Genomic DNA, 55450 nt, shown 5'->3' on the forward strand with positions numbered 1-55450 from the left:
GCACCGAGAGCGCCCTCGAGACGGCCCGTGACTTCGCGGCGGTGTCGGCACACGAACTGCGGACGCCGCTGACGGCCATGCGCACCGACATCGAGGTCCTGCGCACCCTCGATCTCTCCGACGAGCAGCGGCAGGAGATCCTGGCCGACCTGCAGCGCACCCAGGGACGCGTGGAGACGACGCTCGGAGCGCTGGAGAAGCTGGCCTCCGGCGAATTGACGACGGCGGCCGAGCGCGTCCCGATGGACGCCGTGGACGTGGCCGATCTGGTGGCGCGGGACGCGGCCCGCTCGGTGCCCGGCGTCGCGGTGCGGGTGGAGGCGACGGAACCCGTTCCGCTGCACGGCCATCCGGCCGGTCTGCGGCTGGCCCTGGACAACGCCGTGCGCAACGCGGCCCGTCACGGCCGAGCGAGCACGGTGGTGATCGGCGTCGAGCGCACGTCGACCGGTGCACGGATCGTGGTCGACGACGACGGCACGGGCATCCCGGAGGCCGAACGGGAGCGCGTGTTCGGCCGCTTCGAGCGGGGCGCGGGAGCGGCGCCGGGCGGCTCGGGACTGGGGCTGGCCCTGGTGGCCCAGCAGGCTCACCTGCACGGCGGAACCGCACGAATGGAGGAGAGCCCGCTGGGCGGGGCACGCGTGGTGCTCGAGGTCGGTGAGGACCCCGGGTCGATCAGGCGTTCAGCAGATCGATGACGAAGACGAGCGTCTTGCCGGACAGCCGGTGGCCGGCGCCGGCGGGACCGTAGGCGAGCTCCGGCGGGATGGTCAGCCGGCGACGGCCGCCGACCTTCATGCCGGGAATGCCGTCCTGCCACCCCTGGATCAGACCGCGCAGCGGGAAGGTGATGGACTCGCCGCGGTTCCAGGACGAATCGAACTCCTCGCCGGTGTCGAACTCGACGCCCACGTAGTGGACCTCGACGGTGCCGCCGGGCTTCGCCTCCGCACCGTCGCCGACGGTGATGTCCTCGACCACGAGATCGGTGGGCGGCGGGCCGGGCTGGAACTCGATCTCGGGCTTGGTCACGACATTCTCCTCGTCTGACCGGGCGGGCGCCCGATCGCGAACTACGGTGTTCGTACCGAATCACCCTAACGCGGTTGTCGTCAGCCGATCGGCGACGGCATGCGTTCGACCGTGTAACCGCAGGTCGAGCGGCGGTCCAGGACCGGATCGTGCAGCTCGACGCGCCACGACGAGGCGAACTGCTCGACCCCCGGCGCCATCTGCACGGTGCCGGACAACAGGACGGTGCCGGCGCGGAAGAGATCGCGCTCGGCGAGCGCGTCCAGCCAGTGGTCGGGCGTCAGCAGGTCCGCGAGCGACGCGTCCTGGATCAGGACGTCGTCCGCCCACGCGCGCAGTGTGATGCGGTCGAGATGGTCCGCGACCTCGGTGAGTTTCCACGCCGTCTCGCCGAGGACGTCGGGCGAGGCGTTCTTGCTCCACGCCACCCCGTGCACCTCGAGCTCGCGGTCGGTGTGATCGCACGCCACGGTCAGCAGGACGTCGTCCCGAGTGTCGCCGGTGACGATCAGCGCCCACTCCGCCTCGCCGGACGTGCGCCCGTGCTGGACCGCCACCGACGACGTCTGCTGCGCCAGGTAAGGCGAGACGGGGTAGAGCGCCGGCGTGGTGGTGGGAGCGGGCACACCGAGCTCCGCCAGTTCGGCGATGTGGGCGGCCACCTCCTCCTGGTTCCGGCCGGCGTATCCGGCGTTGAGAAGGGCGTGGACCTCGACCGTCCGGGTACTGCCGTCGGGCAGAGCGAAGGTGAGGGTGGTGGCGTCGGTCATGAGCGGTCTCCGTTCAGGTGCTGTCAGAGCTGGAATCTCGTGGAAACTCTGTGTTTCGTCTGCGCCCGGGGCTTGCGCATACGTTCTGTATACAGCAAGTATATGACCTACGACACCCCGAAAGGAACTCCATGGACGCCACCACGCACGACGGAAGGCAGACAGCGCGGCCCGACCGCAAGTCCCTGACCAAGGCTTTCGCGGCCAGCCTGACCGGTACGGCCCTCGAGTGGTACGACTTCGCGGTCTACTCGGCCTCCGCCGCGTTGATCTTCCCGATCATTTTCTTCCCCGAGTCCGACCCGCTCACGGGAACCCTGCTCGCGTTCTCCACCTACGCCGTCGGCTACGTCGCACGCCCCGTCGGTGGGTTCGTGTTCGGCCGACTCGGCGACGTCATCGGACGCAAACAGCTGCTGGTGATCACGCTGCTGCTCATCGGCGTCACGACGTTCCTCATCGGACTCCTTCCCGGCTACGCCAGCATCGGCGTCGCCGCGCCGATCATCCTGGTGCTGCTGCGCTTCGCCCAGGGTGTCGCCGTCGGCGGCGAATGGGGCGGCGCCGTCCTGCTGTCCAGCGAGTACGGCAATCCTCGGCGCCGCGGATTCTGGTCCTCGGCCGCTCAGATCGGCCCGCCCGCCGGCAACCTCATGGCCAACGGCGCTCTCGCCGGCCTCACGTTCGCCCTCACCGAGGAGCAGTTCGAGTCCTGGGGCTGGCGCGTGGCGTTCCTGTTCTCCGCGGTGCTGGTCGGCTTCGGACTCTGGATCCGCCTCAAGCTCGAGGACACCCCCGTCTTCAAGGCCATCCAGGAGAGCGGCGACCGGCCCGAGGCGCCGATCACCGAGGTCTTCCGCACGCAGACCCGTCCGTTGATCGCGGCGATCCTCTCCCGCATCGCGCCCGACGTGATCTACGCGCTCTTCACCGTCTTCTCCATCACCTACGGCGTGTCCAAGCTCGGGTTCGTCCGCAGCGAGGTGCTGACGGCCATCCTCATCGGCTCCGCCTTCCAGCTCGTCACCATCCCGCTGGCCGGTGCCGTCAGCGACGTGATCAACCGCCGGCTGGTCTACGCCGTGGCGGCCGTCGGCGGCGTCGTGTGGGTCGCCGTGTTCTTCCTGCTCATCGGCGGCAGCTCGTTCGGCATGCTCGTGCTCGGCGTGGTGGTGGGGCTGACGTTCCACTCCTTCATGTACGGGCCGCAGGCGGCCTTCGTCACCGAACAGTTCTCGCTGCGGCTGCGCTCGACGGGTGCGTCGCTGGCCTACACCATCGCCGGAGTCTTCGGCGGCGCGATCGCACCGCTGATGTTCACGTTCCTGTTGGACCGCTTCGACAGCTGGGTCCCGGTGTTCTCCTACATCGTGGTGACCGGCGCCCTCACCGTGCTGGGCCTGATTCTCGGGCGCGGACCCGACCCGGTCGAGGAGGAGCAGTACGTCGCGCGGAACCTCACCCCCGCAACAGAATCCGCGTCGTGACCGTCAGGTGTGCATCGATCGCCTCCGCCACCGCGGCGCCATCGCCGGCGCGGAGCGCGTCGACGATGGCCCGGTGCTCGGTGCACACCTGATGCTTTCGGTCCGGAGCGCCGAACAACGCCGACAGACCGGCTCGCAGCTGCCGCGCGCGCAGTCCGGCGTACGTGTGGGAGAGCAGTTCGCTGCCCGCGGCGTCGATGAGGTGTTGATGGAACGCGCCGTCGAGGGCGATGAACGTGCGGGCATGATCCTCGGCGGCACCCTCGCTCAGCGCCTCCTGCTGGTCGAGGGTGTCCGACATCCGTTCCACCGGAACGCTTCCCGCCGTCAGACACAGATCGGCCGCGTGCCGTTCGAGCACACCGCGCAGATCCATCAGCTCCCCGATCTGACGGCCGGACATCGGCGGGACGTACGCCCCGCGGCCGCGGACCATCTCGATCAGCCCCTCGGACACGAGCAGCAGGAGCGCCTCGCGCACCGGCGTCCGCGAGACGCCGATCTGCGACGCCAGCTCACCCTCGTTGAGAAACGTCCCCGTCGCGGCCGGCGACGACAACACCTGGTCGCGCAGGTAGGCGTACGCGCGCTCGCGGCCCGACAGTTCGTGCATACAGTATGTATACCCGAGCATCCACCACCCGTGGTCGGTCGTCGACCGTCCGTCCCCACGTCAGGAGTGTTCCATGAAGATCCGTCTCGCTCAGGTCACCACGTCGCGTGACCCGAAGGAGAACCTCGACATCGTCCGCGACGCGGTGCGCAGCGCGGCCGACGCCGGGGCCCGACTGTGCGTGCTCCCCGAGGCGACCATGCGCCGCTTCGGTGGGTCCATCGTCGACGTCGCCGAGCCTCTCGACGGACCGTGGGCGAGCGCGGTGCGCGCGGCCGCCGACGAGGCCGGCATCACCGTGGTGGCGGGCATGTTCACCCCCGCCGCCGACCACGGTGACGGCGAATCGGGTGCCGCCGAGCGGGTCCGCAACACCCTCCTGATCACCGGCGGCGGCGTCGAGGCCTCCTACGACAAGATCCACCTCTTCGACGCCTTCGGATTCGCCGAATCCGACACCGTCGCACCGGGATCGGATCCCGTGGTGGTCGACGTCGACGGCGTCGGCGTCGGCTTCGCGACGTGCTACGACATCCGGTTCCCCGGCCTCTTCCAGACCCTCGCCGATCGCGGCGCCCAGCTGATCGTCGTCCCGGCGTCGTGGGGTCGCGGACCCGGCAAGGTCGACCAGTGGACGTTGCTCGCCCGCGCCCGCGCGCTGGACTCGACGACGTTCGTCGCCGCGTGCGGCCAGGCCGACCCGGCGGCGTCGGGCATCGAGATCACCGGCACCGCCCCCGTCGGGATCGGGCATTCGATGGTGGTCTCCCCCACCGGGGAGATCCTCGACGAGCTCACCGACGCGCCCGGCGAGCTGACGATCGACCTCGACGTCACCGACCTCGAGGCCGTGCGCCGGAACCTCCCCGTCCTCGCGAACCGCGTCTTCTGACCCACCGCACACGGACAAGGGGGCACCGGCCGAAGCCGGTGCCCCCTTGTCCGTGTCGCGCGTGGTGTCAGCTGCGCCCGTCGATGCCCTCGTAGGCACGCTCGGTGTAGCCGGTGTAGATCTGACGCGGACGGCCGATCTTGCCGTTCGGGTCCTGGTGCATCTCCTGCCAGTGCGCGATCCAGCCGGGCAGGCGGCCCAGCGCGAACAGCACCGTGAACATGCGCTCCGGGAAGCCCATCGCGCGGTAGATCAGACCGGTGTAGAAGTCGACGTTCGGGTACAGCTTGCGCTCGACGAAGTAGTCGTCGTTCAGGGCGACCTCTTCGAGCTTCATCGCGATGTCGAGCAGCTCGTCACCGGAACCCAGCTTCTCGAGGATCGAGTGCGCGGTCTTGCGAACGATGGCCGCACGCGGGTCGTAGTTCTTGTAGACGCGGTGGCCGAAGCCCATGAGCTTGACCCCCGCCTCCTTGTTCTTCACCCGGTTCAGGAAGTCGGCGCTGTCGCCGCCCTCGCCCTGGATGCGGTAGAGCATCTCGAGCACGGCCTGGTTGGCGCCACCGTGCAGCGGACCCCACAGCGCGTTGATGCCGCCCGAGATGGACGTGAACAGGTTGGCGTCCGAGGACCCCACCAGGCGCACCGTCGACGTCGAACAGTTCTGCTCGTGGTCGGCGTGCAGGATCAGCAGCATGTCGAGGGCCTTGACCAGCTCCGGATCGGCCTCGTACGGCTCGGCCGGGAAGCCGAACGTCATGCGCAGGAAGTTCTCGACGTAGCTCTTGGAGTTGTCCGGGTACAGGAACGGCTGACCCACCGACTTCTTGTACGCGTACGCCGCGATGGTCGGCAGCTTGGCCAGCAGACGGATGGTCGAGAGCTCGACCTGCTCGGGATCGTCCGGGTCCAGCGAATCCTGGTAGTACGCCGACAGGGCGTTGACCGCCGAGGACACCACCGGCATGGGGTGCGCGTTGCGCGGGAAGCCGTCGAAGAACCGCTTGAGGTCCTCGTGCAGCAGCGTGTGCCGACGGATGCGGTCGGTGAACGCGTCCAGCTGCTCGGTGGTGGGGAGCTCGCCGTAGATCAGCAGGTAGCTGACCTCGATGAACGAGGACTTCTCCGCCAGCTGCTCGATCGGGTACCCGCGGTAGCGCAGGATGCCCTCGGCACCGTCGATGTACGTGATCGCCGACTTGGTGGACGCGGTGTTGACGAACCCGCCGTCCAGCGTCGTGTATCCCGTGTTCGCGAGCAGCTTGCCCAGCTCGATACCGTCGTTGCCTTCGGTGGCTCGCGCGATGGTCATCTCGTGTTCGCCACCGGGGTAGATCAGCTTGGCGGTGGCGGCGTTGTCGGCATTCTCAGCGGGCACGAAGGGTCCCTCTCGAGCTCGGTGGTAACGGAACTTGTGGTGTCGGAGATAAAACCTAGCCGTCGGTGACCTCGGACGCCCACGGAGGGTCCGCCCCCGGCCGCGAAACGGTGATCGCGGCGGCGCGTACGGCGAACTCCGCGGCCCGTCGCCACGCGTCGTCGTCCAGGCCGCGCAGCGCGTCCGGACCGTCCACGCCGTGCCCGGTGAGGTGGTGCAGCATCGCGCCGTGCACCGTGTCGCCGGCGCCGATGGTGTCGGCGACCTCGACCGTCACCCCGTCCACCGACACCTCGCCGCCCGCGGTGACCACCGTGATGCCGTCACCGCCGCGGGTGATCACCACGGCGGTGACGCCCGCCGCCAGCCAGTCCGCCGGCGTCGTTCCCGACGGGCCCTCCGCCAGCCACGCCGCGTCCTCCACGGACACCTTGAGCACGTCCACCGACGGCAACCACCCGCGGAACCGCAGCCGATAGCCGTCGCCGTCGGTCATCGCGGCCGGTCGGATGTTGGGGTCGAGCATGGTCACGACACCGTCGTCGTGCAGGCGGGCGAGCAGCGCGGCGTAGACCGACGCGCCGGGCTCGTAGAGCAGCGACAACGTCCCGAACGACGCGGCGGTCACCGACTCGGGAATCGTCGCGGGGTCCTCGACCAGGCGGTCCGCCGTCCCCTCGGCGTAGAACGAGTACTCCGCCGAGCCGTCCGCGCTCAGCGTCGTCAACGCCAGCGTCGTGAGCTCCGGGCCGCGTTGCAGCACGTCCAGGCCGACGTGCGACGCCTCGAGCCAGGCGACGAGGTCCCGCCCGAACGGGTCGGTGGAGATGCGCGAGAGGAATTGCACGTCGGACCCGAGGCGGCCGAGGGCGACCGCGACGTTGAACGGTCCGCCGCCGAGCCGCGGCGCGAGCGTCGGGCCGCCGTCCTGCGGCACCAGGTCGACCAAGGCCTCGCCGCACACCAGGATCGTCACGACGCGCTCCCTGCTCCGTCGGTCGCGACGCCCAGTCCCCACGCGCCCGTCCACGTCTCCCCCGGTGTCAGGACGACGAGGTCGACGCCGGAGTTCAGGGCGTCCGGCGGGCACGTCATGGGCTCGATCGCGAGCGCCCGGCCGCGATCCGGATACGCCTGATCGTGCGCGGGGTCGGCCGTGAAGACCTGCACCCACGGGAACCGTGCGTCGGTCCACACGACCGTGGCCGGGCCGTCGGGCGGCGTGAGGTACTGGCGCGACCTCCCGTCGGCGTCCGGCACCAGCGCGCTGAACGGGGTGTCGAGCCACACGCCCGCGAGGCGCCGCGGCGTGGCGAAGTCGGCGTCGGTGCCGGCGACGGGGACCGGGCCGCCGGCCGGCAGGTTCCGCTCCGGATCGAGCGGCAACCGCACCCCGGCCGACAGGTGCAGCGTGCACTCGTCGAGCGGCGCGTCCCCGGCCCGGGCGAAGGCATGGACGCCGAGGCCGAACGGCGCCTCGGTGTCGCCGAGGTTGGTCGCGGTGTGCGTGACGGTCAGCCCGTCGTCGGCCAGCGCGTGGCGGACGGTCAGGCGCAGCGGGAACGGCCATCCCGGCTCACCGCCCACCTCGATGGCGTGCGTGACGGACGAGTCGGTGCGGTCGACGACGTCCCAGTCCCGGCGGCGGACCAGACCGTGACTGGCGTTGTTCCGCGCCGCCTCGGTGATCTCGAGACGGTGCGTCGTACCGCCGAAAGCGAACTCGCCGTCGCGCGTGCGGTTGGGCCACGGCGCGAGGACCAGACCGGCCGACAGCGGTGGCTTCTCCCCGGCGGGCCAGGTCTCCGTCAACGCCCGCCCCGACCGCTCGAGCAAGCGCAATCCCGCTCCCCGCCGCGCGACGTCGGCGCGGTACTCGCCGTGGGCCAACGCGGTGGTCGCGTCCTCCGGTGCCATGGCAGCACGCTACCGCGATCGCTACAGTCGACGTGGTGTCCACTGCTCTTCCCGCTTCCGGTCCGGTCGAGTCCCCGGCCGTGACCCCGCGGTGGTTCGACCGCACCGTCGTCGACATCGTCGTCGTCGTGGCCGCGCTGGTCGTCTTCAACCTCACCGCCCACTTCGCTCCCACCCCCGTCGCGGTCGCGGCCGTGCCGGTGGGTGCGCTCCTGCTCGTCGCCTTCGCCCGCGCCCGCGGGGTCCAGTGGGCCGATCTCGGACTGCGCAATCTCGGCCGGGGTGCCCGACACGGCGCCGCCGCTGCAGCCGTCACGCTGGCCGTCGTCGCGATCGCGGCCTCGATACCCCTCACGCAGAGCGCGTTCCTCAACGAGCGCTACGGCGTCAACGTGGGGGCCACCCTCGTGGCCGCCCTCGTCATCATCCCCCTGCAGACCGTCATTCCCGAGGAGCTCGCGTTCCGCGGTGTCCTCCACGCGAAACTGTCCCGCCGCTTCGGTTTTCGCGGTGTGGCGATCATCGGATCCCTGCTGTTCGGACTGTGGCACGTCGCGTCGTCGCTCGGCCTGACGGTGGGCAACGACGGGTTCTCGGCCGTACTCGGCACCGGGCTGTTCGGCCAGATCGTCGGCGTCTGCGGCGCCGTCGCCGGCACCACGATCGCCGGTTTCGTCTTCACCTGGCTGCGCCATCGCGGGCGCAGCGTGCTCGCCCCCATCGGTCTGCACTGGGCGCTCAACGGCGCCGGCGCGCTCGCGGCGCTCACCGTGTGGCAGATGACCCACTGACGTCCGTTCCGGACAGATCCAGTCCGTCCGCGAGGTCCTCGACGAGTCGCTCGAGGTAGCGGTCGGTGTCCGCCGTGACACCCACCAGATGGCCGAACCGGTCGAACGACACGGCACCGAAGACGGTGATCCACGCACTCAGCGTGCGCTCGACCAGGTCGTCGTCCAGCACCGCCGCGCTCGCCTCGCCGATGGTCTCGCGCACGAAGGCGCGCACGGGTTCGTACAGATCGGTGCGCGCGCCGGACCCGTCCCGTGGCCGAGCCAGCCGGTCGTTCACGACGATGCGCACCAGAACCGCGGTGGGCCGCGTCGCCGGACCGACGGTGTCCCGTGGGGCGGAGTAGCCGGGGACGGGTGAGCCGTAGAGCAGGGCGTACTCGTGCGGGTGCGCGGCCGACCAGTCCCGGATGGCCGCGCACGCCGCTCGCCACCGAGTTCGCGGCGACTCCTCGGGGCGATCCGCGGCCTCGACGGCGGCACCCAGCTCGTCGTAGCACGCGACGATCAACGCCGTGAGCAGGTCGTCCCGGCTGGCCACGTAGCGATACACCGCCGACGAGACCTTGCCGATGTCCCGCGCCACCGCCCGCAGCGAGAGGGCCGCCGGACCCACCTCGGCCAGCTGCCGCCTCGCCGACGCCAGGATCTCGGCGGTCAGCTCGTCGCGGGCTCTCTCCCGTGTCGTGGTCATGGACCGACCCTAACCGAGAGCAGTGCTCTTGACATTCGAGAGCAGTGCTCTCATTCTGGGGTCGAGAGCAGTGCTCTCCATTTCCCGAACAGGAGCTCACCATGTCCGATCGTCACGTCGTCGTCGGGGCCGGTCCCGTCGGCACCCACCTCGCCCGTCTGCTCGTCGCGCGCGGCTCCGAGGTGGTCCTCGTCAGCCGCCGCGGGGTCGGCGTTCCCGGCGCCACCGCTGCCGCCCTCGACGCCGCCGACACCGACGGGCTCACCGCCCTCACCGACGGCGCCGTCGCGCTGTACAACTGCGTCAACCCCGCCGACTACACGCAGTGGCGCGCCGTGTGGCCACCGATCGCCCGGTCGCTACGGACGGTCGCCGAACGCACCGGCGCCGTCCTCGCCGTCACCGGGTGCCTCTACCCCTACGGGCCGGTGCCCGGCGGCGTCATGCGCGAAGACATGCCCGATGCCGCCACCGACGCCAAAGGCGTTCTGCGCGCGCAGATGTGGGCCGAGCTTGCCGACGCGCACCGGGCCGGCACCCTGCGCGCCGTCGAGGTACGCGCGTCCGACTACGTCGGCACCGGCGTCGGCGCCAACGGCCACGTGACCCGCGTCCTGCCCGCCGCCCGCGCCGGCCGGACGGCATGGGTGATCGACGCCGCCGACGTTCCGCACTCCTTCACCGACGTCCTCGACGAGGCCCGCGCCCTGGTCGCCGTCGTCGACGACCCGTCGACCTGGGGACAGGTGTGGCACGCGCCCACCAACCCGCCCGTGACGCTGCGACGCGCGATCGGCGACGTTCTCGATGCGGCCGGGATCCCGCCGGTGCCGGTGCGCGTGATTCCGCGCGTCGTCACGCGGGCCGGTGAGCTCGTCGTCCCGATGATGCGCGAGCTGAACGAGCTGTCCTACCAGCGCACGAGGCACTACGAGATCGACTCGACCCGGTCGCAGGAGAAGCTCGGCCTCGCGCCGACGCCGTGGGAGCAGGTGTGCCGCCGGACGGGCCTGTGAGTCAGGCCGCCGCGCCCACCCGGTACTTCACGAACGCCGGGATGGCGAACGCCGCCACCGTCACGCCCACGATCACCAGCACGCCGCCGCCCGCCGCCGCGGCCGCCGTCCCCACCAGGAACGCGGCCGCGCCGTGCAGGACGTCGCCCACCCGAGGCCCGCCGGCGACCACCACGATGAAGACGCCCTGGAGCCGACCGCGCATGTCGTCGGTGGCCACGGACTGCAGCATCGAGCTGCGGAACGCCGCGGAGATCATGTCCGCGCCGCCGCCGAGGGCGAGAAATCCCAGCGCCGCGTACAGCGCCCACCCCCGCTCCCCGACCGTGGCCAGCGCGATCGACACACCGAACCCGATCATCGCGACGCCCCACACGACGATGCAGGCGATCACCGCGACGCCCTGGCGTCGTACTCGCGGGAGCCAGCCCGAGAACACGCCGCCCAGCACCGCACCCGCCGACAGCGACGCGAACAGCAGGCCGAGCACCAGACCACCTTCCGCGGGATCGCCGAAGGTCTCGGTGGCCACCTCCGGGAACAGCGCCCGCGGCATGCCGAAGACCATCGCGACGATGTCGACGACGAACGACGCCAACAGCACCTTCTGCGTGGCCAGATACGCGAAGCCCGCGATCACCTCGCGCACACCAGCACGTCGGACGTCGCCGGTGGGCGGGATGGGCGGCAGCCGCAGCACCGCCCACAGCGTCACCGCCAGGGCGACGGTGTCGATCAGGTACAGCGTCGGCAGGCCGAACGCGGGGATGAGTGCACCCGCCAGCATCGGACCCGCGATCGCGCCGAAGTTGAACACGGTCATGTTCAGCGAGTTCGCGGCGGGCAGATCCTTCGCGTCGATCAGGCGCGGGATGATCGCGCTGCGCGTGGGCTGGTTGACCGCGAAGAATCCCTGTTGGACGCCGAGGAGGATCAGGACGACCCAGACGTTGTTCGTCCCCAGATGCGCCTGCAACCAGAGCAGGAACGAGGTGGTGCCGACGCCGATCGTGGTGATGGCGAGGAGCGTGCGGCGGTCCATCACGTCGGCGAGCGCGCCGCCCCACAGACCGAAGACGATCAGCGGCACCAACGCGAACGCGCCCGCCAGCCCCACGTACGCCGAGCTGGAGGTGATCTGAAAGATCTGCTGCGGCACCGCGACCACCGACAACTGTGCCCCGATGACGGTGACCACGCCCGACGCCCACAGGCGTCGGAAATCCCGGTTCTTCAGCGGGGTGGTGTCGGCGAGAACGCGACTCACGGCTGCAGGCGGACCACGGCGCCGTCCTGCGGCGTGACCCGCAACCGGTTGTGCAGCCTGTTGTTCCGTCCCTGCCAGAACTCCACCGTCTCGGCTGCGATCAGGTAGCCGCCCCAGTGCGGCGGCACCGGGACCTCGCCGCCCTCGAACCGCCGCGCCACCTCGGCGAGCTGCCGTTCCAGCTCCACCCGTGAGGCGATGGGCCGCGACTGCTCCGACGCCCACGCCCCCAGCTGCGACCCCCGCGGGCGGGTCGCCCAGTACGCCGCCGTCTCCTGCTCCGACACCCGCGTCACCGGGCCGCGCACGGTGACCTGCCGCTGGATCCCGATCCACGGGAACGTCGCCGACGCGACGGGACGACCCGCGAGGTGACCACCCTTCTCCGAGGTGTGGTTGGTGTAGAAGACGATGCCGTCGTCACGCATCTCCTTGCACAGAACCGTCCGCGTGGCGGGCCGCCCCTCCCCGTCCACCGTGCCGAGCACGATCGCGTTCGGCTCCGGCAGCCGCGCGTCGATCGCCTGCTGCAACCACGATCGCGCGAGCGCGAGCCACCCGCCGGCCAGATCCGCCTCGGTGACATCGGCGTCGCCGCCGTAGGCGACCCGCATGTCGGCGAGGTCGACGCGCTGGGATTCGTCGTTCACTCGTCGGAAGGTACTCCCGGCGTCCGACACGCGAAGCGCAGCACTAGGGTGCGATTCATCGGGCCTGTCCGCCGGCCCCACGCACGAATCGAGGTCTTGCGATGGCACCGACGTTGCCCGAGAACTTCTCCCCCGGTCTCGAAGGCGTCGTCGCCTTCACCACCGACATCGCCGAGCCCGACAAGGACGGCGGCGCACTGCGCTACCGCGGCGTCGACATCGAGGACCTCGTGGCCCGCGGCGTGACGTTCGGCAACGTGTGGGCGCTGCTGGTCGACGGCCGATTCGGCCCCGGACTGCCGCCCGCCGAGCCGTTCCCGCTGCCCATCCACACCGGCGACGTCCGCGTCGACGTCCAGGCGGGACTCGCGATGCTGGCCCCCATCTGGGGGTACCAGCCGCTGCTCGACATCGACGACGACACCGCCCGCGAGAACCTCGCCCGCGCCTCCGTCATGGCCCTGTCCTACGTCGCGCAGTCCGCCCGCGGCATCTACCAACCCGCCGTTCCCCAGTCGCGAATCGACCAGTGCGCCACCGTCACCGAACGGTTCATGACCCGATGGAAAGGCGACCCGGACCCCGCCCACACCGAAGCCGTCGACGCCTACTGGGTCTCCGCCGCCGAGCACGGCCTCAACGCATCCACCTTCACCGCGCGCGTGATCGCCTCGACGGGCGCCGACGTCGCCGCGTCGCTGTCCGGCGCCATCGGCGCCATGTCCGGACCCCTGCACGGCGGTGCGCCGGCCCGTGTGCTGCCGATGATCGAGGAGGTCGAGCGCACCGACGACCCCCGCGGGCTGGTCAAGGGCATCCTCGACCGCAAGGAGAAGCTCATGGGCTTCGGGCACCGGGTCTACCGCGCCGAGGACCCCCGTGCCCGCGTCCTGCGCGCCACGGCGCAGCGACTGAACGCTCCGCGCTTCGAGGTGGCCGCCGCGCTGGAGCAAGCTGCCCTCGCCGAGCTGCGCGAGCGGCGCCCGGACCGCGCCATCGAGACCAACGTCGAGTTCTGGGCGGCGGTGATCCTCGACTTCGCCGAGGTGCCGGCGCACATGATGCCCGCCATGTTCACCTGCGGCCGGACCGCCGGCTGGTGCGCGCACATCCTCGAGCAGAAGCGGCTGGGGCGGTTGGTGCGGCCCGCCGCCGTCTACACCGGGCCCGAGCCCCGCTCCCCCGAGTCCGTGGAGGGGTGGGCCACCATCGCGTAGGTCGGGCGGCTCCCCGGTTGTGGTGCGGCGCCCCGGATCGGGGGCGCCCGATCGGAATCGGGGCGCCGTTCACCGAGTCCGAGGGTCCGGCAACGCGGCCGCGAGCTCGAAAGCACGACGGATACGCTCGGCCAGGGCGTGCGGCGCCGCCAGATCCGCCAACACCCAGCGGACGACCACCCAGCCGTGAGAGCGGAGGAGGTCTTCCCGGCGCTTCTCCTCGAACAGCACCCGCTTCGGCGTACTCCCCGTCGGTACCAGCTCCGAGTACTTCACGAAACCGTCGAACTCCCCGATGACGCCCACGTCCCAGAGGAAGTCCGGTCGAGCGAGGAAGCGGCCCGACTCGTCGTACAGCGCCACCTGCAGCCGCGGTGGCGGGAACCCCATCGCATGCAGCATGACCCGACTGCGCGACTCACCGACGCTGCCGCTCAGTCCGTCGAGGAACCTCACGGCCCGAGTTGCCGCCCGCCGCCCCGCGCGAGAGCCGACCGCCACCGCGTCGTGCACCTCGGCAGCCGTCACCGCGCCCGATCGCACTGCGGAGTCGCCGACGCAGACGGCCGCTTCGAACGACAAAGTCCGACCGAGATCCGCCACGGTGCGTGCGACGGTCGTGACCGGGAGGCCGTCGACCGTCGTCACGTGGTCGCCGGGCAGGGACGCAGCATGTAGGTGCCGGCGCGTGGTGCGCTTGCCTCCGCGCGGACGGTCGACGGTCGTGTGCACCAGCGTGAGGTCGGGGTTCCACAGACCGAGACGGTGCACGACCGCCGCGGACTGATGACTGACCACCGAGCGATCGCCCGTCACGGCGGCCCGGATGTCGTCGAGGTGCCTCTGCTCCGGAGACATCCCCTCCCGACGAGCGGCGTCCGCGTAGACACCGGGCCGAAGGCGGACCAGGGTGCCGTCGCCGACCGCGCGCCTGATGCCGTCGTCGGTGGTCCCCAGCGCCAATAGTTCCCGGCGCGTCCACAGCTCGCCGTCCCGTGTTCCCATGTACTCAGCCTGAGCCGCCGCGGTCGCGCGGCGGGCTCGCCCGAACCGACCTGTGGAGCGGCTCCCCGGTTGTGGACCGGCGAACCCGATCGGAGGCGCCGGAACGAAACAGGGGTGCCGTTCACCCGACCGGGGGGCGGACCGCACCGGGGCGCGGGACCTGCACCGACTACCCTGAGGGCGCCGGTACCGCCACGACCATAAGGACTCATCGACACATGGCCGACAACCTGACCATTCCTGCCGACCTCAAGCCCGGTGACGGACGCTTCGGGTGCGGCCCGTCGAAGGTTCGTCCGGAGCAGTTGCAGTCCCTGGTGGACGCGGGGGCGTCGGTGTTCGGCACCAGCCACCGCCAGAAGCCGGTCAAGGACGTGGTGGGACGCGTGCGGGACGGCCTGCGCGAGCTGTTCGCCCTGCCCGACGGGTACGAGGTGGTGCTGGGCAACGGCGGCACGACGGCGTTCTGGGATGCGGCCGCGTTCGGCCTGATCCGCGAGAAGTCGCTGCACCTGAGCAACGGTGAGTTCAGCAGCAAGTTCGCGTCGGTGGCGAAGGCCAACCCGTTCGTCGGCGACCCGATCGTGGTGACCGCGGAGCCGGGCAGCGCGCCCGAGCCGACGTCGGACCCGTCGGTGGACCTCATCGGCTGGGCCCACAACGAGACGTCGACGGGTGTGGCCATTCCGGTCTCGCGTCCGGCCGGGTCGGAGAACGCGCTGATCGCGATCGACGCGACGTCGGGAGCGGGCGGTCTGCCCGTGAACGTCGCGGACTCGGACGTCTACTACTTCGCGCCGCAGAAGAACTTCGCCGCCGACGGCGGTCTGTGGGTCGCGCTGATGAGCCCGGCCGCGCTTCAGCGCGTCGAGGAGATCGCCGCGAGCAAGCGCTGGGTGCCGGACTTCCTGTCGCTGCCCATCGCGATCGACAACAGCACCAAGAACCAGACGTACAACACCCCCGCGGTCGCGACCCTGCTGCTGTTCGCCGACCAGATCGAGTGGCTGAACGGCAAGGGCGGCCTGGACTGGGCCGTGCAGCGCACCGCAGATTCGTCGTCGCGCCTGTACGACTGGGCGGAGAAGTCGGAATACGCGACGCCGTTCGTCACCGACCCGGCGCACCGCTCGCAGGTGGTCGGCACCATCGACTTCGACGAGAAGGTCGACGCCGCCGCGGTCGCGAAGACGTTGCGCGCCAACGGCATCGTCGACACCGAGCCGTACCGCAAGCTGGGCCGCAACCAGCTGCGCGTGGGCATGTTCCCGGCGGTGGAGCCGGACGACGTCAGCGCCCTGACGGCCTGCATCGATCACGTGGTCTCCCACCTGTCCTGACGGGTCTGCGTGTCCCCCCGGCGGATGCATCGAGGTGCATTACAGTCGGGGGGAGGTGCAGTGCGAGGGCCCGAGCCGAAGGAGTGATCGTGCGAGAGATCCACGTGATCGGCCTGGCGTCCGACGGCAAGTTCATCGTGTGCGCCGATTCCTCCGGCGAGAAGTTCCGTCTCCCGGCCGACGAGAAGTTGCGTGCTGCCGCTCGCGGTGACGCCGCGCGACTCGGACAGATCGAGATCGAGATGGACTCTCTCATGCGACCGCGCGAGATCCAGGCGCGTATCCGATCCGGCGCCTCCATCGAGCAGGTGGCCAAGGAATCCGGCATGCCGGCCTCGAAGATCGAGCGCTACGCGCACCCCGTGCTGCTCGAACGGTCCCGTGCAGCCGAACTGGCGCAGCAGGGCCATCCGGTGCGCCCCGACGGCCCGGCGGTGATGACCCTCCTCGAGATCGTGACGCAGGCCTTCCGGGGCCGCGGCCACACCATGGAGTCCGCCGAGTGGGACGCCTGGCGGGACGAGGACGGGCACTGGATCGCCCAACTGACCTGGCCCGCAGGGCGTCACACCAACACCGCGCACTGGCGGTTTCAGCCCGACGCGCACGGCGGAAGCGTCACCCCGCTCGACGACGCCGCCTCCGAGCTCGTCGACCCCGATTTCGGTCGGCAGCTGCGCGGCCTCGCGCCGGTCGCGGCGGTGCAGGACGCGCCGTCGCAGCAGACTTTGGACGATTACTACGGCGTCGACTCCGACAGCGACCGGGAGGACGCAGCCGTCCTGGACGCCGCGGCGGCCCCCTCCCCGAGCGAGGACGCGTCCGCCGGCGCGGAGACGGCGGACGACTCCGCCGAGGACGCATCCGACCGCGATCCTCGCCCCAAGCCCGCACCCGCGCACCCCGCCGCGAAGGACAAACGGGGCAAGCCGTCGATGCCGTCGTGGGAAGATGTGTTGCTGGGAGTCCGCAGCAACGGTCGCTGACGCGCCGAGACATCCGGACGACGAGGAAGGGGCGCCCGGTGGGGGTGGGTACAGCAGCGTTGTGGTTCGTCGATGCGGTGGATCCGAGTGCGATCCTGCGGCCGGGAGTCCGGTCGAGTCACGACGCCGCGGCGGCCGTCGCGCGACGCCTGCATCCCGGCCTCGAACCGGACCTGGTCGGCATGGCGCCGCTCACGGCGTTCGGGGTGGCGTCCGAGCCGGATCGGGTCCTGGTCGGGTGCTTTCCGGGAGTGACCGTGGTGTGCGCGGCGGAACCCGCCGCGGTGCGCCCGTCGACGGTGTCCGAGACGTGGCGCACGCTCTCCCCCGCCCGCACGGTGTACCTGGTGGCCTCCGAGCGCGAGCACGCCTGGGGTGCGTTCGCGCAATGGACCGACGGCACGCTGCGCCGGTCGTTCAGCGCGGGCCCGACGTACATCTTCGAGGACGAGGGCCTGCCGCAGCCATGGGAGCGTCCGTTCTGGTCCGGCGAGCACCCGCTGCGCTTCGACGGCGACTACCCGGATCCGCAGGCGCTGCCGTTCCACCCGCAGGAGTTCGCCGATGCGGCGGGCGCGCAGTGGCTCGGCGTCCGCATGATCGGTGGCGCGCAGGACGGCGACGTCGATCCGACGTCGGTTCTGTTGTGCGACTTCGTGATGCGTGATCCGGCCGCGCGGCCCGCACCGAACTCGGCGCCCGCGTCGTCGGGAACGCAGTCGACCACGGACGACCAGCCCCGCAAGCGCGGGCTGTTCCGACGGCTGGTGGGCTGATCTACCCCGTCCGCACGCGCTCGTAGAACGCCATCGCCGCGGCGGTCGCGACGTTGAGCGAATCGGTTCCCGGCGCCATGGGAATGCGGGCTCGAATGTCCGTGGCGCGCATGGCATGTTCGGTCAGGCCGGGTCCCTCCGCGCCGAGGAGGAGTGCCACCTTCTCGCCCGTCATCGCCTCCGCCAGCGGCACGGCCTCCGGGTTCGGCGTCAACGAGATCAACTGGAATCCGGCGTCACGCACCTGCCCCAGACCGCGCGGCCAGTCCGGCACGGTGGCGAACGGCACCCGCAGCACGTGGCCCATCGACACGCGAACGGACCTGCGATACAACGGATCAGCCGTCGCACCTCCGAACAGGACGGCGTCGGCGCCGAGACCCGCGGCGTTCCGGAACATCGACCCGAGGTTCTCGTGGTCGTTGACTCCCTCGAGCACGGCGACCGTCCGCGCCCCGTCGAGCACGGCGGCCAGCTCCAGCGGCGGCGGGCGGTGCGCCGCGGCGAGCACGCCCCGATTCAAGTGGAAGCCGACGGCCTCGGCCATGATCTCGGCGGTGGTCCGGTAGAACGGCACGTCGACCCCGTCGAGGTCCTCCGCCAACTCGGTCAGCCGCCGGTCCACCCCGAGCAGCGAGATCGGCTCGAAGCGGGACGCGAGGAGTCGCTGCACCACCAGCACCCCCTCGGCGATGACCAGGCCCTTGCCGCCGGGCAGATCCGGCCGGCGGTCCGAGGAGTTGAGATCCCGGAAGTCGTCGAGGCGGGGATCGGCGGGCGAGGTGATGTCGACGACGTGGACCACGCAGGTGATTCTCCCACCGGACGATCCACCCGACGCACGCGCCCGATAGTGTTCCGTCTCGATGACTACCGACGACACGATCACCCTCCGCCTGGCCACCGAGGACGACTGGGACGCCATCGCGCTGCTCGATGCGCACGCCTTCGGCGAGCACCAGAACAGCGAGGACATGGCGGAGACCAAGCTCCTCACCGCGTCGTCGGAGATCTTCCTCGCCTGCGACGGCGATCTGCCGGTGGGCGTCACCATGCACTTCCCCATGGACGTCACGGTTCCGGGCGGCACCACGCTGCCCGCGACGGGCGTGTCCTGGGTGTCGGTCGCGCCCACGCACCGTCGTCGCGGCATCCTGCGCCGGATGTTCACCGCGCAGCACGAGCGGTTCGAGGAGGCCGGCAAGCCGCTGTCGGTCCTCACCGCCAGCGAGGCCACCATCTACGAGCGGTTCGGCTACGGCCCGGCGACGCAGGGGGTCACGTACACGATCGACCGCCGGTTCGCCGCGTTCCGCCCGGACCTCCCGCCGCCCGTCGGCGCGCGTCTGGTGACCAGCGAGCAGGCCCGCGAGCTGCTCCCGGACATCCACCGGCGGTGGCAGCAGCGCACCCCCGGCGCCCAGCCGATGCCGCAGACCCGGTGGCAGCGCTTCTTCGCGGACCGGAAGAACGCCCGCGGCGGCTTCTCGAAGCTGTTCTTCGTCGTCCATCCCGACGGCTACGTGGCGTTCCGTCGCGGGTACCGGGTGGGGACGGCGGGAGCGCAGGACGCGCGCATCGTCGATTTCCGGGCCGTGACCGACGAGGCCCGGTCGGCGCTGTGGCAGGTGCTGTGCGGCATCGACCTGGTGGAGACGTTCGAGGTGACCCTGCCGGTCGGCGATCCGCTGCTGACCCTGCTCACCGATCGGCGGGTGCCGCAGGTCCAGTCGGTGAAGGACGGCCTCTGGGTTCGCCTCATGGACGTGCCGGCGGCCCTGTCCGCGCGGACGTACGCGGTGGACACCGATCTCACGGTGGCGGTGGAGGATCCGTTCCTGAACGCGGGCGGGGTGTTCCGATTGGTCGTGCGCGACGGTCACGCCGACGTGGTGCGGACCGACCGTGAACCGGACATCACCGTGTCCTCGTCGGTCCTGGGCAGCCTCTACCTCGGGGCGCATCGCGCGCGGCAGTTCGCCGCCGCGAACCGAGTGCAGGCCACCAGCGAGCGGGCGCTGCACGAGTTCGATCTGACGTTCGGCACGCCCCGTCAGCCGGAGATCGGCTGGTTCTTCTGATCCGGTACGGCCACTCCAGCCGAGTCCGCTGACGTCGCGCGCGGCCCGCGGGTGACGACGACGGCCGCCACGGTTCCGGCGACGACGGAGACGATGCCGCCGAGGACCAGCGGTGCGCGCGGGTCGAGGACGTCCGCGGCCCAACCGAGGATGAGACTGCCGATCGGGGTGCCGCCGAGGAAGCACAGCATGTAGATGCCCATGACCCGCCCCCGCATGTCCGACGGGACGGTGGCCTGCAGGATGTTCATGGCCACGGTGGAGAACGTGAGCTGGACCAACCCGGCCGGAATCAGCAGGACCGCCACCGCCCAGAACGCGGGAGCCAACCCCGCCGCCGTCTCGAAGACCCCGAACACGATCGCGGACGTGACGAACAGCCGCAGCCCGGGCGTGCCGCGTCGCCGGGCGGCGAGGGTGGCGCCGATGAGCGTGCCGACGGCGAGCACCGTCGAGAGCAGCCCGTAGGCGTCGGCGCCGCGGCCGAAGGTGTTACGCGTGATCACCGACAGCGCGAGGGGGAAATTGATGCCGAAGGTCGACACGACGGACACGGTCGCGAGCACCACACAGAGATCGCGCCGGCTCGCGACGTAGCGGAACCCTTCGCGCACCTGCCCGGACTGTCGGGGCGCGCGGTCGACGCGGAAGAGTTCGTCGGTCCGCATCGCCGCCAGACCGGCGAAGACGGCGGCGAAGGACACCGCGTTGGCCAGGAAGACCCACCCGGTGCCGACGGCGGTGATGGCGACGCCGGCGATGGCGGGACCGACTATGCGGGCGAGATTGAACGTCATCGAGTTCAGACCGATGGCGTTCGGCAGTCGGTCCGGTCCGACCATCTCGATGGTGAACGACTGCCGCACCGGGGCGTCGACGGCGGACGAGCATCCGAGCAGCAGGGCCAGCACGTAGACGTGCCAGAGTTCGACGACGCCGCCGACGTCGAGCAGGCCCAGCACCAGACCGAACACGGCGGCGGTGGCCTGGGTGCCCATGAGCAGCCGACGCTTGTCGTAGCGGTCGGCCAGCACGCCGCCCCACACGGAGAGCACCAGGGTGGGGCCGAACTGCAGTGCCATCACGATGCCGACGGCGACGGCGTTGCCGTCGGACAGCGTCAGGACCAACCAGTCCTGGGCGATGCGCTGCATCCATGTCCCGACGAGCGAGACGATCTGTCCCGACGCCCACAGGCGGTAGTTCCGGGTGTGCAACGCGTCGAAGAGCGACGGGCGATCGGTGGTCCCCGACGATCCCCGCCGAAGCCGGAGTCGAGGAGATCGTTGCACTCCCTAAATATTACTCCGACTCGTTGACGATGGCCGACATGATGTCGACCGTCCGTCGCACCGCCGCGAGCTGCTCGGCGTCGAGTCCGCGCAGTTGCTCGGTGAGCCACGCCTCGCGCGCGTTGACCTCGTCCTCGATGACCTGCCGACCGGCATCGGACAGGGACACGATGATCTGCCGACCGTCGGTGGGATGCGGAATGCGGTCGACCAGCCCCAGCTCCCCCAGCGAGGCCACCACCCGCGTCATCGACGGCGGCTGCACCCGTTCCTTCGCCGCGAGCGTGCCGGGCGTCATCGCCCCTTCCCGCGCGAGCGTGGCGAGCGCGGACAGCTGCGTCAGGGTCACCTGACTGGTGCGACGGCCCCGCAGGTGACGCGTCAGGCGCACCACGGCCAGGGAGAGGTCGCCGGCCAGTTGGCGCAGTTCCTGAGGCATCGCAACAGAATAGCGGGACGACTCAGGCCAGGGCGTCACGGATCGGGCCGACGGCGAAGTACAGCGCGAACAGGACGGCGACGATCGCCATCAGCGGGTGCACCGAGCGGATCTTCCCGCGCCCGATCGCCAGCACCACCCAGGTGACGAAGCCGACGCCGATGCCGTTGGCGATGGAGTACGTGAACGGCATGACGACGATCGTGAGGAACGCGGGCAGCGCGATGTGGAACTTCGAGAAGTCGATGTCGGCGACCTGGCCGATCATCAGCGCGCCCACCACGACCAGCGCGGGCGCGGCCGCCTCGATCGGCACCACCGAGTAGAGCGGGGTGAGGAACATCGCCGCCAGGAAGAGCACGCCGGTGATTACGTTGGCCAGTCCCGTGCGCGCCCCCTCCGCGATGCCCGACGCCGACTCGACGAAGACCGTGTTCGACGACGCCGACCCCGCGCCGCCCGCGACGGCGCCGACACCCTCGACGACGAGGGCCTTGCCGACGCCCGGCAGCGTGCCGTCCTTGTCGGTCAGCCCCGCTTCCTTGCCGAGTCCGGTCATCGTCCCCATGGCGTCGAAGAAGTTGGCGAGCACCAGCGTGAACACCAGCAGGCTGGCGGCCAGCACCCCGATGCGCGTGAACGCGCCGAGCAGGTCGACGTCGCCGACCAGCGACAGATCCGGCAGATCGATCACCACGTCCGGCAGCTGCGGCACGCTGAGGTTCCATCCCTTGGGGTTGACCCCCGCCGACGCGCCGGTGTCGGTGACGGCCTCGACGATCGCGGCGACGACGGTGGTGACGACGATGCCGATCAGCAGACCGCCCCGCACCCTGCGCGCCACCAGGATTCCCATGAGCAGCAGTCCGAAGACGAACGTCACCGTCGGCCACGACGCGATGGACCCGTCGATACCGAGCCCCACCGGCACGGTGGTCCCGGCGGCGTCGGGAATGCGGCGGACGAAGCCCGCGTCGACCAGACCGATGAGGGCGATGAAGGCGCCGATGCCGGCGGCGATGGCCGCTTTGAGTTCGCGGGGAATCGCCTCGAAGACCGCCGTACGGAACCCGGTGAGGGCCAGGATCACGATGATGATGCCGTCGATCACCACCAGGCCCATCGCCTCCGGCCACGTCACCTGCGGCGCGATGGTGACGGCCAGCAAGGTGTTGATGCCCAGACCGGCGGCGATGGCGAACGGGTAATTGGCGACGACGCCGAACAGGATGCTCATGACGCCGGCGACCAACGCCGTCACCGCTGCGACCTGCGGCACCGGAAGAATGTTGCCCAGAACGTCGGTCTTCGCCGCGGCGTCGTCGGCGGAGAAGCTGCCGAGGATCAGCGGATTGAGCACCACGATGTAGGCCATGGCCACGAACGTGACGACGCCACCGCGGATCTCCGCCGAGAGCGACGATCCTCGATCGGTGATCTTGAAATACGAATCGACGAAGGAGGTCGCTCGAGACATGGAGAGCAGAGTAGGGCACGAGTAGCGTTGCCGCCGTGTCGGTACCAGGTGACGGCCTCACTCCTCCGCCCGCGATGCCCGCCCGGTGGACGGACCCGGCGCCGGTGATCGGTGGGGGCACCGTGGCCTTCGCCGCCGCGGCCGTCGCGGCCACCGTCGCCGAGTGGTCGATCGCGCCCACCGCGTGGGCGGGAACGGCGTTGGGCGCGCTGGGTTTCGGGCTGTTCGCTCTGCAGCGCCGGGCGGCTCGCCACGGCCGTCGGACCGCGCAGAAGGGGCTCGTTCCCCCGCCGGTGTGACCGGCCTCATGTGATCGGCGGCACGGCGAAATGCCCTCTGACGTGCGCAAACTCACCCCTGTGCGCCTTGAGTAACCTGCCGGAAACATCGAGAATGGTTATGTCAGTTCGGGAACCGGACAGGCACCGTCACACACGAAATCAACCATGAGGTCAGCAGAAGTGAAGTACATCGACACGTTCCTCAACCGCCGCCGCCACGTTCGCGCGCTCCGCGATCTCTACGCGCGCGCCAATTCCGTCGGCAGCCCCTCGATGCGGGACGAGCTCCTCGTCATCGCACAGCGCCGCTGACGCTCTGTGTCACTGCGTCGCTGACGCCCTATGTCACAGCGCCGCTGAGCGACGCACGAAGGGCGAGAGTCCCCCACAGCGCCCCGAGCGCCCACCCGGCCAGCACGTCCGTGCACCAGTGGGCGCCGAGGTAGAGGCGCGAGAATCCGATGAGCAGCGTTGCCGCCGTGAGAACGGCGGCCGCTGCTCTTCCTCGTTTCCGGGCCCGGTCACCGGGTGACCCGACCGACCGGCGACCGAGAAGACCGCGACCGATCAGCACGATCGCGACCGCGGCCACCATCGCCGACATCATCGCGTGCCCGGACGGGAACGACCAGGTCGACAGGTCCACGAGACGTTCCGGAGTCGGAGGCCGAGTCCGGCGCACCGCGTACTTGATCCCGTTCATCAGGCCCCAGCCGAGCAGCATCACCGCCAGGGTGGCCAGAGCCGCCCGGCGATCCCCCCGCCGCCACACGATCGCCGCGAGGATCATAGTGAGGACGGCGACGCCCACGGTGTTGCCGACCGTGGTGACGACGGTCATCACGTCGGTCACCCACGGCGTGCGGTGGTCGACCATCCACGTCAGGACCGCCGTGTCGAGTTCGTTCGTGCCGTCGATCATCGAATCCTCGCCAGGTGCACCGTGCCGTCGGGGTCGACCCAGTAGGGCACCCGCCGCTCCCCGATGCCCGACGCGGTGACCACCAGGTCGTCGTGGACGACGACGTCGGCCGGCAGGGTGACGGCGGTCGACGCCCGAGTCGCGGCGGCTGCGTACGCCGCCAGCATCGGATCGTCGGCCACGGCGACGACGTCACCGGCATCGCGGACCGTCACCGTCAGCGAGTCCGTGGTGTCGACGTCGAGCAGGTCCGCCACCGCGTCCGGATGCGCACCGCCGGGAACGGCGCGGTCGGGCGGAACCACCGCGATCCAGGCCGGCCCGCCGAGCACCGTCACATCGTCGGCGGACACCACCCGGCCGGCGAGAGTGCGGACCTCGGCCGGGGGATCGACGTCCCGCACGTCGACGCGGCCGGCCGCGACGTCCTCGCCCAGCGCCGCGTACGTCGCGAGGACGACGCCGGGACGCACCGCACGATCAGGGTCGGCGAGTCGTGCGAGCAGGGCGCGCGCGGTGGCGGCGTCGTCGACGCGGTCGTGGGCCCACAGCGCGGGGACGGCGGTGGCGCGCACCGCGGGAGCGACGTCGAGGACACCCGCGAAGACGTCGTCGTCGGGTCGGCGAAGCAATCCGAGTGGTGTGCCGTCGATCTCGGCGTGGCGCCGGAGCCACCACGCGGTGTACCCGTTCCGGTCCGTGAGCAGCGGCGCGAGAGTCGAGTCGCCCACCATGAGGTCGAGCGCGGCACCCCACCGGTCGGGATCGACCCACTCGAGGTCGCGGACGGCCCGCACGTCCGCGGGCTCGCCGTCGACGGAGTCCCACCAGGCGTCCTCGTCGTCGAGGTCGTGGTCGGGGCCCAGCGGCGCATCGTCGACGACGGTGCCGAAGGTGGTCCCGACGCCCACCACCCGGAGGGCGTGCGCGCCGTATCGCTCCACCAGGCTCGGCTCGACCACGCCGAACGGATGGTCGTCGCTCAGCACCGCCAGGACGGGCGCGTCGGCCAGCAGCAGCTCGTCCGCCGCGCGGTCCTCGCCCGCCGCGTCGCGCAGCGGGAGTTCCCCGAGCCCGGCGACGACGGTGTGCTCGGGCACCAGACTCGCGACGGCGAGCACCTCGTCCACCAGGGCGTCGGGAACCCCGTCCGGGTCGACGAGCCGCTCGGCGAGAACGGGGTCCGCGAGCAGATCCACCGCCCGCGCGGGGGTCGCGCCCAGGCGTCGCAACAGGGGATGCACGGCGTCGGGGTGGGCCACCCGCGCCCAGCTCACCGCCCCCACCCGTTCCTCGGCGACGACGACGGTGCGGGGGCCGGTGACGGTCCGGCCGTCGGTGAGCGGCACGGGCATCGCCGCGCACTCGGCGACCTCGCTGCCGGGCAGCAGCGCGTCGACCGCGGCGTACACCGAGCGCCACCACGCGGGCACACGGTTCAGTCCGGACAGTGCGTCGACCACCTCCGCGGGGCGCAGGACGCGGACCCCGACACGCGCGAGCGTGCGCGCGGCATCGCCGTCCGACACGGCGGGGTCGACGAGGCCGGGAATCACGTCGGCGAGCAACGCGGCGAGCTCGTCGGTCAGGCGGTCGACGACGGTGGCCGCGCCGGGCCGATACGCCCGACCGTCGACACCCGGGACCCAGGCGGTCTCCGCGAGCTCGGCCGCGAGGGCCTCGCGAAGGGCCCCGTCGACGACCGACGCGGGCACCCCCGGTCGGGGGACGGCGAGGGGACGCTCCGCCGGCGGCAGGTCCGCCACCAACGCGCCGTACCCGTCCGCGAGCGGTCTCGGATCGACGCCGGGGAGGATCCGGCGACGATCGGGCTGCATCGCCACGTCCGCGACGACGACGGCGGGCAATGTCGTCGTCTCGTCGGAGCGGGTCGGTGCGCGCAGCACGTCGGTCTCGACCGGACGGACAGCGCCGTTCGTACTCACGGGCAGGTACCAGGTGGCGTGCGGGGCGGCGCCGCGAAGGTAGGACCGCTCCCCCACCGTGACCGTGGTCCAGGCGCCCGGTCCGTCGGTCTCGACGCGGCGAGTCTCGCGTTCCCCGACGGTGATTCGACCGATGGCCGGCAGTTCGAGGAGCAAGTCGGGCGCCTCCGCGGACGCGGCGTCCAGGACCGCCTCGGCGTCGGCGACGTCATGAAGGACGATCTCGGTGTCCCACCCCGAGTCCGGTGCCGCGTCGCTCGGCCAGGGCAGGCGGAACATCGGCACGTCGAGACCGCGTGCAGCGAGGACGGACTGGTCGATCCCGTTCTCCTGCAGCGTGTCTCGCGTGGCATCGGCATCGAAGACGACGGACCCGGCGCGCGAGCGAACCTCCACCCGAGCGGTCAGGGCGCGCACGGCGGTGAACCCGACGCCGTATCGCCCGACGTCGCCGCCGCCCTTGTCGGACGCGCGCAGGGCCGACAGCGCCCGCACACCCGAGACGGTCAGCGGCGCACCGACGTTCGCGCAGTACAGGGTCGAGCCCACGAGTCGCAGCGCCACCCGGCCGGGGGCGTCCGCGCGACGGGCGGCGTCGGCCGCGTTCTGGACGAGCTCGGTGACGGCGCGGTCGCGATAGCCGCCGACCACCAGATCGTGCTCGGCCGCCGCGTCCTCGATCAGCCGGGTCGGCGACGACGCCCAGGCGTCCAGCACGGCGCGACGCAGCGCGGCCGTACCGAACGGGTCGGTCACTCCGCGGGGGTACCGGCGTCGGACGGGGCGTCGGACTCGGCAGCGGCAGGCTCGGCAGCGGCAGGCGCGGCCTCGGCGGGCGCGCTCTGCGGGCGGGCCTCCACCTCGAGCGCGCCGTCGTCGTACGCCTCGAACGCGGGAGAGCCTGCGCCCGTGGGCATCTCGGTGTCCGAGTGCGCGCCGCAGCCGTACTCGGCATGCACCACCCGACCGTCGGCGGCGAGCTCGTTGCCGCACACCCCGAACGCCGCGCTCAGCGAACCCTGCAGCAGCAGGAAGAACCCGCACGTCCCGCAGTGGGCGGGGGCCGATCGAGCCATCGCCGCCTCGGGGCCGAACTCGCTCTCGGCCCACCGCTCGGCGGTCTCCAGCCGACCTTCGCGGCTCATCACCTGCGGCCGGCCCAACCCCAGCTCGAGGGCGACGTCGTCGACCGCCGGATCACCCGTCGCGCGATAGCCCGGCACCAACCGGACGTCGTCGTGCCGCGGCGGCAGCAGATCACCCGGGGACAGGTCACCCGGGCGAATGCGCTCGTCCCACGGCACCCATCCGGGGGCCACCAGGGCGTCGGGACCGGGCAGCAGCGCGAGCTCGCTGACCGTGACCGCCTCGGCCTCCGCGGGGGCGGCGACGACGACGGCCCACTGCCACCCGCCGTACCCGGGCAGGTCGGCGGCGAAGCGGTGGATGGCGGCGGCGTCGTCGACGGCCTCCACGCCGAGGTGCGCTCCCACGGGGCCCTCGCCGGCATCGACCGCGGCGGCGCGCGCCACGTCGACCGCGTCGGCGAGCAGCGGGCGGATCTCGGTCACGGACGGAGCAGTCACGTCGACCATTTTGCAGCATCGCTGCTTGGATGGACCGATGCGGTCCGGCAGCCATGCTCCCCCGACGCGGGCCCGTGCCCTCGCTCGCGTCGTCGTGCCCCTCGTGGCCGGGTCCGTCGTGACCGCCGGGTGTTCGCCGGCGAGCACGCCCGCCACGCCCGTCGGGCAGGCCGAGCGCCTCGAGGTCCGCATACTCGCCACCGAGCCGCACGATCCGACCGCGTTCACCCAGGGCCTCGAACTCGACGGCGATCGGCTGCTCGAGGGCACGGGCCGCTCGGGGCAGTCGCGCATCACGGCGACCGACCGCGCGACCGGCGAGGTGCTCGCCCGCGACGACCTCCCCGCACCCCTGTTCGGCGAGGGCATCACCCGCGCCGGCGACGTCGTCTGGCAACTCACCTGGCGCGACGGGATCGCCGTGGTGCGCGATCCGGACACGCTGACGGAGCTACGGCGGGTGACCTACGACGGCGAGGGCTGGGGCATCTGCGCCACCGACGACGCATTGATCACCAGCGACGGGTCGGACACTCTCACCGTGCGCGACCCGGTGACGTTCGCCGTCCGCTCCACCCGGTCGGTCACCTCCGCCGGGCAGCCGGTCACCGCACTCAACGAACTCGAGTGCACGCCGGACGGCGTGTGGGCCAACCGCTGGCGGACCGACGAGATCGTCCGCATCGACCCCGACTCGGGCGAGGTGACCGCCGTCGTCGACGCCGCACCGCTGCGCGCGTCGCTCGATCCGGACGCCGACGTCGACGTGCTCAACGGGATCGCCGCCGTGGACGGCACCGATCGCTTCCTCGTCACCGGCAAGCTCTGGCCGACGATGTTCGAGGTGCAGTTCGTTCCCGCCGACGCGTGACGGACTCCGCCGGGGCATCGGTGACACCGGGCTCGTATGGGGAACAATGGAACCCGTGACAGGCCAGGGAGGTGACCACCCGCAGAACCCGGAGCGCCATCCGGGATGGGACAACTACTCACCCGCCGAGCCGCGACCGACTCGCGGCGCGCGGCGCACCCCGTTGCCGCCCCTGCACCCCGTCGGCGAGACCCCCACCCGTCCCGAGTCGGAGACGGGCCGCGACGAGGGAGCGGCCGGTCCGCGACGGCCCGCGATGCCGCGCAAGCTCACCGTCACCCGCGTCGCCGCCCTCCGCAGCCGGGAGATCACCGGCAAGGGCATCGCCACCTTCCGCCGGGCGGCCACCGCCGACGGCGCCGACAAATCGGGCCTCACCGCCCTGACGTACGCCACCATGGCCAACTTCGCATGCGACGCCGCCATGGCGGTCGCGCTCGCGAACACCCTGTTCTTCTCCGCCGCCACGGGCGAGGACAAGACCAAGGTCGCGCTCTACCTCCTCATCACCATCGCGCCGTTCGCGGTGATCGCGCCGCTGATCGGACCGATGCTCGACCGGCTGCAACGGGGCCGTCGGATCGCGCTGAGCACGTCGTTCGCCCTGCGCGCGGTCCTTGCGGTGGTGCTGGTCTTCGAGTTCGACTCCTGGCTGCTCTATCCGGCAGCCCTCGGCATGATGGTGCTGAGCAAGTCCTTCTCGGTGCTCAAGTCGGCGGTGACCCCCCGTGTGCTGCCGCCGGACATCGACCTGGTGCGGGTCAACTCCCGCCTCACCGTCTTCGGCCTGGTCGGCGGCACCATCACCGCCGGGGCCGTGGCCGCCGCCATCGCGTTCGCGCTGGGATCCGCCGGGGCGCTGTGGTTCACGTTCGCGCTCGCGCTCTTCGGCGCGTGGCTCGCGATGCGCATCCCGTCGTGGGTCGAGGTCACCGAGGGCGAGGTCCCCGCCACGCTCGGCTATCACGCCGACGCCGACACCGAGTCCCTCGGTGTGGTCCCCGCGCCGTCGAAGCGACGCCAACCCCTGGGCCGCGAGGTCCTCACGGGCCTGTGGGGCAACGGCACCATCCGCGTGCTCACGGGCTTCCTCACCCTCTACATCGCGTTCGTCGCCAAGTCGAAGACCGAGCACGAACCACTGCAGCAGGCCCTCATGCTCGCCCTCGTCGGCGCGGCGGCGGGCCTCGGGAACTTCGCCGGCAACGCCGCCGGCGCGCGGGTCAGGCTGGGACGACCGTCGGTTCTGGTGGTGCGGTGCACCGTCGCGGTCACGGTCGTCGCCGTCCTCGCCGCCGTTCTCGACGGCCTCGCCACGGCCGCCGTCGCGGCCCTCGTCGCGGCCGCCGCGAGCGCGCTGGCGAAGGTCTCGTTGGACGCGTCGCTGCAGAACGACCTGCCGCCCGAGTCGATCGCGTCGGGCTTCGGACGCAGCGAGACGGTGCTCCAGCTCAGCTGGGTCCTCGGCGGCACCCTCGGTGTGCTGTTGCCCACCGAGTACTGGATCGGCTTCACGGTGGTCTCCGTGGTCCTTACCATCGGGCTCGTGCAGACACTCCTGACCCACCGGGGAACAACGATGCTCCCCGGATTCGGCGGTAACCGACCCGTTCGCGCGCATCAGGAGGTGGCGCGGCCCGACCACGTCGCGCACCCGACCACCGACCGCGGCGGCGTTCGATGACCACCCGGCGCGTCCTGCTGGCCGTCGGCGTCCTGGTGGCCGTGGTCGGCGTCGCGTTCGTCTGGGTGGTCGGCCGCGCGATCGTCGACGCGCCGGAACGGACACCGCGCATTTCGGCGTTCGCCGACGGCCGCTTCGCCGAGGTCGAGCCGTTCCGGTACTGCCCGGTGCAGGAACCGCTGTGCGAGTACGAAGGCAGCACCGCGGTCCTGCCGGTGCGCCCCGGTCACCCGCTGCAGCTGTCCCTGCCCGGCGAGATCTCCGACAGCCCCTGGGGTTTCGCGGCCGTCTACCAGGACCCCGAGACCGGCGAGGCCCTCGAGGCGGACGACTACTTCGCCCCCGGAACACGGAACACCCTCACGGTCGAGCCCACGCGCGACGGCCTCGACCTGGTCGGCGTCGAGGTGCGTCTGCCGTCCGGCGTGATCGACGTGGACACCAACCAGGAAGAGATCGTCAGCCACGCGATCTGGTCCATCGCCACGACCCGCGAGGGCCAGGGCGGCGACAGCGGGGACGGCGGGACCGGAACCGCCGAGGACGGCTAGGTCAGCTGTCGAGCTCGCGCGCGACCGCCCGGACCACCTCGGAGATCTTCTGGGCGGTCTTGCGGTCGGGGTAGCGCCCCTTGCGCAACTCCGGCTGCACCGTCGCCTCGAGCAGCGTGATCATGTCCTCGACCATGCCGTGCAGCTCGTCCGGCGAGTGCCGCTTGGCCGCTGCGTCCTTGCGCGCCGCGGCCGCCGCGTTCTGGCGGAGCGACGGAGTGGGATCGAGCACCTTCAGCGACAGCGCCTGCGGACCGCGGCGGCCCGCGGCCATCCCGAACTCCACGCGCTGGCCGGCCTTGAGCGAGTCCACACCCGCCGGCAGCGCGGACGCGCGGACGTAGACGTCCTCGCCCTCGTCCTGCGCGAGGAAGCCGAAGCCCTTGTCGACGTCGTACCACTTCACCTTGCCGGTCGGCACCGCTCTCACCCGTTCGTCTCGTCGTGTTCGACCGGTCGTGCTCGTCCGGTCGTGATCGTCCTGTCGTGTTCCGCACTGCTCGCCGACCGCAGTACGACTGCGGCGCAACGACAAAGCGCGCCTCACGCGCCGACCGGGGTCGGCGGGAAGACGCGACTGTGATCATGGTACTCCGGCCCCGACTAGGCTCTGCCGCGTGACCGCCTCGACCCGCACTCCCCCGTTGCTCCTCGCCGCGCTGATCAGCTTCGGCCTGGGTGTCCTCGCGATCGTGTCGATGTTCGTGATCATGCTGGTGTCCGACCTCTCGCCCGGCATCTGGCTCTACCTCGCCGCGATGCTGTGCCCACTGGGGCTGCTGCTCGGACTGGTGCACGCGCTGCGTTCCGGTCGTCGCGCACGCTGACGCACCTGTCGACCCGCCCGCCGACCGGCATACTGGACCGATGCGGCTGCTGCTGAACATCGTCTGGCTGATCTTCGGTGGGCTGTGGCTGGCCCTCGGCTACTTCCTGGCCGGCATCGTCTGCTGCATCCTGATCGTCACCATCCCCTTCGGACTGGCGGCGTTCCGCATCGGCGCGTACGCACTCTGGCCGTTCGGCCGCACGGTGGTCGACCGCCCCACCGCGGGGGTCGCGTCGCTGATCGGCAACGTCGTCTGGATCGTCGTCGCCGGCATCTGGCTCGCGATCGGGCACGTGATCACGGCCGTCGCGATGGCGATCACCATCATCGGGATCCCGCTGGCGCTGGCGAACCTCAAGATGATCCCGGTCTCGCTCATGCCGCTGGGCAAGGACATCGTGAACACCGACGCGTACGGGCCCGGCGCGGTGCGGCCCGGACCGTCCTACGCGAAGGGTCGCGTCGGGTAGAAGAGCCGGTCTCCCGCGCCCGTCGCGCTGCGCGAAAAACCCGCACGTACGGTCTAGAGTGCTGTGCGTGATACCGAAGTCCTCGTCGATCCGTACCTTCGAATCACATCGAGTCTTCGTCGCCGCGACGATCGTCGGCGCGGTCGTGGCGGTGATCGCGCACGATCGACTGATCCCGTTCGACGTCCCCAAGTTCGGGCTCTTCCGCTTCGGTATCGACGCCCTGGTCTACCGCGCCGGCGGCGCGACCGTGTGGACGTCGGCGCCGCTCTACGCGCACGACCTGGTCGGCGAACTGCCGTTCACCTATCCCCCGTTCGCGGCCGTCGTCTTCGCCCCGCTGGGCCTGGTGTCCGAGGCCACCACACACCTGATCTTCTGGCTCGGCAACCTCGTGCTGATCTACCTGATCGTGCGGTTCTGCTGGCTGCACCTGGGGTTCCGCGACGACCGCAGCCTGCACGTGGTCTCCGCGGCGCTGACGGTGATCGTCACCTGGCTCGAGCCGGTGCGCATGACGATCTGGCTGGGACAGATCAATCTGGCTCTGCTCGCCCTCGTCCTCTTCGACCTCGGCCGGGGCGAGCGCAGCCGGCTCCGCGGCATCGGCGTCGGCATCGCCACCGGGATCAAGATGACGCCGGGGTTGTTCCTGATCCACCTGGGTCTGACCCGGCAATGGGGCGCGCTCGTCACCGCGGTGGTCACCGCGGCCGCCACCGTCGTCGTCGGCTTCGTCGTCCTGTTCTCCGACGCCGCGACGTACTGGTTCGGCGCGATCTCGGATTCCTCCCGGATCGGAGACATCACCTCGGGAGCCAATCAGTCGCTGCGGGCGTCGGTGCCGCGATGGTTCGGCGTGGCCGACTCGAACACGGTGGCGTGGATCCTCGTGGCGGCCGTCGTCGCAATCGCCGGACTGCTGGTCGCGGCCGCCGCCCACCGCCGGGGCCTGCCACTGCTCGGCCTGATCGTCTGCGGCCTGACGGCGCCGCTGATCTCCCCGTTCTCCTGGGGCCACCACTGGGTGTGGCTGCTCCCGCTGTTCCTCGTCTGCGTGGACGTGGCCCTGCGCTCCTCGTCGCCGCTCGCGTGGCTGCTTCCGACGGTCGCCGCCCTGCCGCAGATCGCGTGGTTCTGGGTCGCCCCCGGTGACGTCTACGCCATCGGGACGTTCATGCTGCCGCCGTCGTCACGTCTGGAGGGCGTCGCCTACCAGACGGTCTACCCCACCACCGGGGTCCTGGTGATCGTGGTGGTCGCTCTCGTCCTTCGCTTCTGTGACTTCCCTCACATCACGAGTCGGTCACGGAGCGATGACGAGACGGGTGTCGACGCCCTCAGGGGCTCTCATCTGCACGAACCCGTACCCACTCCTCACAACGCCCGCGCGACGCGTCGACCAGCGGACGTTATGGAACGGTGACATCACTGCCCGTTTCGTAATAGTGTCCCCTTCGGCCGGAACACACGGCCACGTTCGACCCGCCGCGCTCAACCTCGTCCCGCGGGAATCGAACGGACATCACGGACCGAAGTCAGGGGCGAGGGCGGGGGACCCACCACGTCCTTCGTAGATGACCGGCCGACCGTCGCACCCCCCCCGGGAGCGGCGCGGCCTCGGGGTGAAGCCTCGCCCGTTCCAAGCCGGGAACGACGCGGGGCCGGGCTACCTCTCAGCCCGAATCCGACAGCTGACCTCGCAGGCGCGTGTGGAGAGGAAACAACGAACATGGGACGTCACCGCAAGCCGAGTACCGCAGGCAAGACCGTCGCCAAGGTCGCCGTCACCGGCGCCCTGGTCGGCACCGCCGGCATCGCCTTCAGCGGCACCGCCACCGCGGCACCCGACTCCGACTGGGACCGGCTCGCACAGTGCGAGGCGGGCGGCAACTGGGGCATCAACACCGGCAACGGTTTCCAGGGCGGACTGCAGTTCTCGCCCAGCACCTGGACCGGACACGGCGGCGGCGAATTCGCTGCCACCGCCAACCAGGCCTCGCGCGAAGAGCAGATCGTGGTGGCCGAACGCGTGCTCGAGTCGCAGGGCTGGGGCGCCTGGCCCTCCTGCTCCGCCAAGCTCGGCCTGTCGAGCGCCCCCACCCAGCGTGATGCACCGGCCCAGACGGCGCCCGTGCCCGCGCCGGCCCCTGCCCTCCCGGACCTGACCAGCGTCCCCTCCACCGAGCAGGCGCTGCAGGGACTGACCGACCTCGTCCGGACCGTCACCGACGATCCCGCCGTCGTCGAGTTCGTGCGCTCCGCCGTCGCCGACCCCCAGGTCTCGGCGTTCATCGAGGCGAACCAGAACCTGCTGCCGCGCTGATCTCCCGCGACACGACGACGAAGGCCCCGCACCGATCGGTGCGGGGCCTTCGTCGTGCCGACTGCTCGGCGGGCTGCGCGTTCGTGCCGACTGCTCGTCGGGCTGCGGATCAGCGGTTGATGACGGTGTGCGGGTGCGCGTAGGGCAGGGACTCGGGCGGCAGCGGGAACTCGATCTCCTCGCCGTAGGGAGAGAGATTGCCCGCCCGGGCCGAGGTCAGTTCCGTCACCGCGTGGTCGTCGTCGCCGTTGCCCTGCGGCCAGCCCGGATCGACGTAGCGCTTCTTCTCGTTCTTCGCCATACCTCATTCTGGCATCGACCGGTCCCGGCGTGGGTAACGACCCGGTCACTCCCGCACCGGGGAGTCCCGGCCCCGGCCGGGCATGTCGCACCCACGTTCTACGCTCGATCACGATGAGCACCGATCCGGGCGAGACGCCCCCGCTCGCGGACTGGCTGGCCGCGCGCAGCGACGAGGAGCTGGGCGAGCTGCTGCGCCTGCGTCCCGACCTCAGCGTTCCGCCCCCGGCGACGTTCGACATCCTCGCCGTGCGCGCGGAACAGCGCGCGTCGGTGCTGCGCGCGGTCGAGGACCTCGACACCCCCACCCTGACGGTGCTCGAACTGCTGCTCTTCGAGCAGGGCGACACCGCCGCCGTCCCGCGGAAGCGCCTCGACGCGCTCGTGAACAAGCAGGCCACCAAGAAGGCCGTCGACGCCGCGCTGGCCACCCTGCGGTCGCTCGCACTGGTGCGCGGGACGACGGACCTGCGGACCGTGTCCGCGGCCCGGGACGCACTGCCGTGGCGCGTCGGTCGTTTCGTGACCGCCGATCGCGGCCTCACCGAGGAGTCCGTCGCCGCGGCGCTGGAGCAGATCGACGACCGCCGGCGTGAGCTGCTCACCACCCTCTCGCGGTCGAGCAACCTCGGTCGCACCCGCGACGCCGCACCGGGCACCCCGTCGGACCGTCCCGTCCAGCAGTTGCTCGCGGCCGGGCTGCTCGGTCGCGTCGACCACGAGACGGTCGAGCTCCCCCAGCAGGTGAGCCAGGTGCTGCGCGGCGAGCCGGTCTCCGACCCGACCAGGCTCACCCCACCGCCCGCCGAGCGCGAGATCCAGAACCCGCGGGACGTCGACGCGGCTGCCGCGGGCGAGGCGCTGGAGTTGCTGCGGCTGTGCGAGAACGTGCTGGCGGCGCTCGGCAGCACGCCCGCTCCCGCACTGAAGGCGGGCGGGCTCGGAGTGCGCGAGCTCCGCCGGATCGCCAAGACCTGCGACCTCGACGAGACTCAGGCCGCGTTCCTCGTCGAGCTCCTCGCCGCGGCGGGCCTGCTCGCCTCCGGCGCCCCGGACCCGTCGCCGCCGTCCGACACCGACGATCACTGGGCACCCACGTCCGCCGCCGACGCCTGGCTCGCCTCCCCACCCGCGGTGCGGTGGGCGGCGCTGGCCGGTGCCTGGCTCGACCTGCCGCGGCTCCCGTGGTCGGTCGGCATGCGCGACGCCAACGACAAGCCGATCGCCGCGCTGTCCGACGAGGCCCGGTCCGTCGCCGCGCCCCGTGACCGCCGCGTCGTCCTCGGCGTCCTCGCCGACCTCGACGCCGGCGTCACCGTTGCGCGGGACGACGTGGTCCGCATCGCCACGTGGCGACGGCCGCGTCTGGCCGGCCGGCTCACCCGGCACGCGGTCTCCCGCTACCTCGACGAGGCCGGGGGCCTGGGCATCCTCGGCCGCGGTGCGGTGTCGACGCCCGGACGCGCTCTGCTCGCCGACACCGACCGCGACGCGGCCGCGGCCGCCATGGCGGACGCCCTCCCCGATCCCATCGACCACGTTCTGGTCCAGGCCGACCTCACGGTCGTCGCGCCCGGCCCGTTGACGCCCGAGTTGGCCCACACCATGGCCACCGTGGCGGACATCGAATCGGCCGGCGCCGCCACGATGTACCGGGTCGACGAGAACACCTTGCGCCGGGCGTTGGACAGCGGCATGTCCGCCGCTCAGCTGCACGGGTTCTTCGGCGCACGGTCTCGCACGCCCGTCCCGCAGGCTCTGACCTACCTGATCGACGACGTCGCCCGCCGGCACGGCCGCCTGCGCGTCGGCATCGCGTCGTCGTTCGTCCGGTGCGAGGATCCGGCCCTGCTCGCCGAGGTCCTCGCCTCACCGGCCGCCGAGGCGCTCGCGCTGCGCGCGCTCGCCCCCACCGTGGCGGTGTCGCAGGCCCCGCTCGGCGACGTGCTCGAGGCCCTGCGCAGCGGGGGTTTCGCGCCCGCGGGCGAGGATTCGTCGGGCACCATCGTCGATCTGCGTCCCCGCGGCGCCCGGGTCCCCGTGCGCCGGAACCGCTCCGCGTATCGCACTCCGGTGGTGCCCACCGCGGACCAACGGGGACGGTTGGTCGCCGAGATGCGGGCCGGCACCAAGGCCGCCACCGCCCGGCGCACCGAAGGCGTCCGAGCCGACGGCACGCGGGCGAGCGGCGCGGCCACCATCTCCCTGCTCCAGCGCGCCGCGATCGCGCGGGCCGCGGTGACCATCGGGTACGTCGACGCCGCCGGGGTGTCGAGCCAGCGCGTCGTGGCTCCGGTCAGCGTCGGCGGGGGTCGGCTCGACGCCTGGGACGAGGACGCGGGGACCATGCGGCAGTTCACCCTGCACCGCATCACCTCGGTCGATCTCGTCGATCGGTGATCGGTCACACGGTCGTCGTCCGTCCGTGAACGGGCACAATGGAGTGGTTGCGCTGCGACCGTACCCGGTCGCGCGTGTGAGGAGAGTGAATCAGTGACCGACGGACCACTCATCGTCCAGTCCGACAAGACGCTCCTGCTCGAGGTGGATCACGAGCTCGCCCCGCAGGCCCGCGCCGCCATCGCCCCGTTCGCCGAACTCGAGCGTGCGCCCGAGCACGTCCACACCTACCGCGTCACCCCGCTCGCGCTGTGGAACGCGCGCGCCGCCGGGCACGACGCCGAGCAGGTGGTCGACGCCCTGGTCACGTACTCGCGGTACGCCGTGCCGCAGCCGCTGCTGGTCGACGTCGTCGACACCATGGCGCGCTACGGCCGCCTGCAGCTCGTGAAGTCGCCCGTCCACGGCCTCTGCCTGGTGAGCCTCGACCGCGCCGTGCTCGAGGAGATCCTGCGCCACAAGAAGATCGCCCCGATGCTGGGCGGACGCGTCGACGAGGACACCGTGCTGGTGCATCCGAGCGAGCGGGGCCGCCTCAAGCAGATGCTGCTCAAGGTGGGCTGGCCCGCCGAGGACCTCGCGGGGTACGTCGACGGCGAGGCCCACCCGATCGACCTCGACTTCACCGGCGGTCACTGGGAACTGCGCGACTACCAGCAGATGGCCACGGACTCCTTCTGGGCCGGCGGATCCGGCGTGGTGGTCCTGCCCTGCGGCGCCGGCAAGACCATGGTGGGCGCCGCCGCGATGGCGAAGGCACAGGCGACGACGCTCATCCTCGTCACCAACACGGTGGCGGGCCGGCAGTGGAAGCGCGAACTGATCGCGCGGACCTCGCTCACCGAGGACGAGATCGGCGAATATTCGGGCGAGCGCAAGGAGATCCGCCCGGTCACCATCGCGACCTACCAGGTGATCACGCGTCGCACCAAGGGTGAGTACAAGCATCTCGAGCTGTTCGATTCGCGCGACTGGGGGCTGGTGATCTACGACGAGGTGCACCTGCTCCCCGCGCCTGTGTTCCGGATGACGGCCGACCTGCAGTCCCGCCGTCGGCTCGGTCTCACCGCCACGCTGGTCCGCGAGGACGGCCGCGAGGGCGACGTGTTCTCGCTGATCGGGCCGAAGCGGTACGACGCACCGTGGAAGGACATCGAGGCGCAGGGTTGGATCGCGCCCGCGGACTGCATCGAGGTGCGGGTGACGCTCACCGACGCCGAGCGGATGGCGTACGCCGTGGCGGAACCGGAGGAGCGGTACAAGCTCTGCTCCACCGCGCACACCAAGATCGCCGTGGTGAAGTCCATCCTGGACAAGCACCAGGACTCGCCGACGCTGGTGATCGGCGCGTACCTCGACCAGCTCGACGAGCTCGGCTCGGCCCTCGACGCCCCCGTCATCCAGGGATCGACCAAGAACAAGGAGCGCGAGGTGCTGTTCGACGCGTTCCGACGCGGCGAGATCAGTCGACTCGTGGTGAGCAAGGTGGCCAACTTCTCCATCGACCTGCCCGAGGCCTCGGTGGCCGTGCAGGTGTCGGGAACGTTCGGATCCCGCCAGGAGGAGGCCCAGCGGCTCGGTCGACTGCTGCGCCCCAAGCACGACGGTGGCCAGGCACACTTCTATTCGGTGGTCTCCCGCGACACGCTCGATGCCGAGTACGCCGCCCACCGGCAGCGATTCCTCGCCGAACAGGGGTACGCCTACCGGATCACCGATGCTGACGACTTGCTGGGACCGGCGATCTGACCGTTCTGGCAGGATCGTCTGTCGACCCAACAGCGCGAGGAACGGCGAGCGAGTGCGGCATTTCGAGTTTGCGGTGGACCACGGACACGCCAAGGCGGTGAACGAGACCCTCGGGGACGTCCGGCGTCTCCGCGTGTCGTCGATCATCGTCGGGTTGCTCTTCGCGGCCGGCGCGGTGTGGCTCTACCTGCGGCACTCCCCCTGGTCGTACATCCTGGCCGCCGTCCTCGCGGTGGCCGCCGTGATGTCGTGGTGGGTGTCGGTGTGGGCACCGCGGAAGGTCGGATCCATCGAGGACCTGTACCGGCGCGGCCCGCTGGTTCCGGCCATGGTGTCCGAGACCCGCCCGCGCGGCGCGACCATCCTCGCCCTGATCGACATCGCCAAGCCCGAGACGGCGGTGCCGCACTACGCCCTGGTGGTGCGCAACGTCCGCGCTCTGCCGGGGCACACTCTCACCGAGGGCGAGCGGGTGCCGTCCGTGGCCGTGCTGAGCGATCGCAACACCTCCTCCACCGCCGAGACGTGGCAGTTGGTCAGCCCCATGCCCATCGCGTGGGGCACGCGGGACCGCGGGGTGCTCCGCCGGGCCGTCGACGCCGTCGACCCGGTCGAATGGCAACTGCTGCGGAAGAACCTGGCCGTGTCGGAGAAGGTGCGCGGCGCCGAGAACGAGCGCATGCTGATCGACCCCCACGACCTGCCGGCCGAGCTCCTCGACCGGGGCGACGACGCATGACCGCAGCTCGCACCGTCCCCCGCCTGCGCCCCTTCGCCTCCACCGTCTTCGCCGAGATGACCGCCCTCGCCGGCCGGTACGACGCCGTCAACCTGGGCCAGGGTTTCCCGGACACCGACGGGCCGCCGCGCATGCTCGAGGTGGCGCGCGAGGCCATCGCCTCGGGACTGAACCAGTACCCGCCGGGACCGGGCATGCCCGTCCTGCGTCACGCGATCGCCGACGACCGCCGACGCCGCTACGGCCAGGACCTCGACCCGGACACCGAGGTGCTGGTCACCGTGGGTGCCACCGAGGCGATCAGCGCCACCATGCTCGCGCTCGTCGAACCGGGTGACGACGTCCTGCTGATCGAGCCGTACTACGACGCCTACGCGGCGGCGGTCGCCCTCGCCGGGGCGACCCGGCGGACGGTCCCGCTGGTGTCGGACGGCGACCGCTTCGTGCTCGACGTCGACGCGCTGCGCGCCGCGGTCACCCCCGCGACCCGCATGATCGTGGTGAATTCGCCCCACAACCCCACCGGCACGGTCTTCTCGCGCGCGGAGCTGACGGCGATCGCCGAGGTGGCCTGCGAGCACGATCTGATCGCGCTCACCGACGAGGTGTACGAGCGGCTGGTCTTCGACGACGCCGAGCACGTGCCGCTGGCGACGCTGCCGGGCATGGCGGACCGCACGATCACGGTCTCCAGCGCGGCCAAGACGTTCAACGCGACCGGGTGGAAGACGGGCTGGGCGTGCGGTCCGGCGCCGTTGATCGCCGCGGTCAAGACGGCCAAGCAATTCCTCACGTTCGTCGGCGGCGCGCCGTTCCAGCCCGCGGTGGCGCACGCGCTGACGGAGGAGGGCGACTGGGTGGAGGCGCTGCGCACCGACCTGCAGCGCAAGCGTGACCTGCTGTCCACGGCCCTGGCGGATGCCGGTTTCGGCGTGAAGCACAGCGCGGGAACGTATTTCGTGTGCGCCGACATCGCACCCCTCGGCGAGACGGACGCCGACGCCTTCTGCCGCGCGCTGCCCGAACGGATCGGGGTGGTCGCCGTTCCGGTCGACGCGTTCGTCGATCACCGCGAATCCTGGTCCACCCTGGTGCGATTCGCCTTCTGCAAGAAGGACGAGGTGCTTCGGGACGGCGCTCGTCGCCTCGCCTCCGTGCGACGGGCCGACTAGGCGCGCGATGGAGAACCCGGCGGCACCGACGGTCTCGGTCGAGTTCGTTCGTATCCCCGTGCTGCTGGCCGGCGAGACGGGCGTGGACCTGTCGTCGTGCCTGCGCGCCGCCGACATCGATCCTCGGATCCTCGATCGGCCCGACGCCCGGCTGACGGCCGACCAGGTCACGCGGCTCACCCGCGCCCTGTGGCAGATGACGGGCGACGAGCTGATGGGACTCGGCGCGGAACCCGTGCGCCGCGGCACGTTTCGGGTCATCTGCCTGACCATGATCCATCGGCCCGACCTCGGACGGGCACTCGAGCGCATGGCGGACGTCAGCCGCGTGTTCGCCGGTGTTCCCCGATCGGTGCTGCTCCGGGGCGGCGGGCGCGCGCGGCTCGAACTGGCGCCGACGCCGCCGATGATCGGGGCGCACCTGTCCCCGGAATCGGCCGCGGCGGCCAGCCGCCTGCAGGCAGAGTTCGTCCTCATCCTCTGGCATCGCTTCTCGGCGTGGCTGATCGGACGTCGTCTGAAGCTGACCGCGGTGCACCTGCCCTTCCCCGAGCCGGGCTACCCGTCGTGGCGGACGTACGACGACATCTTCGGCGTCCACGTGACGTTCGGCGCGGAGGTCGGCGCCCTCGAATTCGACGAGGCGGTCCTCGCGTCCCCGCTGGTGCGGAACGAGGCCGATCTGGAGGACTACCTCCGAGAGTCGCCGAATCTCCTGTATTCCGAACGGGATTACGGCTCGTCGGCGTCCGCGGTGGTCCGACGCGCCCTCGCCCTCGGGGCGTCGGGTCGGGCGACGAGCACGGCGGACATCGCCGCGATGCTCTCCATCAGCGTCCCCCACCTGCGGCGGGTCCTGCGTCAGGAAGGCACGTCGCTGGGCCGACTGCGCGAGGACGTGCTGCGCGACGCCGCGATCGCCGGACTCGAACGCGGGGAGACCGCCGAGGAGCTCTCGGCGCGGCTCGGCTTCTCGGAACCGAGCGCCTTCCGCCGCGCGTTCAAGCGGTGGACCGGCCGGACGCCCGGCTCCTACCGGGACGGCGCGAGCGCCGACAGCACGAACTCCGCGGCCTTCTCGCCGATCAGCACCGACGGGGCGTGAGTGTGGCCGCGGATGATCGACGGCATGATCGACGCGTCCGCCACCCGGAGCCCGTCGAGACCGCGCACCCGGAGCTGCGGGTCCACGACCGACCGCTCGTCCGTGCCCATCCGGCAGGTGCCGACCGGGTGGTAGAGCGTGTGCGACATCGTCGCCACCGCCAGCTCGACGACCTCCTCGATGCTCGCGCCCGCCGGCGCGACGGGCCGCACGAGCTCGCCGAGGCGTGACCGCAGGGGCTCGGTGGCCGCGATCTCCGCGCTGCGCAGCAGTCCCGCCGTGAGCGCGGCATGGTCGGCGCCGTCGGGATCGGAGAGGTAGCGGGGGTCGATCACGGGCTTGTCCGCGGGATCGGCGGATCGCAGCGAGATCGTGCCCGTGCTCTTCGGCTTGAGCAGGATCGCGCCGAGAATCGCGGCGTGGGCGGTGGCGGGCACGAGGCCCTCGTCGAAGAACGGGGCCGGCGCGAACAGCAGTTCCAGGTCCGGCAGGTCCAGTCCGTCGTGGCTGCGGACGAAGCCGTAGGCCTCGGCGACGTTCGAGGTGAGCATGCCGCGCCGCCGCACCAGGTAGTTCACCAGCGACGGCACCTTCTCCGCGGCGAACAACGTGTCCGACTGCACCCCGTACCCGAGAGCCGAGACGAGGTGGTCGAGCAGGTTCTCCCCCACCTCGGGCACGTCGCGCACTACCTCGATGCCGTGCTCGCGCAGGTGTGCCGCCGCGCCGACGCCGGAGAGCATGAGCAGCTGGGGAGTGTTGACCGCGCCGCCGGAGAGGATCACCTCGCGCCGGGCGCGAACCACCTGACGTCGCCCGTCGCGCTCGTACTCCACCCCGACGGCGCGTGTCCCGTCGAAGACGACGCGAGTCACCAGGGCCTCGGTGATCACGTCGAGGTTCGGCCGCGACGACGCCGGGCGCAGGTAGGCGTCGGCGCAGCTGAAACGGGCGCCGCGCTTCTGCGTCACCATGGTCTGCGTCATGCCCTTGGGTGTCGGGAGGTTGGCGCGCTCGGTGGACAGACCGTGCGCGGACGCCGCCTCGAGGTACGCCGCCGTGATCGATCGCGGGCTGCGCTGGGCGGACACGCGCAGCGGACCGCCGCGCCCCTCGTCGTTCTCGGTCGCCCCCTCGATGTCCTCGATGCGGCGGAAGACCTCGACCGCCGACTCGAACGACCAGTCCGCGCCGGCCGCCTCGGCCCACTCGTCGTAGTCCGCGGCGAACCCGCGCACCCACATCATGGCGTTCAGCGAGGACGATCCACCCAGCATCTTCCCGCGTGGCCAGAAGATGCTGCGGCCGGCGAGTCCGGGCTGCGGTTCGGTGTCGTAGTTCCAGTCCAGCTCGGACCGGAACAGTTTCGAGAAGCCCGCGGGAATGTGGACGAACTTGTTCTTGTCCTCCGGCCCCGCCTCGAGCACGACCACGTCGATGTCCGAGGCTGCACTGAGCCGGTTCGCCAGCACGCAGCCCGCGGATCCGGCACCGACGACGACGTAGTCCGCGATGCGGGTGGTGTCCACCATGGGTCGAGTCTGCACTCCGCGTCCCGTCCCGGTACCCGGAATCGCGCGATCCGAACATTCGTTCGATCGAGCGCGTATCATCGGTCGCATGACGTACGCACTGCAGGCGTCGCTGTTCGACGACGCCGCCGCGGGCCCGTCGCTCGCGGCCCTCGCCGGCGCCCGGCGCACGCACCTCGGCGACGGCGCCTGGATCGACCTGCTCCCCGGGTGGATGAGCGGGTCCGACGCGGTGTTCGACGCACTGGTGGCCGACGTGCCGTGGCGCACGGAGCGACGGCCGATGTACGACCGGGTGGTGGACGTGCCGCGGCTCGTCTCGTTCTTCCCCGACCCGGACCGGCTTCCCCACCCCGCGCTGACGGACGCACGCGCGGCCCTCGACCGGCACTACCGTGCCGAACTCGGGGAGGACTTCGCGACGGCGGGACTGTGCTTCTACCGCGACGGCCGGGACAGCGTGGCCTGGCACGGTGACGACGTCGGCCGCGGCGCGACCGAGGACACGATGGTGGCGATCCTCTCGCTCGGCGCGGCGCGATCCCTGCTGCTGCGACCGCGCGGCGGCGGGCCGTCCCGGCGGGCCACGCTGGGCCACGGCGACCTGGTGGTGATGGGCGGCTCCTGCCAACGCACGTGGGAGCACTGCATCCCCAAGTCCACCAGGCCCACCGGCCCGCGGATCAGCGTGCAGTTCCGTCCGCACGGCGTGCGCTGACGGCATCCGCCAGCATCCGCAACGCGTCCTCGGTGGCCGCCCAGCCGAGGCAGGCGTCCGTGATCGACTGTCCGCGAACGAGAGTCGACACGTCCGCGGCCAGGTCCTGACGGCCCTCGACCAGGAAACTCTCGATCATGACCCCCGCGACGAAGCGATCGCCGGCAGCGAGACGACGCGCGACGTCGCCGAGCACGTCCGTCTGGCGGCGGTGGTCCTTGGCACTGTTGCCGTGACTGGCGTCGATCACCACGCGCGGACGGCGTCCTGCGGACATGAGCCTGCGGGCGGCGTCGTCGACCGAGGCGGCGTCGTAGTTCGGGCCGGAGGCACCGCCGCGCAGGATCACGTGGGCGTCGTCGTTGCCCTCCGTCGCGACGACGGCGAGTCGGCCGTCGTCGTCGACGCCCGGATGGACGTGCGGAGCCGCCGCCGACCGGACGCCGTCGACGGCCACCTGGACGTCGCCGTCGGTGGCGTTCTTGATTCCGACGGGGAGAGGGAGCCCGCTCACCATCTGGCGATGAATCTGACTCGCCGCGGTGCGGGCACCGATCGCGCCGTAGGCCACGAGGTCGGCCAGGTGCGGGGCGAGTGTCGGGTCGAGGAACTCGGTGGCCACCGGCAGTCCTCGCTCGACCACGTCGGCGAACACCCCACGGGCCGTGGCCAATCCGGCCCCGAGATCGTGCGATCCGTCGAGGCGAGGATCGGACAGCAGACCCTTCCAGCCCACCGTGGTGCGAGGTTTCTCGACATAGACGCGCATCGCGACCACCAGCCGGTCGCCGAGCGTCGTCGCGATCGGCGCGAGGCGGTCGGCGTATTCGAGGGCGGCGGGGACGTCGTGCACGGAGCACGGACCGACCACGACCGCGAGGCGGTCGTCGTCCCCGCGCAGGGTCCGACGCAGGGCGGATCGTGAGTCGTCGACCCGGGCGGCCGCGGCCGCCGACAGCGGGACGGCACGACGCAGGTCGCGCGGAGAGGGCAAGGGCACGGCGGCCAGGCGCGGAGCCTGGTCGAGCAGAACGGTCACGGTGGAATCCTCAGGGAAAGGACCGGACACGAACCGGATCACACACGCCGAGCGCGAGCCGGTTCAGCCGGCTCGTCGGGTGGGAAGGGGTCAGCGCAGCAGTTCGCCGACCGTGCCCCCGAGGGCCGGCCTGTCGAACCAAAAATATGCGCGCTGCACGGAAGGGACAGTACACGACGGGCCGCGTGGGAGGATCGGTCGATGACGGCCTCGGGCACCTCCTCGCTTTCCCGCATGCAACGCAGCACGGCGTTCGAGCGCGCGGCCCGCGCCGGTCACGCCGTGAGCGGCGTCCTTCATCTGCTCATCGGGTGGATCACGATCCGCCTGGCGTTCGGACAGGGTGGCAACGCCGACCAGTCCGGGGCGTTGGCGGAGCTCGCGTCGAAACCCGGTGGGCGGGTGGCCCTCTGGGTTGCCGTCGTCGCCTTCGTGGCGTTGGCGCTGTGGCGCGTGACCGAGGCGGTGGTCGGCAAGAAGCGCGAATCGGGGTCGGACACGGGCGATCGCCTGAAGGCGGCGGCACTGGCCGTCGTCTACCTGGCGTTCGCGTGGTCCGCGTTCGGGTTCGCGCGCGGATCGGGTCGATCGAGCGGGGAACAGAACGCGGGCATCACAGCTCGCCTGATGCAGTCGACCCCCGGCAAGGGCGTCCTGCTGATCGCCGCCGCCGTGATCGTGGGGGTGGGCGTCTACCACGTCTACAAGGGGGTCTCGACGAATTTCCGGGACGACCTCGACGGGTCCGTCGGGCGCGGCGTGACGTGGCTCGGCATCGCCGGATACACCGCGAAGGGGATCGCCCTCGCCGGGGCCGGTCTGCTGGTCGCCGTCTCGGTCTTCACCGCGGATCCGAGCAAGGCCACCGGCCTCGACGGCGCGGTGAAGACTCTCGGCGCGCAGCCCTACGGACAGGTGCTCCTGGTGCTCGCCGGACTCGGCATCGGCTTGTACGGGATCTACGCCTTCGTGCTCGCGCGGCGCGCCACGATGTGACCCGTCGGGCGTCGGAGACGTAGATCGGTTGTGCACAACTGAATTGTGCGCTACCTTCATGGAGTGACCGACGCCCTCGCCCTCGACGCGCAGCTCTGCTTCGCGCTGTACTCGGCATCACGGGCGACCACGGCGGCCTACCGGCCGCTTCTCGAACCGATGGGCCTGACCTACCCGCAGTACGTGGTGATGCTCGCGCTGTGGGAGCACGACGGCGCCTCGGTCCGGGAGCTCGGCGACCGCCTGGCCCTCGACTCCGGCACCCTCTCGCCGCTGCTCAAGCGCATCGAGAGCCTCGGGTTGGTCACCCGTCGACGCGACAGCGCCGACGAACGGCGCGTCGGCATCCACCTCACCGACGCGGGACGGGCGCTGCGCGAGCAGGCGCTGCCCGTCCCCGAGTGCATCGCCCGGCAGTCCGGCCTCACCGCCGAGGAGGGCGCGCAGTTCGTCCACCTGCTCCGGCGCGTGGCGACGTCGTTACGCGCGCAACCCGACAACACCCACCCCGACAACGCTCACCCCGACACGACGGAGGAACCCCGATGAAGACGCTCTACACCGCAGAGGCCCTGGCCACCGGCGACGGCCGCAACGGACACGGCCGCACCACCGACGGTCGCATCGACGTCGACCTCGCCACCCCGAAGGAACTCGGCGGCGCCGGCAACGGCACCAACCCCGAGCAGCTCTTCGCCGTCGGCTACGCCGCGTGCTTCCACTCGGCGCTCCGACTGGTGGCCGGGCAGCAGAAGGCCGACGTCAGCGATTCCTCCGTGGGCGCGAAGGTGAACATCGGCCCGACCGACGCAGGCGGCTTCCAGCTCTCCGTCGAGCTCGAGGTGACACTGCCGAACCTCGACCACGACACCGCGCAGGCGATCGCCGACAAGGCGCACGAGGTGTGCCCCTACAGCAACGCGACCCGCGGCAACATCGACGTGACGGTCACCGTCACCGACGACTGAGACGCCGTCACCGACGACTAGAAGGTGTAGGTCACGCCCGTGAGCTTCTCGGACCTCTCCCAGAGCTCACGGGCGGTCCGCTCGTCGCGGGACGCCTTGTTGGACCCGACTTTCTTCGGGTGCCCGGCGACCTCGAACAGTCCGTCCGGCCCGTAGTACCCGCCCGGCGTCACCGAGGGGTCCGTGGCCGCGAACAGCGCCGGCAGCGATCCCATGTACGCGCTCTGCGCGAAGAGCTTGTCGCTGATGTTCGAGAAGAAGTCCTGATACGACTCGGTCCGGCCGGTCAGCTCGGTCTTGGAGTACCCGGGGTGCGAGGCCACCGCGGTGATCGACGATCCGGCCGCGCGCAGGCGACGGTCCAGCTCGTACGTGAAGAGCAGGTTGGCCAGTTTGGACTGCCCGTAGGCCGCCCAGCGGCTGTACTTCCGGTGCTCGAAGTTCAGGTCGTCGAGCTTCAGGCCGGGGATCTGGTGGGCGAAGCTGCTCATGGTGACCACGCGATCCTTCACGCGATCGAGCAGCAGGCCCGTGAGGGCGAAGTGACCCAGGTGGTTCGTGCCGAACTGCATCTCGAACCCGTCGGCCGTCCGCCCGAACGGCACGGCCATGATGCCCGCGTTGTTGATCAGCACGTCCACCTCGCCGGTGTTCTCCGCGAACTCGCGGACCGACGCGAGGTCCGCCAGATCGAGGCGACGCACCTGCGCACGGTCCCCGATCTCGGCGGCCACCGGCTCGGCCTTGGCGACCGTCCGGCACGCCAGGATCACCGTCGCGCCGGCGCGGCCGAGTGCCTTGGCCGCCTCCGCTCCCAGTCCCGAATTGGCCCCCGTGACGAGGAACGTCCGCCCCTTCTGGTTCGGAATGTCCGTCTCGACCCACTTGTGTTTCGCCACCGCGTCCCCCTGATCGTCGGTATCGCACCGCAGCAACGCTGCCGCGGGCGGTCTCGACCCTACCCGGGGAGGCCGCTGTTCGGGGCGGACCTGCCCGACCCACGGCATCGGGGCAGCGCGCGCCTAGGGTCGTCGAATGCCCGCTCCGCTGCCCGTGCGCGACGGGCTCAACCCCACCCGCATTCGCATGCCCGACCCCCCGGCGTCGTACCCGACGGTCGTGACCTACTTGAAGGCGCGCTTTCCCGACGACGCCGACGCCCTGGCCGCGAAGATCGACGCCGGCGAGGTGGTCGACGCGCGGGGCACCCCGATCACCGCGACCACGCCCCTGGTCCCCCGCGCCGACGTGTGGCTCCACCGTGACCCGCCCGCGGAGCCGGAAGTGCCGTTCGCTCTGCCGGTGCTGCACGCCGACCGCGACCTGGTGGTGGTCGACAAGCCGCACTTCCTGGCGACCACCCCACGCGGGCGGTTCGTCGTCCAGTCCGCTGTGGTACGCCTGCGTCGAGAACTCGGCAACGACGAGCTCTCCCCCGCGCACCGCCTCGACAGACTCACCGCCGGCGTACTCGTCTTCACCGCCCGCCCGGACGTCCGCCGGGCCTATCAGGAGATGTTCGCCGCACGCGCGGTGACCAAGGTCTACGAGGCGGTCGCCCCGGTCGGCGACGTCCCGAGCCTGATGCGCAGCCGCATCGTCAAGACCAGGGAATCGCTGCAGGCCCGCGAGGTGCCCGGTGAGGTGAACGCCGAGACCCGCGTCGAAATTATCGACACCGCAGGCGATCTCGCGCTGTACCGGTTGCGTCCGACGACCGGGAAGACGCATCAGCTTCGGGTGCATCTGGCGTCGGCGGGAATCCCGATCGTCGGGGACTCCCTGTATCCGGTGCCTCGCGAGGTGGCCGTCGACGACTATCGCGATCCGCTGCGTCTGCTCGCGCGCAGCATCGCGTTCGACGATCCGATCACAGGCGCACCGCGACGCTTCGAGTCCGCGCGGACCCTTCCGCCGTTCGGACCGCCAACCGATGGGAGATCGCCGCGAGGGTGACCAGCCCCAGCGCGAGGTTCGTCAGCGCGGCGAAGCCGATCTGCGCGAAGTCCACGAGCGCGCCCAACAGCGCGTAGATCAATGCGGCCACTCGCAACCACCGCAACGGCCCGAGGGCATCGGTGCGGTGCAGCGCGATCACGGCCGGCAGTCCCAGCGCCACGGTCAGACAGGCGGTGATCCACAGAATCCCGCCGGACACCGTCATGCGCTCGACCGTCACCTCGAGATCGTCCGTCGCGACGTCGACGCCGCCCGTCGCCAGGGCCACCGCTCCACCGATCACCCCGACGATCGCGCTGATCACCATCAGCCACGCGAGCACCGGCACCCACCGCGGACTCCGCACCCAGCGCGGCAACCGCCGACGCAGGTGGTAGCGCAGTCCGGCCGCACCCGCCGACACCGGTGCGCTGCGGCGCAGCAGCACCTCGAGCCCGGCGACGACGTCGGGGTCCGCCCCGGCCTCGCGTGCCCGGCCCAGCAGTTCCAACCCCTTCTCGCGGCGGTGCGCGGGGAGCCCGCCGGCGACACCGTCCGCGGCGATGGCCGCGGCGTTCGCGAGACATTCACGCGGCGTCGGCTCCGCCGCGTCCCGCAGCAACCGCGTCGCCACCAGGACCAGCACCACGGTGACGTACATGATCTCGGCCGCCGGTCCGTAGAAGTAGTCGTTGTCTCTCGTGACGAACTTGCCGACCTCGTCGAGGAACAGGCCGAACCCGATCCCGCCCAGCACCACCGCGACCACGCGCGCCCCGAAACCGAGGAACAGCCAGCCGATCACCAGCGCCGCCATCATCCCCGCCCCGCCCCACAGGGCGTGCGCGATGTGCAGGGTGCCGTTTCCCACCTGCGGGTAGTCCATGATCTCGAGGTAGGCCCGCGTGATCAGGATGGTGGCGACGGCGACGATCACGAAGGACTCGACGGCGGAGGTCCCGTGGGCACTGCGCACCACCGTGCGTCCGCCGCCCCGCGTCCGTCCCCGCGGAGTGGACCGGGTGTCGTCGACCGGGGTTGTGGCCATCGCCAATTATGGGCACCGTTCTCGCCCGACGGTCTCGATCCGGTGAGTCCGGCGTCGGTAGACTGCGCCGATGAAACTCGCCGCCACCGTCGTCACCGCCGCAGCCGCCCTCACGCTCGTCCTGTCCGGGTGCAGTTCCGAAGACCAGCAAGCCGCGCAGGACACGGCGGGCAACATCGCCGAGAGCGCCCAGAACGCCGCCGAGGGCGCGGTGAGTTCGGCCCGCTCCGCCGCGCCGGGCCTCGGATCCAGCGCGGAGAGCCTCGGCGACCGAGCGGGATCGGTGTTCGACGACGCCAAGCGGGCCACCTTCGTCGCCGCGTACAAGGCCCAGTTCTCGGCACTGTCCGAGGGCAAGTCCGACGAGGAGATCGAGGCCTTGCTGGGCGGGATCTGCCAGCAGATCTCGGACGGCAAGGACGAGGCCGAGATCAAGACGGACATCGAGGCGCAGGCCACCAACAACGGCAACGCCCCCAGCGCGGACGAGGCCGGCCGCATCTTCGACCAGGCGAAACTCGCCTGCCCCTGATCGTCGCCGCGAGGTTGTCGGCGGGTCGGGTTAGCGTCGCAGCATGACCGCCCACCCCGCCCGCGCAGCATGACCGCCCACCCGGCCGCCTCGCGCACCGTCCGCCCGTCCGCAGGGTGTCCGGGAGTCGTGCCCCCGTACCTGCTGCAGCGGCTCGCGTCCGCACCCGCCGAGCGCAGCGCGCGGCTCGACACCGCGCCGTCCGTCGCGGAACGCACGCTCGCACTCGACGCCGAACTGCGGCTGCGCCGTGACGGGGTGCGCGCCGGGGCGGCACTCGGGTCCCGCGGCGCCGTGGCGGGCCGTCTGCAGCGCACCGTCGCCGACGCGAAGGGAACGCAGACCCTGCCCGGCGACGTCGTCCGTCGGGAAGGCGAGCCCGCGGTGGGCGATCCGGCCGCGGACGAGAGCTACGACGGGCTCGGCGTCACCTACGCGTTGTTCGACGAGGTGTACGGCTGGTCGAGCCTGGACGGTCGCGGACTGCCCCTCGACGCGACGGTGCACTACGGCGAGCAGTACGACAACGCGTTCTGGGACGGCAGCCGCATGGTGTTCGGCGACGGGGACGGCGAGGTGTTCACCCGCTTCACCGTCTCGCTGTCGGTGATCGCGCACGAACTTGCGCACGGGTTCACGCAGTACACCTCGCAGTTGGAGTACTCCGGACAGTCCGGAGCGCTCAACGAGTCCATCTCGGACGTCTTCGGCGTCCTCGCCGAGCAGCGTGCGCGGAACGAGAACGCCGAGGACGCGTCGTGGCTGGTCGGCGAGGGCCTGTTCCTCCCCGACGTGCAGGGCAGCGCACTCCGGTCGATGCTGCGCCCCGGCACCGCGTACGACGACGACGTGCTGGGGCGCGATCCCCAGCCCGCGGACATGGCCGGGTACGTCGAGACCACCGAGGACAACGGCGGCGTCCACATCAACTCCGGCATCCCCAACCGCGCGTTCGCCGAGGCCGCCGTGGCCCTCCGCGGACCGGCCTGGGACCGTCTCGGCCAGGTGTGGTTCGACACCTGCACCGGCGGGACCCTGACGCCCACCGCGGACTTCTCCGCCTTCGCCGCCGCCACCGTCGCCGCGGCGACGACGCGGTACGGGACCGGGTCCGACGTTCACCGGGCCGTCCTGCAAGGGTGGACTACCGTGGGTCTCGGGCAGGGCCTCGGGCAGGGTCTCGAGCAGGGCGGATCCGACGCTCCGGACGAGGTGAGCAGGAGGACGTGACGTGGACATCGTGGTGGTGCGCAGCGGCGGCGTGGCGGGGATGACCCGACGCGCAGCGGTGGACACGACCACGCTGGGCGACGCCGCCACCGAGTGGGAACACCTCGTACGACAGGCGATCCCGCAGATCGTCGACCTGCCCGCGCAGGCCGATCAGCGCGTCCGGGACGCCTACTCCTGGACGCTGGAGATCGGCGAACACCGATGCGAGACACCGGATTCCGCCCTCACCGGCGCACTCCGGGAATTGGCCGAGCGCACCCTGCGCGAGGGCCGTCGGCCGCGCTGAACCCCTCGCCCGGCTCGCGTCAGCGCAGCAGCCGGGCCACCTCGGCCGCCGCCCGCCCACCGGAGACCAGGGCGCCCTGGATCGACGGCGTGTCCCGGTGATCGCCGGCCACGAGCACGCGCTCACCCGTCCGCAGCGGTCGTCGAAGCGGCGTTCCGGCGGCCTGGACGGGCAGCGCCCGTGTCACGTCGTGACGGACGATCACCCGCCACGAGGCGGTCGAGGTGGCCCAGAGGCGGGTCAGTTCGGCGCGCACGGCGGCCTCCTCCGCGGGACCGGCGTCACCGAGCAGCGTCGTCGCCTCCACGAGGGTTCGGCCGGGTGGCGCGTAGCCCGGGGCGATGGCGCTCAGCTGCGCGGTGTTGACCACGACACCCCCGGCGCCCGAAATGCGGAGGAACGCATCGGGTTCCAGCCCGTCGGCGTCGAACCACCACGTCGACAGACCTCGCATCGGCGACGTCGCCGCCGACGTCAGATCGGCGGCGTCGCTCGCGTCCGTCGCGATCACCACCGCCCGGGCCCGTAGCGTCGCGCCGTCGGCGACACCGACTTCCGGCACCGCGCCGTCGGTGACCCGCTCGACGCGGGCGGAGTACGTCACGTCGACGCCCTCGGCTCGCGCGAGCTGCCGGGGGAAGGCCTGCATGCCGCGGTCGGGAACACCGGGCGTCGCCAGCAGGAAGCTGCGCAGCACCAATCGGACGTAACGATCCGAGGTGTCGCCGACTCCGTCGGCGAGGACGCCGCTGAGGAACGGCGACAGAATCGACTCACGGAGGGGTCCGCGCACGCCGAGACGGTCCCAGTCCGCGGCGAGGGCGGCGTCCGGAGCTGACTCGAGCCGCCGAACCGGGCCCAGCGCCGGCAACGCCCACCGCGCGGCGCCGACCACCGCCCGGGGGCGCACGAGCCCCAGGCCGACGGCCGAGCGCACCGTCGCAGCGAGCAGTCCGGGGTGGCGAGTGGGGTCGGCGAGGGTGCGGGACCGACCGGACCCGTCGACCACCCGCACTCCCCGTCCGGCGGTGCGCAGATCGAGAGCGTCGACGTCGACGTGGCGCCGCACGGCCGGATACGACGGGTTGAGCAACTGGAAGCCGCGATCGCATCGGAACCCGTCGACGACGTCGGTGCGGATCCGTCCGCCGGGGGCGGTGTCGGCCTCGAGAACGCGGGCGCTGATTCCTCGGCGGTGCAGGGCGGCAGCGCAGCGAAGTCCGGCGATGCCCGCCCCCACCACGATGACGTCGGCGTCGATGTCGCTCATGGGATGTCGATACCCCGCCGGCGCTGTCGCCTATCGAACCCGGATCCAACCCCTGAACGACGAACGACCACCTGCGCGAGCAGGTGGTCGTGGATCGTGGTGGCCAGAGCCGGGATCGAACCGGCGACCTTCCGCTTTTCAGGCGGACGCTCGTACCAACTGAGCTACCTGGCCGAGGATGTCCGATCGAACTGCTGGACACCGGTTGTGCACATGTCTTGCGACCCTGACGGGACTCGAACCCGCGACCTCCGCCGTGACAGGGCGGCGCGCTAACCAACTGCGCCACAGGGCCTTGCTGTACTGCTGGTGAAACCGAACTGTTGTGTAACTCGAACTGCTGTCGTGCTCGCCCGGAGAACCTTACTGCATCTCCCGGCCGGAACAAATTCGCTCCGTGTCGGGGGTTCCCGACCATCTCGGTGCTGTCACCACACCGACACGTACCCCCTACGGGATTCGAACCCGCGCTACCGCCTTGAAAGGGCGGCGTCCTAGGCCGCTAAACGAAGGGGGCCCGCCGGATTGCTCCGGCCTCACCCTCCGGCGCGTGCCGTTGGGAGCTTCGATAGCTTAGGACACCGCCGCTTCGACTTCCAAATCTGCAGGTCGGAGGGCAATTCGGGGGTCGGGACCCCCGCAGGCGTCAGGCGTCCGCGCCCACCGGGGCGAGCACGTCACGCCACCCACGGGAACGCCAGCCGTCGAGCCACTCCGGCGACGCCATGGCCATCAGGAGGACCTCCAGTGACTCCTCGAACAATGCGGCCAGATCGGTCTCGTCGGCCGTCAGGTCGGACATGTACCGCTGGCCGGCGAGGGAGGTCACCAGAACGCGGGTGAACTGCCGGGGATCGATGTCCGGACGCAGCAGGCCCTCGCGGTGCGCTTCCGCGGCGAGATCGGACGCCGTCTGCCCCCAGATCGCCCCGGCACCCTCGCGGATGGTCGCGTAGAACTCCGGCTCGATGATGAGACGGAACTCCGCGCGCACGACGACACTCTCGTCGAAGGAACGCGCCAGTTCCACGATGAGGGAATGCAGCCACTCGAGAGCGTCCACACCCGCGGGGCGTGGGGTCGACATGACCTCGCGGTACTTCTCGCTCGCGGTCTGCAGCACCGCGCGCGCCAGGTCTTCCTTGGAACTGAAATGGAAGTACATCGCGCCTTTCGTGGCGCGGGACCCTTCCAGAATCGTGTTCACCGACGCGGCGGTGTACCCGCGCTTGCTGAACTCGTGGGCCGCGGCCTCGACGATCGCCGCACGGGTCCGTCGGGCGCGTTCTTGCTGTGCCATTGCGCGTGTGCCTCCGAATTGGGCGCCTCGCGGCGCCGTGAAAGTGACGCGAGCGTAACCGACAATCCTGAAAACTCCCTCGAACCCGCCCGAAAACAGCCCGAGGGTGCCAATTGATCGGTCGGCCCGGTCGATGCATTCGGTTCCGCGGTCACATTCGAAAACGATTCGTCGTGTCCGGAAAGTCCGAATACCGATGCGCGCGAACGGCTGTGTGCGCGTATCCGACTCCAGAGTACGCGCGCCGCCCCGGCCGTCGCGGTCGTCCGCGCGATGCGCCGGCGCCGCGTCCCGCCAGGACCGATCGAACAAGCCGCGGGCGCCGATCGGTCCGACTGTGGCGATGAGTACACTTCTGCCACGTCCGCCCCTGCGGCGGCAACGTCGGCCCCTATAGCTCAGTTGGTAGAGCTACGGACTTTTAATCCGCAGGTCCCAGGTTCGAGCCCTGGTGGGGGCACCGTGAACGGCGGCCGGACCGAGGTGCGCACACCCCGGCCACTCCCCGACAGCACAGTGCCGATCGTCGGTCTTAC

At 71.2% G+C, this 55450-nt stretch carries 57 protein-coding genes, 4 tRNA genes and 1 riboswitch (1 of these 62 running past the window's edge); of the genes, 33 read left to right on the forward strand and 28 right to left on the reverse strand.

Going from position 1 to position 55450, the window contains the following annotated elements; genetic code table 11:
- A protein-coding gene (locus tag BMZ18_RS13280; protein WP_082895155.1) for a sensor histidine kinase crosses the window boundary here: on the forward strand, positions 1-701 show its 3' portion. It extends 637 nt beyond the left edge of the window; the window shows 701 of its 1338 coding nt (coding positions 638-1338); its start codon lies off the left edge, out of view; its stop codon occupies positions 699-701.
- Here BMZ18_RS13280 and BMZ18_RS13285 read toward each other — a convergent pair.
- Both BMZ18_RS13285 and BMZ18_RS13290 read right to left on the reverse strand, forming a co-directional pair.
- Positions 679-1035: an FKBP-type peptidyl-prolyl cis-trans isomerase gene (locus BMZ18_RS13285; RefSeq protein ID WP_068102869.1), complete on the reverse strand. Its 357-nt coding sequence runs from the start codon at positions 1033-1035 to the stop codon at positions 679-681. The two genes, BMZ18_RS13280 and BMZ18_RS13285, sit on opposite strands and share 23 nt — an antisense overlap.
- A gap of 80 nt (positions 1036-1115) precedes the next feature.
- On the reverse strand, positions 1116-1805 hold the full coding sequence (locus BMZ18_RS13290; RefSeq protein WP_068102871.1) for a DUF2848 domain-containing protein: 690 nt from the start codon (positions 1803-1805) through the stop codon (positions 1116-1118).
- Between the two features lie 131 nt (positions 1806-1936).
- Between BMZ18_RS13290 and BMZ18_RS13295 the strand changes: the two genes are divergently transcribed.
- Positions 1937-3292, forward strand: a complete 1356-nt coding sequence (locus BMZ18_RS13295) for an MFS transporter (RefSeq protein WP_068365296.1) — start codon at positions 1937-1939, stop codon at positions 3290-3292.
- Here the strand turns inward: BMZ18_RS13295 and BMZ18_RS13300 are convergent.
- On the reverse strand, positions 3264-3905 hold the full coding sequence (locus BMZ18_RS13300; protein WP_068365299.1) for a GntR family transcriptional regulator: 642 nt from the start codon (positions 3903-3905) through the stop codon (positions 3264-3266). The two genes, BMZ18_RS13295 and BMZ18_RS13300, sit on opposite strands and share 29 nt — an antisense overlap.
- A 73-nt stretch (positions 3906-3978) precedes the next feature.
- On the opposite strand from BMZ18_RS13300, the gene BMZ18_RS13305 reads away from it, so the two are divergent.
- Complete coding sequence (locus tag BMZ18_RS13305) at positions 3979-4797, forward strand: carbon-nitrogen hydrolase family protein (RefSeq protein ID WP_068365302.1); 819 nt, start codon at positions 3979-3981, stop codon at positions 4795-4797.
- A gap of 67 nt (positions 4798-4864) precedes the next feature.
- Here the strand turns inward: BMZ18_RS13305 and BMZ18_RS13310 are convergent, their stop codons facing one another.
- From BMZ18_RS13310 to BMZ18_RS13320, 3 genes are read right to left on the reverse strand one after another with little or no spacing between them, the layout of a single operon-like run.
- Positions 4865-6175, reverse strand: coding sequence for a citrate synthase (locus BMZ18_RS13310; RefSeq protein WP_074922243.1), 1311 nt, complete (start codon positions 6173-6175; stop codon positions 4865-4867).
- Positions 6176-6230: 55 nt separating this feature from the next.
- Entirely contained in the window at positions 6231-7151 is a 921-nt protein-coding gene (locus BMZ18_RS13315; protein WP_068366322.1) for a carbohydrate kinase family protein, read from the reverse strand.
- Positions 7148-8092, reverse strand: a complete 945-nt coding sequence (locus BMZ18_RS13320) for an aldose 1-epimerase family protein (RefSeq protein ID WP_068366325.1) — start codon at positions 8090-8092, stop codon at positions 7148-7150. Before BMZ18_RS13320 ends, BMZ18_RS13315 begins: the two co-directional genes overlap by 4 nt.
- A gap of 80 nt (positions 8093-8172) precedes the next feature.
- Between BMZ18_RS13320 and BMZ18_RS13325 the strand changes: the two genes are divergently transcribed.
- Positions 8173-8883 carry a CPBP family intramembrane glutamic endopeptidase gene (locus BMZ18_RS13325; protein WP_074922254.1) on the forward strand — a complete coding sequence of 237 codons (711 nt, stop codon included), beginning with the start codon at positions 8173-8175 and terminating at the stop codon, positions 8881-8883.
- Here BMZ18_RS13325 and BMZ18_RS13330 read toward each other — a convergent pair.
- Positions 8858-9577 carry a TetR/AcrR family transcriptional regulator gene (locus tag BMZ18_RS13330; RefSeq protein ID WP_068366328.1) on the reverse strand — a complete coding sequence of 240 codons (720 nt, stop codon included), beginning with the start codon at positions 9575-9577 and terminating at the stop codon, positions 8858-8860. The two genes, BMZ18_RS13325 and BMZ18_RS13330, sit on opposite strands and share 26 nt — an antisense overlap.
- A gap of 101 nt (positions 9578-9678) precedes the next feature.
- Between BMZ18_RS13330 and BMZ18_RS13335 the strand changes: the two genes are divergently transcribed.
- Entirely contained in the window at positions 9679-10593 is a 915-nt protein-coding gene (locus tag BMZ18_RS13335; protein WP_068366331.1) for an NAD-dependent epimerase/dehydratase family protein, read from the forward strand.
- Position 10594: 1 nt separating this feature from the next.
- Here BMZ18_RS13335 and BMZ18_RS13340 read toward each other — a convergent pair whose 3' ends face one another.
- Together BMZ18_RS13340 and pdxH are read right to left on the reverse strand one after the other, a co-directional pair.
- Positions 10595-11860 carry an MFS transporter gene (locus BMZ18_RS13340; protein WP_068366334.1) on the reverse strand — a complete coding sequence of 422 codons (1266 nt, stop codon included), beginning with the start codon at positions 11858-11860 and terminating at the stop codon, positions 10595-10597.
- On the reverse strand, positions 11857-12474 hold the full coding sequence (gene pdxH / locus BMZ18_RS13345; protein ID WP_068366367.1) for a pyridoxamine 5'-phosphate oxidase: 618 nt from the start codon (positions 12472-12474) through the stop codon (positions 11857-11859). The genes BMZ18_RS13340 and pdxH overlap by 4 nt, the downstream gene beginning before the upstream one ends.
- A 137-nt stretch (positions 12475-12611) precedes the next feature.
- Here pdxH and BMZ18_RS13350 point away from each other — a divergent pair, with 137 nt between their 5' ends.
- Positions 12612-13727 carry a citrate synthase 2 gene (locus BMZ18_RS13350; RefSeq protein WP_068102888.1) on the forward strand — a complete coding sequence of 372 codons (1116 nt, stop codon included), beginning with the start codon at positions 12612-12614 and terminating at the stop codon, positions 13725-13727.
- Positions 13728-13796: 69 nt separating this feature from the next.
- Here the strand turns inward: BMZ18_RS13350 and BMZ18_RS13355 are convergent, their stop codons facing one another.
- Positions 13797-14732, reverse strand: coding sequence for a type IV toxin-antitoxin system AbiEi family antitoxin domain-containing protein (locus BMZ18_RS13355; RefSeq protein ID WP_074922246.1), 936 nt, complete (start codon positions 14730-14732; stop codon positions 13797-13799).
- Positions 14733-14950: 218 nt separating this feature from the next.
- Between BMZ18_RS13355 and serC the strand changes: the two genes are divergently transcribed.
- From serC to BMZ18_RS13370, 3 genes are all read left to right on the forward strand, one after another.
- Positions 14951-16072, forward strand: coding sequence for a phosphoserine transaminase (gene serC / locus BMZ18_RS13360; RefSeq protein ID WP_068102890.1), 1122 nt, complete (start codon positions 14951-14953; stop codon positions 16070-16072).
- 89 nt (positions 16073-16161) lie between these two features.
- A complete protein-coding gene (gene sepH / locus BMZ18_RS13365) occupies positions 16162-17058 on the forward strand; it encodes a septation protein SepH (protein WP_068106235.1) in 897 nt (298 codons plus the stop codon).
- 38 nt (positions 17059-17096) lie between these two features.
- Positions 17097-17834, forward strand: a complete 738-nt coding sequence (locus BMZ18_RS13370) for a DUF6928 family protein (protein WP_069972956.1) — start codon at positions 17097-17099, stop codon at positions 17832-17834.
- Between the two features lies 1 nt (position 17835).
- On the opposite strand, the gene BMZ18_RS13375 is transcribed toward BMZ18_RS13370, so the two are convergent.
- On the reverse strand, positions 17836-18639 hold the full coding sequence (locus tag BMZ18_RS13375) for a TrmH family RNA methyltransferase (RefSeq protein WP_068102894.1): 804 nt from the start codon (positions 18637-18639) through the stop codon (positions 17836-17838).
- A 61-nt stretch (positions 18640-18700) separates the two neighbouring features.
- Between BMZ18_RS13375 and BMZ18_RS13380 the strand changes: the two genes are divergently transcribed.
- Positions 18701-19915 (forward strand): GNAT family N-acetyltransferase, encoded by a 1215-nt coding sequence (locus tag BMZ18_RS13380; protein WP_068366347.1) that lies wholly within the window; start codon positions 18701-18703, stop codon positions 19913-19915.
- Here the strand turns inward: BMZ18_RS13380 and BMZ18_RS13385 are convergent.
- From BMZ18_RS13385 to BMZ18_RS13395, 3 genes are all read right to left on the reverse strand, one after another.
- Positions 19888-21132 carry an MFS transporter gene (locus BMZ18_RS13385; RefSeq protein ID WP_244516536.1) on the reverse strand — a complete coding sequence of 415 codons (1245 nt, stop codon included), beginning with the start codon at positions 21130-21132 and terminating at the stop codon, positions 19888-19890. The two genes, BMZ18_RS13380 and BMZ18_RS13385, sit on opposite strands and share 28 nt — an antisense overlap.
- Before the next feature lie 85 nt (positions 21133-21217).
- Positions 21218-21646, reverse strand: a complete 429-nt coding sequence (locus BMZ18_RS13390) for a MarR family winged helix-turn-helix transcriptional regulator (RefSeq protein ID WP_068102897.1) — start codon at positions 21644-21646, stop codon at positions 21218-21220.
- A 22-nt stretch (positions 21647-21668) separates the two neighbouring features.
- On the reverse strand, positions 21669-23123 hold the full coding sequence (locus tag BMZ18_RS13395) for an NCS2 family permease (protein ID WP_068366350.1): 1455 nt from the start codon (positions 23121-23123) through the stop codon (positions 21669-21671).
- A gap of 35 nt (positions 23124-23158) precedes the next feature.
- Here BMZ18_RS13395 and BMZ18_RS13400 point away from each other — a divergent pair, with 35 nt between their 5' ends.
- Positions 23159-23422 (forward strand): DUF2530 domain-containing protein, encoded by a 264-nt coding sequence (locus tag BMZ18_RS13400; protein ID WP_244516530.1) that lies wholly within the window; start codon positions 23159-23161, stop codon positions 23420-23422.
- Between the two features lie 147 nt (positions 23423-23569).
- Complete coding sequence (locus BMZ18_RS19770) at positions 23570-23716, forward strand: hypothetical protein (protein WP_156511664.1); 147 nt, start codon at positions 23570-23572, stop codon at positions 23714-23716.
- Between the two features lie 28 nt (positions 23717-23744).
- On the opposite strand, the gene BMZ18_RS13405 is transcribed toward BMZ18_RS19770, so the two are convergent.
- Genes BMZ18_RS13405 through BMZ18_RS13415 form a run of 3 tightly spaced genes read right to left on the reverse strand, consistent with a single transcriptional unit; the run spans position 23745 to position 27867 of the window.
- Entirely contained in the window at positions 23745-24326 is a 582-nt protein-coding gene (locus tag BMZ18_RS13405) for a phosphatase PAP2 family protein (RefSeq protein ID WP_068366357.1), read from the reverse strand.
- Entirely contained in the window at positions 24323-27028 is a 2706-nt protein-coding gene (locus BMZ18_RS13410) for a sacsin N-terminal ATP-binding-like domain-containing protein (RefSeq protein ID WP_068366360.1), read from the reverse strand. The genes BMZ18_RS13405 and BMZ18_RS13410 overlap by 4 nt, the downstream gene beginning before the upstream one ends.
- On the reverse strand, positions 27025-27867 hold the full coding sequence (locus tag BMZ18_RS13415; RefSeq protein ID WP_068366362.1) for a DUF3027 domain-containing protein: 843 nt from the start codon (positions 27865-27867) through the stop codon (positions 27025-27027). Before BMZ18_RS13415 ends, BMZ18_RS13410 begins: the two co-directional genes overlap by 4 nt.
- Before the next feature lie 28 nt (positions 27868-27895).
- Between BMZ18_RS13415 and BMZ18_RS13420 the strand changes: the two genes are divergently transcribed.
- The 3 genes from BMZ18_RS13420 to BMZ18_RS13430 are packed head-to-tail and all read left to right on the forward strand — an operon-like array spanning position 27896 to position 30964.
- On the forward strand, positions 27896-28729 hold the full coding sequence (locus BMZ18_RS13420) for a glutaminyl-peptide cyclotransferase (RefSeq protein ID WP_074922248.1): 834 nt from the start codon (positions 27896-27898) through the stop codon (positions 28727-28729).
- A 46-nt stretch (positions 28730-28775) separates the two neighbouring features.
- The gene (locus BMZ18_RS13425; RefSeq protein ID WP_074922249.1) at positions 28776-30413 is read left to right on the forward strand and encodes an MFS transporter; all 1638 of its coding nucleotides are present in this window, start codon (positions 28776-28778) and stop codon (positions 30411-30413) included.
- A complete protein-coding gene (locus tag BMZ18_RS13430) occupies positions 30410-30964 on the forward strand; it encodes a DUF2771 family protein (RefSeq protein WP_068365757.1) in 555 nt (184 codons plus the stop codon). The genes BMZ18_RS13425 and BMZ18_RS13430 overlap by 4 nt, the downstream gene beginning before the upstream one ends.
- Position 30965: 1 nt before the next feature.
- Here the strand turns inward: BMZ18_RS13430 and BMZ18_RS13435 are convergent, their stop codons facing one another.
- Positions 30966-31385 (reverse strand): cold-shock protein, encoded by a 420-nt coding sequence (locus BMZ18_RS13435; RefSeq protein WP_068102906.1) that lies wholly within the window; start codon positions 31383-31385, stop codon positions 30966-30968.
- Positions 31386-31581: 196 nt separating this feature from the next.
- Between BMZ18_RS13435 and BMZ18_RS13440 the strand changes: the two genes are divergently transcribed.
- From BMZ18_RS13440 to BMZ18_RS13455, 4 genes are all read left to right on the forward strand, one after another.
- Positions 31582-31791 (forward strand): hypothetical protein, encoded by a 210-nt coding sequence (locus tag BMZ18_RS13440; protein ID WP_068102908.1) that lies wholly within the window; start codon positions 31582-31584, stop codon positions 31789-31791.
- A gap of 40 nt (positions 31792-31831) precedes the next feature.
- Positions 31832-32263 carry a YccF domain-containing protein gene (locus BMZ18_RS13445; RefSeq protein ID WP_068102909.1) on the forward strand — a complete coding sequence of 144 codons (432 nt, stop codon included), beginning with the start codon at positions 31832-31834 and terminating at the stop codon, positions 32261-32263.
- Between the two features lie 67 nt (positions 32264-32330).
- Positions 32331-33689 (forward strand): glycosyltransferase 87 family protein, encoded by a 1359-nt coding sequence (locus BMZ18_RS13450; RefSeq protein WP_169817759.1) that lies wholly within the window; start codon positions 32331-32333, stop codon positions 33687-33689.
- A 154-nt stretch (positions 33690-33843) separates the two neighbouring features.
- A riboswitch (cyclic di-AMP (ydaO/yuaA leader) is annotated at positions 33844-33988 on the forward strand.
- Positions 33989-33995: 7 nt separating this feature from the next.
- A complete protein-coding gene (locus BMZ18_RS13455; RefSeq protein WP_068365755.1) occupies positions 33996-34589 on the forward strand; it encodes a transglycosylase family protein in 594 nt (197 codons plus the stop codon).
- Between the two features lie 109 nt (positions 34590-34698).
- Here the strand turns inward: BMZ18_RS13455 and BMZ18_RS13460 are convergent, their stop codons facing one another.
- Positions 34699-34890, reverse strand: coding sequence for a hypothetical protein (locus tag BMZ18_RS13460; protein ID WP_068102913.1), 192 nt, complete (start codon positions 34888-34890; stop codon positions 34699-34701).
- A 113-nt stretch (positions 34891-35003) separates the two neighbouring features.
- Between BMZ18_RS13460 and BMZ18_RS13465 the strand changes: the two genes are divergently transcribed.
- From BMZ18_RS13465 to BMZ18_RS13485, 5 genes are all read left to right on the forward strand, one after another.
- Positions 35004-37289 carry a helicase-associated domain-containing protein gene (locus BMZ18_RS13465; RefSeq protein ID WP_068365754.1) on the forward strand — a complete coding sequence of 762 codons (2286 nt, stop codon included), beginning with the start codon at positions 35004-35006 and terminating at the stop codon, positions 37287-37289.
- A gap of 93 nt (positions 37290-37382) precedes the next feature.
- The gene (locus tag BMZ18_RS13470) at positions 37383-39038 is read left to right on the forward strand and encodes a DNA repair helicase XPB (protein WP_068365753.1); all 1656 of its coding nucleotides are present in this window, start codon (positions 37383-37385) and stop codon (positions 39036-39038) included.
- A 52-nt stretch (positions 39039-39090) separates the two neighbouring features.
- Positions 39091-39777 (forward strand): DUF3239 domain-containing protein, encoded by a 687-nt coding sequence (locus BMZ18_RS13475; protein ID WP_068365752.1) that lies wholly within the window; start codon positions 39091-39093, stop codon positions 39775-39777.
- A complete protein-coding gene (locus tag BMZ18_RS13480) occupies positions 39774-40949 on the forward strand; it encodes a pyridoxal phosphate-dependent aminotransferase (RefSeq protein ID WP_068365751.1) in 1176 nt (391 codons plus the stop codon). The genes BMZ18_RS13475 and BMZ18_RS13480 overlap by 4 nt, the downstream gene beginning before the upstream one ends.
- Before the next feature lie 7 nt (positions 40950-40956).
- Complete coding sequence (locus tag BMZ18_RS13485) at positions 40957-42054, forward strand: AraC family transcriptional regulator (RefSeq protein ID WP_068365750.1); 1098 nt, start codon at positions 40957-40959, stop codon at positions 42052-42054.
- On the opposite strand, the gene BMZ18_RS13490 is transcribed toward BMZ18_RS13485, so the two are convergent.
- A complete protein-coding gene (locus BMZ18_RS13490) occupies positions 41982-43586 on the reverse strand; it encodes a GMC family oxidoreductase (protein WP_068365749.1) in 1605 nt (534 codons plus the stop codon). The genes BMZ18_RS13485 and BMZ18_RS13490 overlap by 73 nt on opposite strands.
- An 88-nt stretch (positions 43587-43674) precedes the next feature.
- On the opposite strand from BMZ18_RS13490, the gene BMZ18_RS13495 reads away from it, so the two are divergent.
- A complete protein-coding gene (locus BMZ18_RS13495; protein WP_068365760.1) occupies positions 43675-44304 on the forward strand; it encodes an alpha-ketoglutarate-dependent dioxygenase AlkB in 630 nt (209 codons plus the stop codon).
- Here BMZ18_RS13495 and BMZ18_RS13500 read toward each other — a convergent pair.
- Positions 44270-45343, reverse strand: coding sequence for a 3-deoxy-7-phosphoheptulonate synthase (locus BMZ18_RS13500; protein WP_244516532.1), 1074 nt, complete (start codon positions 45341-45343; stop codon positions 44270-44272). The genes BMZ18_RS13495 and BMZ18_RS13500 overlap by 35 nt on opposite strands.
- Before the next feature lie 201 nt (positions 45344-45544).
- Here BMZ18_RS13500 and BMZ18_RS13505 point away from each other — a divergent pair, with 201 nt between their 5' ends.
- The 3 genes from BMZ18_RS13505 (at position 45545) to BMZ18_RS13515 (ending at position 47307) form a co-directional block, all read left to right on the forward strand.
- Positions 45545-46339: a DUF1206 domain-containing protein gene (locus tag BMZ18_RS13505; protein WP_068365748.1), complete on the forward strand. Its 795-nt coding sequence runs from the start codon at positions 45545-45547 to the stop codon at positions 46337-46339.
- Positions 46340-46402: 63 nt separating this feature from the next.
- The gene (locus tag BMZ18_RS13510) at positions 46403-46888 is read left to right on the forward strand and encodes a MarR family winged helix-turn-helix transcriptional regulator (protein ID WP_068365747.1); all 486 of its coding nucleotides are present in this window, start codon (positions 46403-46405) and stop codon (positions 46886-46888) included.
- Entirely contained in the window at positions 46885-47307 is a 423-nt protein-coding gene (locus BMZ18_RS13515) for an organic hydroperoxide resistance protein (RefSeq protein WP_068102927.1), read from the forward strand. The genes BMZ18_RS13510 and BMZ18_RS13515 overlap by 4 nt, the downstream gene beginning before the upstream one ends.
- 17 nt (positions 47308-47324) lie before the next feature.
- Here BMZ18_RS13515 and BMZ18_RS13520 read toward each other — a convergent pair whose 3' ends face one another.
- Positions 47325-48206, reverse strand: coding sequence for an oxidoreductase (locus tag BMZ18_RS13520; RefSeq protein ID WP_068365746.1), 882 nt, complete (start codon positions 48204-48206; stop codon positions 47325-47327).
- 136 nt (positions 48207-48342) lie between these two features.
- On the opposite strand from BMZ18_RS13520, the gene BMZ18_RS13525 reads away from it, so the two are divergent.
- Positions 48343-49263 carry a pseudouridine synthase gene (locus tag BMZ18_RS13525; protein WP_068365745.1) on the forward strand — a complete coding sequence of 307 codons (921 nt, stop codon included), beginning with the start codon at positions 48343-48345 and terminating at the stop codon, positions 49261-49263.
- On the opposite strand, the gene BMZ18_RS13530 is transcribed toward BMZ18_RS13525, so the two are convergent.
- Entirely contained in the window at positions 49178-50293 is a 1116-nt protein-coding gene (locus BMZ18_RS13530; protein ID WP_244516533.1) for a hypothetical protein, read from the reverse strand. The genes BMZ18_RS13525 and BMZ18_RS13530 overlap by 86 nt on opposite strands.
- Before the next feature lie 70 nt (positions 50294-50363).
- Between BMZ18_RS13530 and BMZ18_RS13535 the strand changes: the two genes are divergently transcribed.
- The 3 genes from BMZ18_RS13535 (at position 50364) to BMZ18_RS13545 (ending at position 52344) form a co-directional block, all read left to right on the forward strand.
- Complete coding sequence (locus BMZ18_RS13535; protein ID WP_068102933.1) at positions 50364-50825, forward strand: hypothetical protein; 462 nt, start codon at positions 50364-50366, stop codon at positions 50823-50825.
- Between the two features lie 129 nt (positions 50826-50954).
- Complete coding sequence (locus BMZ18_RS13540) at positions 50955-52055, forward strand: M4 family metallopeptidase (protein WP_074922251.1); 1101 nt, start codon at positions 50955-50957, stop codon at positions 52053-52055.
- Position 52056: 1 nt separating this feature from the next.
- On the forward strand, positions 52057-52344 hold the full coding sequence (locus BMZ18_RS13545) for a protealysin inhibitor emfourin (RefSeq protein ID WP_068364004.1): 288 nt from the start codon (positions 52057-52059) through the stop codon (positions 52342-52344).
- Positions 52345-52363: 19 nt separating this feature from the next.
- On the opposite strand, the gene BMZ18_RS13550 is transcribed toward BMZ18_RS13545, so the two are convergent.
- The 5 genes from BMZ18_RS13550 to BMZ18_RS13570 form a co-directional block, all read right to left on the reverse strand.
- Positions 52364-53614, reverse strand: coding sequence for an FAD-dependent oxidoreductase (locus BMZ18_RS13550; protein WP_068364003.1), 1251 nt, complete (start codon positions 53612-53614; stop codon positions 52364-52366).
- 97 nt (positions 53615-53711) lie between these two features.
- Positions 53712-53788, reverse strand: a tRNA-Phe gene (locus BMZ18_RS13555).
- A gap of 47 nt (positions 53789-53835) precedes the next feature.
- Positions 53836-53909, reverse strand: a tRNA-Asp gene (locus BMZ18_RS13560).
- A gap of 149 nt (positions 53910-54058) precedes the next feature.
- Positions 54059-54131, reverse strand: a tRNA-Glu gene (locus BMZ18_RS13565).
- Between the two features lie 129 nt (positions 54132-54260).
- Positions 54261-54914 carry a ScbR family autoregulator-binding transcription factor gene (locus BMZ18_RS13570; RefSeq protein ID WP_068364002.1) on the reverse strand — a complete coding sequence of 218 codons (654 nt, stop codon included), beginning with the start codon at positions 54912-54914 and terminating at the stop codon, positions 54261-54263.
- A gap of 387 nt (positions 54915-55301) precedes the next feature.
- Between BMZ18_RS13570 and BMZ18_RS13575 the strand changes: the two genes are divergently transcribed.
- Positions 55302-55374 (forward strand) — tRNA-Lys (locus BMZ18_RS13575).
- Positions 55375-55450: the final 76 nt, after the last annotated feature.

The sequence above is a fragment of the Rhodococcoides kroppenstedtii genome (genome assembly GCF_900111805.1).
In the GTDB taxonomy this organism is placed as follows: Bacteria; Actinomycetota; Actinomycetes; order Mycobacteriales; family Mycobacteriaceae; genus Rhodococcoides; species Rhodococcoides kroppenstedtii.

Coding starts and splice junctions, on each gene's coding strand:
- BMZ18_RS13290 (WP_068102871.1), bottom strand. CDS start 1,805: ATGACCGACGCCACCACCCTCACCTTCGCTCTGCCCGACGGCAGTACC.
- BMZ18_RS13295 (WP_068365296.1), top strand. CDS start 1,937: ATGGACGCCACCACGCACGACGGAAGGCAGACAGCGCGGCCCGACCGC.
- BMZ18_RS13300 (WP_068365299.1), bottom strand. CDS start 3,905: ATGCACGAACTGTCGGGCCGCGAGCGCGCGTACGCCTACCTGCGCGAC.
- BMZ18_RS13305 (WP_068365302.1), top strand. CDS start 3,979: ATGAAGATCCGTCTCGCTCAGGTCACCACGTCGCGTGACCCGAAGGAG.
- BMZ18_RS13320 (WP_068366325.1), bottom strand. CDS start 8,092: ATGGCACCGGAGGACGCGACCACCGCGTTGGCCCACGGCGAGTACCGC.
- BMZ18_RS13330 (WP_068366328.1), bottom strand. CDS start 9,577: ATGACCACGACACGGGAGAGAGCCCGCGACGAGCTGACCGCCGAGATC.
- BMZ18_RS13335 (WP_068366331.1), top strand. CDS start 9,679: ATGTCCGATCGTCACGTCGTCGTCGGGGCCGGTCCCGTCGGCACCCAC.
- pdxH (WP_068366367.1), bottom strand. CDS start 12,474: ATGCGGGTCGCCTACGGCGGCGACGCCGATGTCACCGAGGCGGATCTG.
- BMZ18_RS13350 (WP_068102888.1), top strand. CDS start 12,612: ATGGCACCGACGTTGCCCGAGAACTTCTCCCCCGGTCTCGAAGGCGTC.
- BMZ18_RS13355 (WP_074922246.1), bottom strand. CDS start 14,732: ATGGGAACACGGGACGGCGAGCTGTGGACGCGCCGGGAACTATTGGCG.
- serC (WP_068102890.1), top strand. CDS start 14,951: ATGGCCGACAACCTGACCATTCCTGCCGACCTCAAGCCCGGTGACGGA.
- BMZ18_RS13380 (WP_068366347.1), top strand. CDS start 18,701: ATGACTACCGACGACACGATCACCCTCCGCCTGGCCACCGAGGACGAC.
- BMZ18_RS13390 (WP_068102897.1), bottom strand. CDS start 21,646: ATGCCTCAGGAACTGCGCCAACTGGCCGGCGACCTCTCCCTGGCCGTG.
- BMZ18_RS13395 (WP_068366350.1), bottom strand. CDS start 23,123: ATGTCTCGAGCGACCTCCTTCGTCGATTCGTATTTCAAGATCACCGAT.
- BMZ18_RS19770 (WP_156511664.1), top strand. CDS start 23,570: ATGAGGTCAGCAGAAGTGAAGTACATCGACACGTTCCTCAACCGCCGC.
- BMZ18_RS13405 (WP_068366357.1), bottom strand. CDS start 24,326: ATGATCGACGGCACGAACGAACTCGACACGGCGGTCCTGACGTGGATG.
- BMZ18_RS13415 (WP_068366362.1), bottom strand. CDS start 27,867: ATGGTCGACGTGACTGCTCCGTCCGTGACCGAGATCCGCCCGCTGCTC.
- BMZ18_RS13420 (WP_074922248.1), top strand. CDS start 27,896: ATGCGGTCCGGCAGCCATGCTCCCCCGACGCGGGCCCGTGCCCTCGCT.
- BMZ18_RS13425 (WP_074922249.1), top strand. CDS start 28,776: ATGGAACCCGTGACAGGCCAGGGAGGTGACCACCCGCAGAACCCGGAG.
- BMZ18_RS13430 (WP_068365757.1), top strand. CDS start 30,410: ATGACCACCCGGCGCGTCCTGCTGGCCGTCGGCGTCCTGGTGGCCGTG.
- BMZ18_RS13445 (WP_068102909.1), top strand. CDS start 31,832: ATGCGGCTGCTGCTGAACATCGTCTGGCTGATCTTCGGTGGGCTGTGG.
- BMZ18_RS13455 (WP_068365755.1), top strand. CDS start 33,996: ATGGGACGTCACCGCAAGCCGAGTACCGCAGGCAAGACCGTCGCCAAG.
- BMZ18_RS13460 (WP_068102913.1), bottom strand. CDS start 34,890: ATGGCGAAGAACGAGAAGAAGCGCTACGTCGATCCGGGCTGGCCGCAG.
- BMZ18_RS13465 (WP_068365754.1), top strand. CDS start 35,004: ATGAGCACCGATCCGGGCGAGACGCCCCCGCTCGCGGACTGGCTGGCC.
- BMZ18_RS13480 (WP_068365751.1), top strand. CDS start 39,774: ATGACCGCAGCTCGCACCGTCCCCCGCCTGCGCCCCTTCGCCTCCACC.
- BMZ18_RS13485 (WP_068365750.1), top strand. CDS start 40,957: ATGGAGAACCCGGCGGCACCGACGGTCTCGGTCGAGTTCGTTCGTATC.
- BMZ18_RS13490 (WP_068365749.1), bottom strand. CDS start 43,586: ATGGTGGACACCACCCGCATCGCGGACTACGTCGTCGTCGGTGCCGGA.
- BMZ18_RS13495 (WP_068365760.1), top strand. CDS start 43,675: ATGACGTACGCACTGCAGGCGTCGCTGTTCGACGACGCCGCCGCGGGC.
- BMZ18_RS13505 (WP_068365748.1), top strand. CDS start 45,545: ATGACGGCCTCGGGCACCTCCTCGCTTTCCCGCATGCAACGCAGCACG.
- BMZ18_RS13515 (WP_068102927.1), top strand. CDS start 46,885: ATGAAGACGCTCTACACCGCAGAGGCCCTGGCCACCGGCGACGGCCGC.
- BMZ18_RS13525 (WP_068365745.1), top strand. CDS start 48,343: ATGCCCGCTCCGCTGCCCGTGCGCGACGGGCTCAACCCCACCCGCATT.
- BMZ18_RS13530 (WP_244516533.1), bottom strand. CDS start 50,293: ATGGCCACAACCCCGGTCGACGACACCCGGTCCACTCCGCGGGGACGG.
- BMZ18_RS13535 (WP_068102933.1), top strand. CDS start 50,364: ATGAAACTCGCCGCCACCGTCGTCACCGCCGCAGCCGCCCTCACGCTC.
- BMZ18_RS13550 (WP_068364003.1), bottom strand. CDS start 53,614: ATGAGCGACATCGACGCCGACGTCATCGTGGTGGGGGCGGGCATCGCC.
- BMZ18_RS13570 (WP_068364002.1), bottom strand. CDS start 54,914: ATGGCACAGCAAGAACGCGCCCGACGGACCCGTGCGGCGATCGTCGAG.